At 74.8% G+C, this 56,104-nt stretch carries 50 protein-coding genes and 1 riboswitch (2 of these 51 only partly in view); of the genes, 28 read left to right on the forward strand and 22 right to left on the reverse strand.

Annotation, left to right across the window (positions count from 1 at the left end; all coding sequences use genetic code 11):
* On the reverse strand, window positions 1-650 hold the start of the coding sequence (locus tag ACF1AK_RS17935; protein ID WP_391499721.1) for a hypothetical protein. The gene continues 691 nt to the left of window position 1, outside the view; 650 of the gene's 1,341 nt are visible here — the first part of the coding sequence; its start codon is at window positions 648-650; its stop codon lies off the left edge, out of view.
* A 168-nt stretch (window positions 651-818) separates the two neighbouring features.
* On the opposite strand from ACF1AK_RS17935, the gene ACF1AK_RS17940 reads away from it, so the two are divergent.
* The gene (locus tag ACF1AK_RS17940) at window positions 819-1,286 is read left to right on the forward strand and encodes an ATP-binding protein (RefSeq protein ID WP_391499722.1); all 468 of its coding nucleotides are present in this window, start codon (window positions 819-821) and stop codon (window positions 1,284-1,286) included.
* Between the two features lie 4 nt (window positions 1,287-1,290).
* Here the strand turns inward: ACF1AK_RS17940 and meaB are convergent, their stop codons facing one another.
* The 4 genes from meaB to ACF1AK_RS17960 form a co-directional block, all read right to left on the reverse strand.
* Entirely contained in the window at window positions 1,291-2,280 is a 990-nt protein-coding gene (gene meaB, locus ACF1AK_RS17945; protein ID WP_391499723.1) for a methylmalonyl Co-A mutase-associated GTPase MeaB, read from the reverse strand.
* 12 nt (window positions 2,281-2,292) lie between these two features.
* Complete coding sequence (gene scpA / locus ACF1AK_RS17950; protein ID WP_391499724.1) at window positions 2,293-4,518, reverse strand: methylmalonyl-CoA mutase; 2,226 nt, start codon at window positions 4,516-4,518, stop codon at window positions 2,293-2,295.
* Entirely contained in the window at window positions 4,515-6,422 is a 1,908-nt protein-coding gene (locus tag ACF1AK_RS17955; protein WP_391499725.1) for a methylmalonyl-CoA mutase subunit beta, read from the reverse strand. Before ACF1AK_RS17955 ends, scpA begins: the two co-directional genes overlap by 4 nt.
* A gap of 301 nt (window positions 6,423-6,723) precedes the next feature.
* On the reverse strand, window positions 6,724-7,299 hold the full coding sequence (locus ACF1AK_RS17960) for a hypothetical protein (RefSeq protein ID WP_391499726.1): 576 nt from the start codon (window positions 7,297-7,299) through the stop codon (window positions 6,724-6,726).
* 276 nt (window positions 7,300-7,575) lie between these two features.
* Between ACF1AK_RS17960 and asnB the strand changes: the two genes are divergently transcribed.
* Together asnB and ACF1AK_RS17970 are read left to right on the forward strand one after the other, a co-directional pair.
* Window positions 7,576-9,408, forward strand: coding sequence for an asparagine synthase (glutamine-hydrolyzing) (gene asnB, locus ACF1AK_RS17965; protein WP_391499727.1), 1,833 nt, complete (start codon window positions 7,576-7,578; stop codon window positions 9,406-9,408).
* An 82-nt stretch (window positions 9,409-9,490) separates the two neighbouring features.
* The gene (locus ACF1AK_RS17970; protein ID WP_391499728.1) at window positions 9,491-10,198 is read left to right on the forward strand and encodes a YoaK family protein; all 708 of its coding nucleotides are present in this window, start codon (window positions 9,491-9,493) and stop codon (window positions 10,196-10,198) included.
* Window positions 10,199-10,240: 42 nt separating this feature from the next.
* Here ACF1AK_RS17970 and ACF1AK_RS17975 read toward each other — a convergent pair whose 3' ends face one another.
* On the reverse strand, window positions 10,241-10,762 hold the full coding sequence (locus ACF1AK_RS17975; protein ID WP_391499729.1) for a GNAT family N-acetyltransferase: 522 nt from the start codon (window positions 10,760-10,762) through the stop codon (window positions 10,241-10,243).
* Between the two features lie 82 nt (window positions 10,763-10,844).
* A complete protein-coding gene (locus tag ACF1AK_RS17980; RefSeq protein ID WP_391499730.1) occupies window positions 10,845-11,516 on the reverse strand; it encodes a hypothetical protein in 672 nt (223 codons plus the stop codon).
* 388 nt (window positions 11,517-11,904) lie between these two features.
* Here ACF1AK_RS17980 and ACF1AK_RS17985 point away from each other — a divergent pair, with 388 nt between their 5' ends.
* From ACF1AK_RS17985 to ACF1AK_RS17995, 3 genes are read left to right on the forward strand one after another with little or no spacing between them, the layout of a single operon-like run.
* Window positions 11,905-12,429 carry a PadR family transcriptional regulator gene (locus ACF1AK_RS17985; protein WP_391499731.1) on the forward strand — a complete coding sequence of 175 codons (525 nt, stop codon included), beginning with the start codon at window positions 11,905-11,907 and terminating at the stop codon, window positions 12,427-12,429.
* On the forward strand, window positions 12,426-13,139 hold the full coding sequence (locus tag ACF1AK_RS17990) for an ABC transporter ATP-binding protein (RefSeq protein WP_391499732.1): 714 nt from the start codon (window positions 12,426-12,428) through the stop codon (window positions 13,137-13,139). The genes ACF1AK_RS17985 and ACF1AK_RS17990 overlap by 4 nt, the downstream gene beginning before the upstream one ends.
* The gene (locus ACF1AK_RS17995; RefSeq protein ID WP_391499733.1) at window positions 13,136-15,370 is read left to right on the forward strand and encodes an FtsX-like permease family protein; all 2,235 of its coding nucleotides are present in this window, start codon (window positions 13,136-13,138) and stop codon (window positions 15,368-15,370) included. The genes ACF1AK_RS17990 and ACF1AK_RS17995 overlap by 4 nt, the downstream gene beginning before the upstream one ends.
* Window positions 15,371-15,419: 49 nt before the next feature.
* On the opposite strand, the gene ACF1AK_RS18000 is transcribed toward ACF1AK_RS17995, so the two are convergent.
* On the reverse strand, window positions 15,420-15,875 hold the full coding sequence (locus ACF1AK_RS18000) for an NUDIX hydrolase (RefSeq protein WP_391499734.1): 456 nt from the start codon (window positions 15,873-15,875) through the stop codon (window positions 15,420-15,422).
* A gap of 34 nt (window positions 15,876-15,909) precedes the next feature.
* Complete coding sequence (locus tag ACF1AK_RS18005) at window positions 15,910-17,400, reverse strand: SDR family NAD(P)-dependent oxidoreductase (protein ID WP_391499779.1); 1,491 nt, start codon at window positions 17,398-17,400, stop codon at window positions 15,910-15,912.
* A 321-nt stretch (window positions 17,401-17,721) separates the two neighbouring features.
* Between ACF1AK_RS18005 and ACF1AK_RS18010 the strand changes: the two genes are divergently transcribed.
* Window positions 17,722-19,161, forward strand: a complete 1,440-nt coding sequence (locus ACF1AK_RS18010) for a GuaB1 family IMP dehydrogenase-related protein (protein ID WP_391499735.1) — start codon at window positions 17,722-17,724, stop codon at window positions 19,159-19,161.
* Here the strand turns inward: ACF1AK_RS18010 and ACF1AK_RS18015 are convergent.
* The 3 genes from ACF1AK_RS18015 to ACF1AK_RS18025 form a co-directional block, all read right to left on the reverse strand.
* Window positions 19,122-19,991: a DUF5995 family protein gene (locus ACF1AK_RS18015; protein ID WP_391499736.1), complete on the reverse strand. Its 870-nt coding sequence runs from the start codon at window positions 19,989-19,991 to the stop codon at window positions 19,122-19,124. The genes ACF1AK_RS18010 and ACF1AK_RS18015 overlap by 40 nt on opposite strands.
* A gap of 74 nt (window positions 19,992-20,065) precedes the next feature.
* Window positions 20,066-20,461: a DUF3224 domain-containing protein gene (locus ACF1AK_RS18020; protein WP_391499737.1), complete on the reverse strand. Its 396-nt coding sequence runs from the start codon at window positions 20,459-20,461 to the stop codon at window positions 20,066-20,068.
* Between the two features lie 172 nt (window positions 20,462-20,633).
* A complete protein-coding gene (locus ACF1AK_RS18025) occupies window positions 20,634-21,725 on the reverse strand; it encodes a PP2C family protein-serine/threonine phosphatase (RefSeq protein WP_391499738.1) in 1,092 nt (363 codons plus the stop codon).
* Window positions 21,726-21,874: 149 nt separating this feature from the next.
* Here ACF1AK_RS18025 and ACF1AK_RS18030 point away from each other — a divergent pair, with 149 nt between their 5' ends.
* A complete protein-coding gene (locus ACF1AK_RS18030; RefSeq protein WP_391499739.1) occupies window positions 21,875-22,825 on the forward strand; it encodes a pseudouridine synthase in 951 nt (316 codons plus the stop codon).
* A 126-nt stretch (window positions 22,826-22,951) separates the two neighbouring features.
* Here ACF1AK_RS18030 and ACF1AK_RS18035 read toward each other — a convergent pair whose 3' ends face one another.
* From ACF1AK_RS18035 to ACF1AK_RS18045, 3 genes are all read right to left on the reverse strand, one after another.
* Window positions 22,952-26,641, reverse strand: a complete 3,690-nt coding sequence (locus tag ACF1AK_RS18035) for a SpoIIE family protein phosphatase (RefSeq protein WP_391499740.1) — start codon at window positions 26,639-26,641, stop codon at window positions 22,952-22,954.
* Window positions 26,642-26,852: 211 nt separating this feature from the next.
* Complete coding sequence (locus tag ACF1AK_RS18040) at window positions 26,853-27,914, reverse strand: serine hydrolase domain-containing protein (RefSeq protein WP_391499741.1); 1,062 nt, start codon at window positions 27,912-27,914, stop codon at window positions 26,853-26,855.
* 179 nt (window positions 27,915-28,093) lie between these two features.
* The gene (locus ACF1AK_RS18045; protein WP_391499742.1) at window positions 28,094-29,032 is read right to left on the reverse strand and encodes a glycoside hydrolase family 19 protein; all 939 of its coding nucleotides are present in this window, start codon (window positions 29,030-29,032) and stop codon (window positions 28,094-28,096) included.
* Window positions 29,033-29,309: 277 nt separating this feature from the next.
* On the opposite strand from ACF1AK_RS18045, the gene ACF1AK_RS18050 reads away from it, so the two are divergent.
* Together ACF1AK_RS18050 and ACF1AK_RS18055 are read left to right on the forward strand one after the other, a co-directional pair.
* Window positions 29,310-30,083: a GntR family transcriptional regulator gene (locus ACF1AK_RS18050; protein WP_391499743.1), complete on the forward strand. Its 774-nt coding sequence runs from the start codon at window positions 29,310-29,312 to the stop codon at window positions 30,081-30,083.
* Window positions 30,084-30,284: 201 nt separating this feature from the next.
* Window positions 30,285-31,859, forward strand: a complete 1,575-nt coding sequence (locus ACF1AK_RS18055) for an alkaline phosphatase family protein (RefSeq protein ID WP_391499744.1) — start codon at window positions 30,285-30,287, stop codon at window positions 31,857-31,859.
* Here ACF1AK_RS18055 and ACF1AK_RS18060 read toward each other — a convergent pair.
* Window positions 31,846-32,292 carry an HIT family protein gene (locus ACF1AK_RS18060; protein ID WP_391499745.1) on the reverse strand — a complete coding sequence of 149 codons (447 nt, stop codon included), beginning with the start codon at window positions 32,290-32,292 and terminating at the stop codon, window positions 31,846-31,848. The genes ACF1AK_RS18055 and ACF1AK_RS18060 overlap by 14 nt on opposite strands.
* Window positions 32,293-32,452: 160 nt before the next feature.
* Here ACF1AK_RS18060 and ACF1AK_RS18065 point away from each other — a divergent pair, with 160 nt between their 5' ends.
* From ACF1AK_RS18065 to ACF1AK_RS18115, 11 genes are all read left to right on the forward strand, one after another.
* Entirely contained in the window at window positions 32,453-32,647 is a 195-nt protein-coding gene (locus ACF1AK_RS18065; RefSeq protein WP_391499746.1) for a YegP family protein, read from the forward strand.
* Between the two features lie 266 nt (window positions 32,648-32,913).
* Window positions 32,914-33,041, forward strand: a riboswitch (FMN riboswitch).
* Between the two features lie 215 nt (window positions 33,042-33,256).
* Window positions 33,257-33,922, forward strand: coding sequence for a riboflavin synthase (locus ACF1AK_RS18070; RefSeq protein WP_391499747.1), 666 nt, complete (start codon window positions 33,257-33,259; stop codon window positions 33,920-33,922).
* 56 nt (window positions 33,923-33,978) lie between these two features.
* Window positions 33,979-34,569 carry a nicotinamide riboside transporter PnuC gene (locus ACF1AK_RS18075; RefSeq protein ID WP_391499780.1) on the forward strand — a complete coding sequence of 197 codons (591 nt, stop codon included), beginning with the start codon at window positions 33,979-33,981 and terminating at the stop codon, window positions 34,567-34,569.
* Window positions 34,566-35,822 (forward strand): bifunctional 3,4-dihydroxy-2-butanone-4-phosphate synthase/GTP cyclohydrolase II, encoded by a 1,257-nt coding sequence (locus tag ACF1AK_RS18080; protein ID WP_380287273.1) that lies wholly within the window; start codon window positions 34,566-34,568, stop codon window positions 35,820-35,822. Before ACF1AK_RS18075 ends, ACF1AK_RS18080 begins: the two co-directional genes overlap by 4 nt.
* A gap of 46 nt (window positions 35,823-35,868) precedes the next feature.
* A complete protein-coding gene (gene ribH, locus ACF1AK_RS18085) occupies window positions 35,869-36,339 on the forward strand; it encodes a 6,7-dimethyl-8-ribityllumazine synthase (protein WP_391499748.1) in 471 nt (156 codons plus the stop codon).
* A 104-nt stretch (window positions 36,340-36,443) separates the two neighbouring features.
* Window positions 36,444-36,716, forward strand: a complete 273-nt coding sequence (locus tag ACF1AK_RS18090) for a phosphoribosyl-ATP diphosphatase (RefSeq protein WP_360252217.1) — start codon at window positions 36,444-36,446, stop codon at window positions 36,714-36,716.
* A 56-nt stretch (window positions 36,717-36,772) separates the two neighbouring features.
* Complete coding sequence (gene hisG, locus ACF1AK_RS18095) at window positions 36,773-37,621, forward strand: ATP phosphoribosyltransferase (protein WP_391499749.1); 849 nt, start codon at window positions 36,773-36,775, stop codon at window positions 37,619-37,621.
* Window positions 37,622-37,721: 100 nt separating this feature from the next.
* On the forward strand, window positions 37,722-38,156 hold the full coding sequence (locus ACF1AK_RS18100) for a PH domain-containing protein (RefSeq protein ID WP_391499750.1): 435 nt from the start codon (window positions 37,722-37,724) through the stop codon (window positions 38,154-38,156).
* A 231-nt stretch (window positions 38,157-38,387) separates the two neighbouring features.
* Window positions 38,388-39,734, forward strand: a complete 1,347-nt coding sequence (locus tag ACF1AK_RS18105) for a hemolysin family protein (protein WP_391499751.1) — start codon at window positions 38,388-38,390, stop codon at window positions 39,732-39,734.
* Window positions 39,731-40,777, forward strand: a complete 1,047-nt coding sequence (locus ACF1AK_RS18110; RefSeq protein WP_391499752.1) for a hemolysin family protein — start codon at window positions 39,731-39,733, stop codon at window positions 40,775-40,777. The genes ACF1AK_RS18105 and ACF1AK_RS18110 overlap by 4 nt, the downstream gene beginning before the upstream one ends.
* Window positions 40,778-40,875: 98 nt before the next feature.
* Window positions 40,876-41,874, forward strand: a complete 999-nt coding sequence (locus tag ACF1AK_RS18115) for an NAD-dependent epimerase/dehydratase family protein (RefSeq protein WP_391499753.1) — start codon at window positions 40,876-40,878, stop codon at window positions 41,872-41,874.
* Window positions 41,875-41,957: 83 nt separating this feature from the next.
* Here the strand turns inward: ACF1AK_RS18115 and ACF1AK_RS18120 are convergent, their stop codons facing one another.
* Window positions 41,958-44,045 carry an AAA family ATPase gene (locus ACF1AK_RS18120; protein ID WP_391499781.1) on the reverse strand — a complete coding sequence of 696 codons (2,088 nt, stop codon included), beginning with the start codon at window positions 44,043-44,045 and terminating at the stop codon, window positions 41,958-41,960.
* Window positions 44,046-44,416: 371 nt separating this feature from the next.
* Window positions 44,417-44,998: a uridine kinase gene (locus ACF1AK_RS18125; protein ID WP_391499782.1), complete on the reverse strand. Its 582-nt coding sequence runs from the start codon at window positions 44,996-44,998 to the stop codon at window positions 44,417-44,419.
* 407 nt (window positions 44,999-45,405) lie between these two features.
* Here ACF1AK_RS18125 and ACF1AK_RS18130 point away from each other — a divergent pair, with 407 nt between their 5' ends.
* On the forward strand, window positions 45,406-46,578 hold the full coding sequence (locus ACF1AK_RS18130; RefSeq protein WP_391499754.1) for an acyl-CoA dehydrogenase family protein: 1,173 nt from the start codon (window positions 45,406-45,408) through the stop codon (window positions 46,576-46,578).
* Window positions 46,579-46,736: 158 nt separating this feature from the next.
* On the opposite strand, the gene ACF1AK_RS18135 is transcribed toward ACF1AK_RS18130, so the two are convergent.
* Window positions 46,737-47,189 (reverse strand): hypothetical protein, encoded by a 453-nt coding sequence (locus ACF1AK_RS18135; protein ID WP_391499755.1) that lies wholly within the window; start codon window positions 47,187-47,189, stop codon window positions 46,737-46,739.
* 228 nt (window positions 47,190-47,417) lie between these two features.
* On the opposite strand from ACF1AK_RS18135, the gene ACF1AK_RS18140 reads away from it, so the two are divergent.
* The 4 genes from ACF1AK_RS18140 to fxsA all read left to right on the forward strand — a co-directional run bounded on the left by ACF1AK_RS18140 (window position 47,418) and on the right by fxsA (window position 52,026).
* Window positions 47,418-47,858, forward strand: coding sequence for an Lrp/AsnC family transcriptional regulator (locus tag ACF1AK_RS18140; protein WP_380283856.1), 441 nt, complete (start codon window positions 47,418-47,420; stop codon window positions 47,856-47,858).
* Between the two features lie 31 nt (window positions 47,859-47,889).
* Window positions 47,890-49,548: an amidohydrolase gene (locus ACF1AK_RS18145; RefSeq protein WP_391499756.1), complete on the forward strand. Its 1,659-nt coding sequence runs from the start codon at window positions 47,890-47,892 to the stop codon at window positions 49,546-49,548.
* A gap of 179 nt (window positions 49,549-49,727) precedes the next feature.
* Window positions 49,728-51,365 carry an apolipoprotein N-acyltransferase gene (gene lnt, locus ACF1AK_RS18150; protein WP_391499783.1) on the forward strand — a complete coding sequence of 546 codons (1,638 nt, stop codon included), beginning with the start codon at window positions 49,728-49,730 and terminating at the stop codon, window positions 51,363-51,365.
* 79 nt (window positions 51,366-51,444) lie between these two features.
* Window positions 51,445-52,026 carry an FxsA family membrane protein gene (fxsA, locus tag ACF1AK_RS18155; protein WP_391499757.1) on the forward strand — a complete coding sequence of 194 codons (582 nt, stop codon included), beginning with the start codon at window positions 51,445-51,447 and terminating at the stop codon, window positions 52,024-52,026.
* 249 nt (window positions 52,027-52,275) lie between these two features.
* Here the strand turns inward: fxsA and ACF1AK_RS18160 are convergent, their stop codons facing one another.
* From ACF1AK_RS18160 to ACF1AK_RS18170, 3 genes are all read right to left on the reverse strand, one after another.
* Complete coding sequence (locus ACF1AK_RS18160; protein WP_380287286.1) at window positions 52,276-52,650, reverse strand: RNA polymerase-binding protein RbpA; 375 nt, start codon at window positions 52,648-52,650, stop codon at window positions 52,276-52,278.
* A 288-nt stretch (window positions 52,651-52,938) separates the two neighbouring features.
* A complete protein-coding gene (locus tag ACF1AK_RS18165; RefSeq protein ID WP_391499758.1) occupies window positions 52,939-54,612 on the reverse strand; it encodes a hypothetical protein in 1,674 nt (557 codons plus the stop codon).
* Between the two features lie 108 nt (window positions 54,613-54,720).
* Window positions 54,721-54,915 (reverse strand): hypothetical protein, encoded by a 195-nt coding sequence (locus ACF1AK_RS18170; RefSeq protein WP_391499759.1) that lies wholly within the window; start codon window positions 54,913-54,915, stop codon window positions 54,721-54,723.
* Window positions 54,916-55,164: 249 nt separating this feature from the next.
* Here ACF1AK_RS18170 and ACF1AK_RS18175 point away from each other — a divergent pair, with 249 nt between their 5' ends.
* Window positions 55,165-55,560, forward strand: coding sequence for an ankyrin repeat domain-containing protein (locus tag ACF1AK_RS18175; RefSeq protein WP_391499760.1), 396 nt, complete (start codon window positions 55,165-55,167; stop codon window positions 55,558-55,560).
* 31 nt (window positions 55,561-55,591) lie between these two features.
* On the forward strand, window positions 55,592-56,104 hold the 5' portion of the coding sequence (locus ACF1AK_RS18180; protein WP_391499761.1) for a GNAT family N-acetyltransferase. Its footprint extends 27 nt past the window's final position; the window shows 513 of its 540 coding nt (coding positions 1-513); it begins with the start codon at window positions 55,592-55,594; the stop codon falls past the right edge of the window.

The following is a 56,104-nucleotide window of genomic DNA, read 5'->3' on the forward strand; positions in this document are numbered from 1 at the left end:
ATCCAGCCGGTGAGGTACGTCAGATCGGCTGCGGCCGACAGCAGTTCGGCTTTCACCTCCGTGGGGCCGGACGCTTGGAGCCAGGGTCCGACCGAGTTGACCAGGAACGCCGCCGCCATCGGGCGGGCGTGGGCGGCGCCGAGTTCGTCGAGAATGCCGGCGATCCGGTCCGTCATCGTCCGGACGGTCTCGGCCTCGGCCTTGCCGACGCGCACGGTGCGGCCTGCAGCGGCATGGGTGATCCGCTCGGCGGTGTCGTCGAACACCGGCAGCGTCAGGGCGAGCGAGTAGAGTCCGGAGGCGAGCACACCGCGGCGGGACGGGTCCATGTCGGCCTTTCCGATCGACATCAGGTCGGACAACACTCCTCGGCTGTCCGCCGGCCCGGCATCGGGCCGGAAGCCCGTCTCCTCGGGTGTCACCGGTCGTCCGAGCCGACGCGAGAACGTCTCCCGGACGACTTCCTGTACGTCGGCCCGAGGCCGAGTACCGGAGAGCCAGTGCGAGATCGCCGACTTGTCGTAGTTCAGTCGGAGTCTCGCCTCACTCCCGGTGCGATTCACGGCCCGGGCAAGCTGGTCGTTGCCCCACTTTGCCTGCTGCATGAGTGCGGCAAGTTCGGTGTTCGGTGTGCGCTGTCGGTGGGCCATCGCGATCCCGTCCTTCGTTCAACCGGTTCAACGCCTGGACCAGCTTCGCCGGTTCTCCCGGCCGGTGTACCCGCGTTGACTTGATGTCAGCCATTCGGACGGTGGTGGTGAAAGCCGAACGATGCGGCATGGTGCTGAATTGTCGACTCGCGACCAGATGGAGACCCAGTGATCGTCAGTCCGCTCAACACTGCGCGATTTCCGGTTCCGTTGGAATGGGGGATGCCGCCGGGGCCGGAGGCGGTGCCGGGGGCGCGGTGGCTGGTGGGGGCGATCGTGCGGGAGTGGGGGGTGCCGCTCTCGGCCGAGGCCTTCGAGGACCTGGAGCTGTGCGCAAGTGAAGTGATCGCCAATGCGTTGCTTCATGTCAACGACCGGTGTGTCGTGACCGTGCTGCGGCGGTCGGGGCGGCTTCGGGTGGAGGTGGCCGACCGGTGCCCCGCGCTCCCGCGGCGGGAGCGCCGGGCCGAAGCGACCGGCGGGCGGGGGCTGGTGCTGGTGGAGGCGCTGGCCGAGGCTTGGGGGTGGTGTCCACAACAGGACGGCAAGGTGGTGTGGTTCGAGTTCCCCGAACAACACGAAGCGCCGTGCCCCACGCACGGGTGGGGCACGGCGCCGGGTCTCGCGGCGGCGTAGCGGCTCAGCTCAGGCCGAAGGCGTCCAGGATGCGGTCCGCCGCGAGGGTGGCGGTGAGTTCGCCGTCGCGCACCCGCCGCTCCAGGTCCGGGACGAGGCGGACCACGTCCGGGTGGGCGTGCAGCCGGGCGAGCAGCTGGTCGTGCACCATCGCCCAGGTCCACTCCACCTGCTGCTCGCGCCGCTTGGCGGCCAGCGCGCCGGTCGCGTCCAGCACCTTGCGGTGCTGCTGGAGCCGCTCCCAGACGGTGTCCAGACCGGCGCCGTCGCGCCCGGAGCAGGTCAGCACCGGCGGCGTCCACGGGGCGTCCGGGGCCTGGAGCAGCCGCAGCGCGCCCGCCAGCTCCCGGGCGGCGCCCTTGGCGTCCCTCTCGTGCGGGCCGTCCGCCTTGTTGACCGCGATGACGTCGGCGAGCTCCAGCACGCCCTTCTTGATGCCCTGCAGCTGGTCCCCGGTGCGGGCCAGCGACAGCAGCAGGAAGGAGTCGACCATCCCCGCCACCGTGGTCTCCGACTGGCCGACGCCGACCGTCTCCACCAGCACCACGTCGTAGCCGGCCGCCTCCATCACCAGCATCGACTCCCGGGTGGCCTTGGCCACCCCGCCGAGCGTGCCGGAGGTCGGTGACGGCCGGACGAACGCGTGCGGGTCGACCGCCAGCCGCTCCATCCGGGTCTTGTCGCCCAGGATCGAGCCTCCGGTGCGGCTGGACGTCGGGTCGACGGCCAGCACCGCGACCCGGTGCCCGAGCCCGGTGAGCATGGTGCCGAAGGAGTCGATGAAAGTCGACTTGCCGACTCCGGGCACCCCGGTGATGCCCACCCGCACCGCACCGCCCGCGTGCGGCAGCAGCATCGTCAGCAGCTGCTGCGCCAGCGCGCGGTGGTCCGGCCGGGTGGACTCGACGAGGGTGATGGCCCGCGCGATGTACGCGCGCGAGCCCTCCCGCACACCCGTCGCGTAACTGTCGAGGTCGATCGTCCGGGGCGCCATCCGCTCAGCGCCTCAGAGCTCGTGGCCGAGGCCGGCGGCGAGCGACTTCAGCAGGTCGTAGGCGGCCTCCGGGATCACCGTGCCGGGCGGGAAGACCGCCGCGGCGCCCGCCTCGTACAGCGCGTCGAAGTCCTGCGGGGGGATCACCCCGCCGACCACGATGGTGATGTCCTCCCGGCCCGCCTCGGCCAGCTCGGCGCGCAGCGCGGGCACCAGGGTGAGGTGACCGGCGGCCAGCGAGGAGACGCCGACGATGTGGACGTCCGCCTCGACGGCCTGGCGGGCCACCTCGGCCGGGGTCTGGAACAGCGGGCCGACGTCCACGGTGAAGCCCAGGTCGGCGAAGGCGGTGGCGATCACCTTCTGGCCGCGGTCGTGGCCGTCCTGGCCCATCTTGGCGACCAGGATGCGCGGTCGGCGGCCCTCGGCCTGCTCGAACCGCTCGACCAGCTCCCGGGTGCGCTGCAGGGGGGCCGACGGGCCCGCTTCGTCTCGGTACACACCCGAGATGGTACGGATCTGGCCGGAGTGGCGGCCGTACACCTTCTCCAGGGCGTCCGAGATCTCGCCGACGGTGGCCTTGGCGCGGGCCGCGTTCACCGCCAGGTGCAGCAGGTTGCCGTCCAGCAAACCGCCGCGCGCGGGCCCGGCCCCGGCGGCCCGGGTCAGCGCGTCCAGCGCGGCGCGGGTGGCGGACTCGTCGCGCTCCTCGCGCAGCCGGCGCAGCTTCTCGATCTGGCGGGCGCGCACCGCGGAGTTGTCGACCTTGAGCACCTCGATCTGCTCGTCGCTCTCCACCCGGTACTTGTTGACGCCGATCACCGGCTGGCGGCCGGAGTCGATGCGCGCCTGGGTGCGGGCGGCGGCCTCCTCGACGCGCAGCTTGGGGATGCCCGCGTCGATCGCCTTGGCCATGCCGCCGGCCGCCTCGACCTCCTGGATGTGCTGCCAGGCGCGGTTCGCCAGGTCGTTGGTCAGCTTCTCGACGTACGCCGAGCCGCCCCACGGGTCGATGACCCGGCAGGTGCCGGACTCCTGCTGGAGCAGCAGCTGGGTGTTGCGGGCGATCCGGGCGGAGAAGTCGGTCGGCAGCGCCAGCGCCTCGTCCAGCGCGTTGGTGTGCAGCGACTGGGTGTGGCCCTGGGTGGCGGCCATCGCCTCCACGCAGGTGCGGGTGACGTTGTTGAACACGTCCTGCGCGGTGAGCGACCAGCCGGAGGTCTGCGAATGGGTGCGCAGCGACAGCGACTTGGGGTTCTTCGGGTCGAACTGCTTGACCAGCTTGGCCCAGAGCAGCCGGGCCGCGCGCAGCTTGGCGACCTCCATGAAGAAGTTCATGCCGATCGCCCAGAAGAACGACAGCCGCGGGGCGAACGCGTCCACGTCCAGCCCGACGTCCAGCCCGGCCCGCAGGTACTCCACGCCGTCGGCCAGGGTGTAGGCCAGCTCCAGGTCGGCGGTGGCCCCGGCCTCCTGGATGTGGTAGCCGGAGATGGAGATCGAGTTGTACCGGGGCATCTTCTGCGAGGTGTACGCGAAGATGTCCGAGATGATCCGCATCGACGGCTGCGGCGGGTAGATGTAGGTGTTGCGGACCATGAACTCCTTGAGGATGTCGTTCTGGATGGTCCCGGCCAGCTTCTCGGGCGGTACGCCCTGCTCCTCGGCGGCCACGATGTACAGCGCGAGGACGGGCAGCACCGCGCCGTTCATCGTCATCGACACCGACATCCGGTCCAGCGGGATGCCGTCGAACAGCTGGCGCATGTCGTAGATCGAGTCGATCGCCACGCCCGCCATGCCGACGTCGCCGGTGACGCGCGGGTGGTCGCTGTCGTAGCCGCGGTGGGTCGGCAGGTCGAACGCGACCGACAGGCCCTTCTGGCCGGCCGCCAGGTTGCGGCGGTAGAAGGCGTTGGACTCCTCGGCGGTGGAGAAGCCCGCGTACTGGCGCACCGTCCACGGCTGGTTGACGTACATCGTCGGGTACGGGCCGCGCAGGTAGGGGGCGATGCCCGGGTAGGTGCCCAGGAAGTCCAGGCCCGCGAGGTCCTCGGCGGTGTACAGCGGCTTGACGCCGATGCCCTCGGGGGTGTCCCAGAGCTGCTCGTCGACGTCCTTGCCGGTGGCCTCGCGCCAGGCGGCGCGCCACTGGGCGCCGGTGACGCCCGCGGCGGCCTCCGCCGGGGCGTCCGGGGCGGCGCCGTCCAGGGCGACCGTGGTGAAGTCGGGGATCATCGGGCCACTCCGATCGCGTCGGGCACGGCGACCGGCTCGGGCACGTCGAGCTGGTCGAGCAGGGAGGTCAGGACGGCGACCGCGTCGCCGCCGGCGAAGACGAACGCGTCCACGCCCGCGGGCGGCGTCGCGCCCGGCCGCCCGGCCAGCAGCACCTGCCGGGCACCGGCCGCCCGCAGCGCGGCGGCGACGGCCTCGGCGTGCTCGCCGTAGAGCGCGTCGCTGGAGCAGAGGCAGGCCACCGCGGCGCCGCTCGCGGCGAACGCCTCGGCGAACGCCGCGGGTTCGGTGCCCTCGTGGGCGGTGGTGGCGATCCCGCCGGCCTGGAACAGGTTGGCGGCGAAGGTGGTGCGCGCGGTGTGCGCGGCGGCGGTGCCGATCGAGGCCAGGAACAGCGCGGGCCGCGCTCCGGTGGCCGCGAGGTGCGCGTCCGAGCGGTCGCGCAGCGCCTCGAAGGCCTCGGCCCGGCGCACCGTCGGCAGCCCGCCGCCGGGGCCGGCCGGGGCCGGCTCGCGGACCAGCGCCGGTTCGCCGAGGTTCGGGAACTCGCTGACGCCGGTGACCGGTTCGCGCCGCTTGGCGAGCCGCACCGAGCGCTCCGCCCAGGTGGCCGCGATCCGCTCGCCGACCAGGCCCGACTCCAGCGCGGCGCGCTGGCCGCCGGCCCGCTCGATCTCCTGGAACCACGCCCAGGCGGCGTGCGCGAGTTCGTCGGTCAGCCGCTCCACGTACCAGGAGCCGCCGGCCGGGTCGACCACCCGGGCCAGGTGCGACTCCTCCAGCAGGATCGCCTGGGTGTTGCGGGCGATCCGGCGGGCGAAGGCGTCCGGCAGGCCGAGCGCGGCGTCGAACGGCAGCACGGTGACCGCGTCCGCCCCGCCGACACCGGCGGCCAGACAGGCGATCGTGGTGCGCAGCATGTTCACCCACGGGTCGCGGGCGGTCATCATCACCGTGGAGGTGACGGCGTGCTGACGCTGCGCCGAGGCGGCCGGGGAGGCGCCGCAGGCCTGTGCGACCCGGGCCCAGAGACGGCGCGCGGCACGGAACTTGGCGATCGTCAGGAACTGGTCGGCGTCCGCGGCGTAGCGGAACTCCAGCTGGCCGAGCGCGGCGTCCACCGGCAGCCCGGCGCCGGTCAGCGCGCGCAGGTAGGCGACGCCGGTGGCCAGCGAGGCGCCCAGCTCCTGCGTGGGCGAGGCGCCGGCCTCGTGGTACGGCAGCGCGTCGACGGCCAGCGCCCGCAGGCCGGGGAAGCCCTCGGCGCAGCGGGCGGCGAGCGCGGCGGCCTCGGCGAGCAGCGCGTCGGTGCGCGCGGCGTCGCCGGTGCGGGCCTGCAGGCCCAGCGGGTCGGCGCCCAGGGTGCCGGCGGCGGAGCCGGGGGAGACCTCGCGCTCCCGGTACAGCTTGAACAACTGCGCGGCGGCCTCGGGGAATTCGGCGCCCGCGTCGAGCACCACCCCGGCGAGGTCCAGGTAGACGCCGGTGAGCGCCTCGCCCAGGGCGGTGACCGGCAGGCCGTCGCCGCCCAGCTCCAGCCAGAGCGAGCCGCCGCCGTGCTCCAGATCGGCCAGCACCGCTTCGTTGGTGCGGCGCGGATCGGGGTCGCGGTGCCGCTGGCGGACGTCCCAGCCCGCGATCGAGGCGCCCTGCGGGCGGGCGCCGCGCACGAACGGCGGGAAGCCGGGCAGGCCCGGGTCGGCGGGGGCGTCCTCGGCGGTGTACAGCGGGCGGGCGCGCAGCCCGTCCTGGAGGGCGGTGCTGAGCGCGTGCTCGGCCGCTGCGCCGTCCTCGGGCTGCGCCCCCGACTTGCGCAGCACACCCTCGACGAGGGTCTGCCACTGCTCGCGGTGGGCGGCCGGGAACTCGGCGGCCAGGGGAAGCCTTTCGGGCGGGACCGTCATGCCACGCAGGGTAGCGCCCGTGAACGGGGGCGCAGGAGAGGCGGACGGTGTGACCTTTCCCTCGCTCTGCACCCGGTTGCAACGCCGTTGTGCGGTGGGCGGTGCGCGGTGGTCGGCTTGCGGAACAGCGGGCGTCATCAGAAGAAGGGGGGCGGGGCGATCCACGCCCCGCGCACCGGCGAGAACGCCCAGGTGCCGGCGATCGACGTCATGCCCTGCGTGGGCGCCGTGCGGCCCCGAGCCGTGGCCGCCCCGGAACCGGCCGGGGGCCGCGGGTACCGGGGGTGCCAGGGGTGCCGGGTCAGGGGCGGGGCCGGCCGAGGACCTCCAGTGCGGCGGCGCTGCGCAGGGCGTCGACCTCGCCGGCCTGGCGCGCGGCGCGTTCGGCGAGCCGCTCCAGGCGGCCGGGGTCGATCGGGGCGGGGCCGGACGGCGCCGGCCGTCCCCCGTCGAGCCGCAGCAGCGTCCGCCAGAGCATGGCCTTGCCCTGGATCCCCATGCCCAGCGCCTCCAGCTCCAGGACGTCGCTGAGCGGCGAGCGTCTCAGCAGGCGGCCGTTGGGCTTGAGGCGGCCCGCCTTCTCCCCGAGCCAGCCCGCGGCGGCCTTGTGCCGCCGCACCGGCAGGCCGAGCCGGTGGATCAGGTCCAGCAGGGACCGGCGGTCCTCGGCGATCTCCCGGGTCAGCCGGCGCAGGTCCGGGCCGAGCGGGTCCTGCCGGTGGGCCCGCTCGGCCCGGCGGCACAGCGCCAGGCCGGCCGTCGCGCCGGCCAGGTGGTCGTTGAGGTAGATGCCGAGCCACCGGCGGTCCGGCGCCCTGCCCCCGGGTGTGCGGACGGGTTCTCCGGCCCGTGGCCGGTTCGCGTGCGTCACGTTCATGCCGCGCGGCTACCCAGGCCGCCGGGCGTTACTCCGCGCCGCGCGGCCCGGACGCCGGTCATGGGCGCCAGGCCGACAGCAGCAGGCCGACAGCGGCCGCCGAGCCGGCCGCAGCCGCTCCGGGACCGCGGACCACAGGCGCCCGCCCGGGCCGTCCGCCGGGTGGCGCCGCTGCGACGTGGCCGGAAATGTGTCCGAATCCGTGGAACCACCGCCCCCGCTTGTCCGACTGCTGGACCGGATCCGATCGTCTGCTCGTCCAAGGAGTGCTCGCGCATGTGCGGAATCACCGGCTGGGTGTCCTTCCACCAGGACGTCCGCCACAGCGCCCCCGTCATCGAGGCGATGACCGCCACCATGACCCTGCGCGGCCCCGACGCCGGCGGAGTCTGGCTCGGCCGTCACGCCGCCCTCGGCCACCGCCGCCTCGCGGTCATCGACATCGAGGGCGGCGCCCAGCCGATGCCCGACCGCGCCGACGAACCGGCCGCCGTCCTCACCTACAGCGGCGAGGTCTACAACCACCACGAACTGCGCGCCGAACTGCGCGCCCGGGGCCACCGCTTCGAGACCCGCAGCGACACCGAGGTGGTGCTGCGCGCCTACCAGGAGTGGGGCGACGCCCTCGTCGAGCGGCTGGAGGGCATGTACGCCTTCGCCGTCTGGGACGAGCGCGAGGAGCGCCTGCTGCTGGTCCGCGACCGGCTCGGCGTCAAGCCGCTGTTCTGGGCCGAGGTCGACGGCGGCCTGGTCTTCGGCTCCGAGCCGAAGGCGCTGTTCGCCCACCCCGGCATCACCCCCACCGTCGACGCCGACGGGCTGCGCGAGGCCTACAGCCTGCTCTTCAACACCGGCCCCACCGTCTGGGCGGGCGTGCGGGAGGTGCACCCCGGCGGGCTGCTCGTCCTCGACCGCGCGGGCATCCGCGAGCACCGCTACTGGGAGCTCACCGCACGCCCGCACACCGAGGACCTGGACGCCACCAAGGAGCGGATCAACGAACTGGTCAACCGCGCCGCCCGCGCCCAGCTGGAGGCGGACGTGCCGCTGTGCAGCCTGCTCTCCGGCGGCCTCGACTCCACCATCGTGACCGCCCTGGTCGCCGACGAACTGCGCGTCCAGGAGGGCCCGCAGGCCAAGCTGCGCTCCTACGCCGTCGACTACAGCGACCAGGCCGAGCAGTTCACCGGCGACGTGCTGCGCACCGGCCACGACACCCCGTACGCCGCCGAGGCCGGCGCGTTCATCGGCAGCGAGCACTCCACCGTGGTGCTCGACCCGCGCACCCTGCTCGACCTGGAGAACCGGCGGGCCGTCGTCGTCTCCCGGGACTCGCCGATCGGCGTCGGCGACATGGACACCTCGCTCTACCTGCTGTTCGGCGAGATCCGCAAGCACTCGACGGTCGCGCTCTCCGGCGAGGCGGCCGACGAGGTGTTCGGCGGCTACCCGTGGTTCCACAACCCCAAGGCGCTCGCCGCGCAGACCTTCCCCTGGCTGCTCGTCACCGGCGACGAGGCGGCCATGCCGATCAACCCCGACCTCGCCGCCCACCTGCGGATCGCCGAGTTCCGCGACGACACCTACCGCAGCTCGCTCGCCGCCGTCCCGCACGCCGACGGCGAGAGCCCGGCCGAGCACCGGCAGCGCGAGATGCAGCACCTGTCGCTGACCCGCTGGCTGCGCCAGCTGCTGCACCGCAAGGACCGGCTCTCGATGGCCCAGGGCCTGGAGGTGCGGGTGCCCTACTGCGACCACCGGCTGGTCGAGTACGCGTTCAACACCCCCTGGGCGATGAAGAACTACGACGGCCGCGAGAAGAGCCTGCTGCGCGCCGCCGGCCAGGGCATCGCCCCCGACTCGGTGCTCTGGCGGCCGAAGAACCACTACCCGGCCACCCATCACGCCGACTACAACAGCGGTCTGCAGCGGCTCGCCCGCGAGGCGCTGGACGCGCCGCACGTGCGCGACATCGCCGACGAGACGGTGATCAAGAGCAGCCTGGACACGCCGGCCGACCAGCTGGAGTGGGGCCACCGGCTGCGGCTGGAGCGGGTCGTCGACCTGGCGCTCTGGCTGGACCACCACCGCCCGGCGCTCGCCGTCTGACCGCCCGGCCCCGGCCCGGCCCGCCGGCGGGGCCCGACGACACCGTCGGGCCCCGCCGGCCGGGCCCGGTTAGGCTGGTGCGATGGTGACGGTGACTCGGCCGGCCCGGCCGTTCGGTGACCCCCGGCACGGTCCGCTGGTGCCGATGCTGCTGGTGCTCACCGTGGTCACCGGACTGGTCGACGCGGTGAGCTACCTCGCCCTCGGGCACGTCTTCGTCGCCAACATGACCGGCAACGTGGTCTTCCTCGGCTTCGCCCTGGCCGGCGCGCCGGGGCTGTCCGCGACGGCCTCGCTCGCCGCCCTCGCCGCCTTCCTCGCGGGCGCGCTGGCGGGCGGCCGGCTCGCCGGGCGCCGTCCGGACCACCGCGGGCGGCTGCTGGTCGCCACGGTCGCCGCGCAGTCCGTGCTGCTCGCCGCCTGCACCGCCTTCGCCGCGGCCTTCGGGCACACCGCCGACCCGGTGCGGTACACCCTGATCGGGGTGCTGGGCGCCGCGATGGGGCTGCAGAACGCCGTCGTCCGGGCGCTGAAGGTGCCGGACCTGACGACCACCGTGCTGACCATGACGCTCACCGCGCTGGCCGCCGACCGCACCGGTGTCCGCCGCGTCGCCTCCGCCGCCTGGATGTTCGCGGGCGCCCTGCTCGGCGCCGTCCTCGTGCTGCACACCACCGTCGCCGTCGCCCTCGCCGCGGCCCTCGTGCTGCTGCTCGCGGTGGCCGCCCTCACCCACCGCGCCTCCCGCCACCCGGCCGCGCCCTGGGCCCGCCCCGGCGGCGCCCCCTGACCGCCGGTCGGGTGCGGGGGAGCCGGGGGTCCGTGGACCGGCCTACCGGTCCGGGGTGGCGAGGAAGGCGTCGAACTCGGCGCCGTACCAGCGGCTGGTGCGGCCCCGGTGGGTCATGCCGAGGCGGCGGCAGACGGCGGCGGAGCGGTCGTTGCCGGGGCGCACGACGGCGTGGATCTCCGTGAGGCCGTCGGCGAAGCCCTTGGCGAGGGCGGCGCGGGCGGCCTCGGTGGCGTAGCCCCGGCCCCAGGAGTCGGGGTGGAGGTGCCAGCCGACCTCGACCTCGCCGTTGCCGCTGCCGTCCTCGTCCGGCAGCGGCAGCAGCAGCACCGAACCGGCCACCACCCCGGTGTCCCGCCGTTCCAGCGCCCAGACGCCGTACCGGGGATCGGCCGAACGCGCCCGCCAGCGGTCGATCATGGCCGGCACCTCGGCGGGCGACTCCAGCGCCCGCGGCGCGGCGCCCAGCCACCGCGCGACCTCCCACCGCGCGTACAGGTCGTACGCGCGCTCGGCGTCGGTGTGCTCCCAGAGCCGGGCGGTCAGCCGGTCGGTGGTGAACAACAGCGCTCCTCGTTCGGTGTTCCGGTGTTCCGTGTCCCGTGCCCCGCGTTCCGTGTCCCGCGTTCCGCGGGCCGACGGGGGGTCAGTCGTCCTGCGGCTGGCTGGCGCGCCCCGACCAGAGGGGCTCCCAGCGGGCCCAGGACCTCTCCCAGGCGCGGTCCGCTCGGCGGTCCAGGACGCGCAGCCGCAGCGCGAGCACACCGCCGATCAGCGCGGCAAGGGTGGCCGCGCCCGCCAGCCCGGTGCAGACGGCGCCGACGGCCAGCCCGATCGGGGTCGCCGGGGCCGTGACGGGCAGGCCGTCGGCGTCGAGCCACAGCACGACGGTGGAGCCGGTGGCGACGGTGCGCGGGACCTCCACGGTGCCGGTGCGGGCGAGGCCGTCGGGCGCCGTCCAGGAGACCGAGGTCTCGGCGCGCTTCTGGTAGCCGCCGCTCCAACGGCCGGCGCCGGTGTCCTCGGTGCGCAGCTTGCCGAGCACGAGCGCCTCGGTGCGGTGCAGGCGCCCGCGTTCGGCCTCGGCGGTGCGCCCGGCGGCACGGCAGCCGAGGACGGCGGCGGTGACGACGCCGGCCAGGCCGACGACCAGGGCGAGCGCGGCGACCAGCCAGGCGCGGCTGCGGGCCCGGTCGACGGGGCGGGCGAGCGGGTCACGGCGCCGGACGGCGCGGCGGCGGCCGAGGGCGAGGCGCAGCAGGCGGCGGGCCCGCCGGGACGGCGACGCGGTTCGGGCCGAGCGGGGTGAGCTGGACACGATGCGTGCTCCTCACGGCTGTTGGCGTGGTTCGGCCCGTCGGATCCCAATCTCTCCCGGCACCGGCCCCTCGCACAAGAGTCGGGCGGGCTCACGCGGCGCGGGCCCAAGGGCCCTGACGGGGCCGCAGGACCGGGACGTTCGGCCCTCGGCGGCACGGGGTCGAAGGGGGCAGGCTGGGTGCCGGCCGCGTCCTCGTGCCGGGGACGCGCAGGCCCGGCCCGCTGTGGGGGCTCGCCGGGCCGCTGTGCAGAGCGGGGGACGGAGTTGGGGCCGTCCCCCGCTCGCGGCGTTCCCGGACCGGCGAAAGACCTCACGTTCTTCCAGGTCAGGGCCGTATTCTCGGCAGGTATACACCCGGTGTATACCTCTGGTGTATGGTCCCCCCATGAGTGTTCCCCTCACCCTTCTCGGGCTGCTGGAGCGCGAGCCCAGCCACGGCTACGACCTCAAGCGCGACTACGACACGTTCTTCGGACGCGGCAAGCCCCTGCCGTACGGTCAGGTCTACGCCACCCTCGGCCGGCTGGCCCGCGACGGGAAGGTCGTCCCCGGCGAGGCCGAACCCGGCGACGGGCCCGAGCGCAAGCGCTACGTCATCACCGAGGCCGGGGTGAGCGAGTTCGAGCACTGGCTCGCCGAGCCCGTCGCCCCCGAACCCACCCTCCAGTCCGTGCTCTTCACGAAGGTCGTGCTGGCCCTGCTGCTCGGCCGCGACGCCGAGACCTACCTCGACACCCAGCGCGCCGCCCATCTGCGCCGGATGCGCGAACTCACCGAACTGCGCCGCACCGGCCCGCTGGTCGACGCCCTGCTCGCCGACCACGGCCTCTTCCACCTGGAGGCGGACCTGCGGTGGATCGACCTGACCACCGCCCGCCTCGACGCCCTCGCCGCGGAGGTACGCTCATGACCCCCCTGATCGAAGCCCACGACCTCGAACTCGCCTTCGGCGAGACCCCGGCGCTGCGCGGCGCCGGCCTGGCCGCCGAGGCCGGCGAGGTGCTCGCCGTGATGGGCGCCAGCGGCTCCGGGAAGTCCACCCTGCTGCACTGCCTGGCCGGCATCCTCGTCCCCGACGCGGGCGAGGTGCGCTTCGACGGGCAGCGGATCGACACCCTCGACGAGAACCGGCGCAGCGCCTTGAGGCGCGACCGCTTCGGCTTCGTGTTCCAGTTCGGCCAGCTCGTCCCGGAACTGACCGCCGAGGAGAACGTCGCCCTGCCGCTGCTGCTCGGCGGCGTCCGCCGGGCCGCCGCCCTCGCCGAGGCCCGCCCCTGGTTCGCCCGGCTCGGCCTGGACGGCCTGGAGCGCCGCCGCTCCGGCGAACTGTCGGGCGGCCAGGCCCAGCGGGTCGCGCTCGCCCGCGGCCTGGTGACCCGCCCCCGGGTGCTGTTCGCCGACGAGCCGACCGGCGCGCTGGACTCGCTCACCGGCGAGCAGGTGATGGCCCTGATGGTCGCCGCCGCCCGCGACCATGGCACCACCGTCGTCCTGGTCACCCACGAGCCGCGCGTCGCCGCCTACGCCGACCGCGAGGTCATGGTGCGCGACGGACGGGCCCGGATGCTCACCACCGGCCACCCGGGCCACGCCGCCCCCGCCGGGCGGGTCGCCTCGTGATCGCCTTCGCCCTGCGCCTGGCCCTCAGCGGCGGCCGGCAGGCCGTCGCCCGGCTGCTCACCATCGCCGCCGCCGCGGCCGTCGGCGTGGCGCTGCTGCTCTCCACCATCGCGGCCGTGAACGCCGTCGGCGCCACGAACGAACGGATGCTCTGGGCCAACTCCGGTGCGAAGAGCCGTACCGGGACGGCCGACGCCGACCCGCTCTGGTGGCGCGACCACGGCCCCGAGTTCTACGACGGCGAACGGCTGCTGTCCATCGAGGTCGCCGCCACCGGCCCCACCTCACCCGTCCCGCCGGGCCTCGCGAAGCTGCCCGCACCCGGCGAGTACTACGCCTCGCCCGCCCTCGCGAAGCTCATCCGCGAGCGGCCCGCCGACCAGCTGGCCGACCGCTTCCCCGGCCGGCTCGCCGGCGAGATCGGCGACGCCGCCCTCGCCTCCCCGGACTCCCTGGTGCTGATCGGCGGCCAGGACCCGGCGGCCCTCGCGCAGCGGCCCGGCGCCCGTACCATCACCACCATCGCCACCGCCCTGCCGCCGCTCTGCGAGGCCGACTGCCCGGCCACCGGCACCCGCGGCGACGCCATGACCCTGATCCTCTCGGTCGTCGCCGGGGCGCTGCTCTTCCCCGTGGTGATCTTCATCGGCACCGCCACCCGGCTCTCCGCCGCCACCCGCGAGCAGCGCTACGCCGCGATGCGCCTGGTCGGGGCGACGCCCCGGCAGATCACGCTGATCGCGGCCGCCGAGTCCACCCTGGCCGCGGCCGCCGGCACCGTCCTCGGCTTCGGACTGCACCTGCTGCTGCGCCCGCTGGTGGCGACCGTCCCGTTCACCGGGGACCGGTTCTTCGTCGAGGACCTCGCGCTCACCGCGCCCCAGACTCTGGCCGTGCTGCTCGCCGTCCCGCTGGCGGCGGCGGTGGCCGCCCGGCTCGCGCTGCGCCGGGTGAGCGTCTCCCCGCTCGGCGTCAGCCGCCGGGTCACCCCGGGGCCGCCGAGCGTCTGGCGGGTCGTGCCGCTGCTGGCCGGGCTCGCCGAACTCGCCTGGTTCGTCGGCCGCCGCCCGCACACCACCGACGGACAGACCGCCGCCTATCTGACCGGCTTCCTGGTGATCATGCTCGGTCTGGTGGTGGCCGGCCCCTGGCTGACCATGGCGGCCGCCCGTGCGGTCGCCGCCCGGATCGGCCGCCCGGCCACCCTGATCGCCGTACGACGGCTCGCCGACGACCCCAAGGCCGGGTTCCGCTCGGTGGCCGGCCTGATCCTGGCGCTGTTCGTCACCACCGCGACGGTCTCCATCATCGGCACCATCGACCACAACCGGGGCACGCTCAGCGGCGACCCGCAGACCCGGGCGGCGGTGGAACAGGGTGCCGAGGCCGGTGAACCGCCGATGACCGACGCCGTACCGCAGCCGGTCCTGGACGAGCTGCGCGCCGTCCCCGGTTTCCGGGGCCTCGCGATCGCCCACGCCAACCCGCAGGGCCTGGCCCGCGACCCGGCCGACCCGGCCGACTGGGCGACGCCGCACCTCGTGCTCTGCGCGGAACTCGCCGGCGTCCCGGTGGTCGGCCACTGCGCCCCCGGCGCCCCCGTGGCGGCCGTCGCGCCGTGGGCGTTCCTGGAGCTCCGCTCCCAGGAGGCCACCCGGTGGCCGAGCGCGCCGATCACCGCCGAGGAGGCCGCCCGGCTGCCGGTGCAGTCGCTCTACGTGACGACGGACGGCTCGACGGCCGCGAAGGAACGGGTGCGCACCATCCTCGGCCGGGCCTTCCCGGACCAGAACGCCCGGACGGTCCAGGACTGGGGCTCCGCCCAGCAGCAGCAGCTCGCCGGCTGGCGGCAGCTGGCCGACGTCGTCCTGCTCACCACCCTGCCGATCGCCGGCTGCAGCCTCGCGGTCAGCGTGGTCGCCGGCCTCTCCGACCGGCGCCGGCCGTTCGCGATGCTCCGGCTGACCGGGGCGCCGCTGGGCCTGCTGCGCCGGGTGATCGCCCTGGAGAGCGCGCTGCCGCTGCTGGTGGTGGCGGCGATCGCGACCGGCACGGGCTTCGGCGCGGCGGCGATGTTCCTCAGGTCGCAGATGAGCTACGACCTGGTCTCGCCGGGCGCGGTGTACTTCGTGCTGGTGCTGCTCGGGCTCGCGGTGTCGCTAGGGATCATCGCCTCCACGCTGCCGCTGCTCAAACGGATCACCGGTCCGGAGGCGGCCCGCAACGGCTGAGGCCGCGAGGCGGCCCGGACCCGCCGCTCGCGCGCACCCCGCCGGCCGCTCAGCGGACGACGGGGTACGCGTGCGTCCCGGCCCGCGGCCCGCCGCCGCCCAGCTCCGGCCGCCAGGCGGCGAGCACCAGCCCGGACGGGTAGAACATCGGCTCCGGCAGCGCGTCCAGCGGCAGCCGCTCCCAGCCGCCGCAGGCGTGCGGCTCGGTGACCGCGGCGGGCGCCAGGCTCGGCGGCGCGAGCACCGCGGCGGTCAGCCGGGGCCGGCCCAGCTCGTGGTCGAGCAGCACCGCGAGCACCCGCATCTCCTCGGCGGGCAGCACGATCCCGGTCTCCTCGGCCAGCTCGCGCGCGGCGGTCCGCTCGAAGGACTCGCCGGGGTCGACCTTGCCGCCGGGCAGGCTCCAGGTCGGCGGCTCGCCCGCGGTGGTGCGGCGCCCGATGAGCACCCGGCCGTCCCCGGTGGGCACGATCACGCCGGCGCCGAGCAGTGGTGCGGTGGTCATGGCGGGTTCCTCCGTCGGATGGGGCCGGCCGGGGCTACCAGGCGGCGCGCTCGAAGTCCTTCAGGAAGCAGCCGTAGAGGTCCTCGCCCTGCTCGCCGCGGACGATCGGGTCGTAGACCCGGGCCGCGCCGTCGACCAGGTCGAGCGGGGCGTGGAAGCCCTCCTCGGCGAGCCGCATCTTGTCCGGGTGCGGGCGCTCGTCGGTGATCCAGCCGGTGTCGACGGCGGTCATCAGGATGCCGTCGGTCTGGAACATCTCCTGCGCGCTGGTGCGGGTGAGCATGTTCAGCGCGGCCTTCGCCATGTTGGTGTGCGGGTGGCCGGCGCCCTTGTAGCCGCGCTGGAAGACGCCCTCCATCGCGGAGACGTTGACCACGTACTTGCGCCGGGACGCCGAGGCGGCCATCGCCGGGCGCAGCCGGCTGATCAGGATGAACGGCGCGGTGGAGTTGCAGAGCTGGACCTCCAGCAGCTCCACCGGGCCGACCTCGCTGACGGTCTGCACCCAGCTGTTGGTGTCCGCGAGGTCGGGCACCAGGCCGCCGGCGTCGATCGCGGTGCCGGCCTGGATGCGCTCGGGCGTCGCCGAGCCGGTGACCAGGGCGAGCGAGGTGACGTCGTCGGCGGAGATCCGCTCGCCGCCGCCGGAGGCCTGGTGGGGCAGGGCGGGCAGGTCGACGCTGCCGCTGCCGAAGCGGCCGATGGTGGTGGACTGCGGCAGCGCGCCGGCCGGCAGCGGGGCGGACTCGGCGGCGATCAGCTCGCGGTAGGACTCCGGCGGGCGGCGCACGGTCTGCGCGGCGTTGTTGATCAGGATGTCCAGCGGGCCGTCCGCGGCGACCTCGTCGGCCAGCGCCATCACCTGGGCCGGGTCGCGCAGGTCGATGCCGACGATCTTCAGCCGGTGCAGCCAGTCGGCGCTGTCCGGCATCGCGGTGAAGCGGCGGATCGCGTCGTTCGGGAAGCGGGTGGTGATGGTGGTGTGGGCGCCGTCGCGCAGCAGCATCAGCGCGATGTACATGCCGATCTTCGCCCGGCCGCCGGTCAGCAGCGCGCGCTTGCCGGTGAGGTCGGCGCGGGCGTCCCGGCGGGCCCGGTTCTTGACCGCGCAGTCCTGGCAGAGGTTGTGGTAGAACGCGTCGACCTCGACGTAGCGCTGCTTGCAGATGTAGCAGGAGCGCGGACGCTCCAGGATCCCGGCGATCTCGGTGGTGGTGACGGTGGTCAGGCCGAACGCGCCGGCCGTCTCGTCGTCGATCCGGGTCGGGGCGCCGGTGGCGGTGCGCGCGGTGACCTCGCGGTCGTTGGCGGTCTTGCGGGCCCGGGTCTCCTGGCGGCGGCGCTGCTTCAGGGTGCGGAATATGCCGCCGACGGCCTTGCGGACGGTGATCGCGTCCGGGTGGTCGACGTGCAGCTCGTCCAGCTCGGCCAGCACCTCCAGGCAGAGCTTCAGCCGCTCCGGGTCCAGGCCGGGGCCGAAGTCGGTCTCCTCCTCGGCGGTCCCGGTGCCGTTGTCCTGCTCGATGTCCACGCCCGCCGCCGTCATGCCCTCTGCCGCTTTCCCACTCGCCTCGCCGATCACGGCGTTCGCCGCGTCACCGCGTGAATGCTACGGGAGCGGCCCCGGCCGGGGCGAAAAGCCGAGTATTTGGAGGATCCTCCAGGTCTACGCGCGGAGCTTCGATCATGGCTTGTGTGCAGCCCCAGCAATCGTGGTCGAACTGGCTTTTGGCGAACGGCTCGCGGACAATCGAACGCCGGGTGCAGGGGCGCCCGAGTGCGCCCTGCGGCCGAGCCGCACCCGCACCCGAGCTGTCTTTTCTCCCAGCCAGAGAGCCCCCTTTCCATGCGCTTCCTGAACGACCTCCAGCCCTCGTACGACCTCACGTACGACGACGTCTTCATGGTCCCCAGTCGATCCGCCGTGGGCTCCCGCCAGGGTGTCGACCTCTCCTCCAACGACGGCACCGGCACCACCATCCCGCTGGTCGTCGCCAACATGACCGCCATCGCCGGCCGGCGCATGGCCGAGACCGTGGCCCGCCGCGGCGGCCTGGTCGCCATCCCCCAGGACATCCCGACCGAGGTCATCGCCGAGGTCGTCGGCTGGGTCAAGCAGCGCCACCTGGTGCACGACACCGCCATCACCCTCGACCCCGGCGCCACCGTCGCCGAGGCGCTCTCGCTGCTGCCCAAGCGCGCCCACGGCGCGCTGGTCGTCGTCGAGGACGGCCGGCCGGTCGGCGTCGTCACCGACTCCGACTGCCAGGGCGTCGACCGCTTCACCTCGCTGTCCGAGGTGATGTCCCGCGAACTGCTGCTGCTCGACGAGGACATCGACCCGCGCCACGCCTTCGACAGGCTGAGCGAGGCGCACCGCAGGCTCGCCCCCGTGGTGGACCGCGAGGGCCGCCTGGTCGGCATCCTGACCAGGAAGAACGCGCTGCGCGCCACCCTCTACACCCCGGCCGTGGACGCCGCCGGCAAGCTGCGGGTCGCCGCCACCGTCGGCATCAACGGCGATGTCGCCGGCAAGGCCAAGGCCCTGCTGGAGGCGGGGGCCGACGCGCTGGTCGTGGACACCGCCCACGGCCACCAGGAGTCGATGATCAGCGCGCTGCGGGCCGTGCGCGGCCTGGACCCGCAGGTCCCGGTGGTCGCCGGCAACGTCGTCTCGGCGGCCGGGGTGCGCGACCTCGTCGAGGCGGGCGCCGACATCCTGAAGGTCGGCGTCGGCCCGGGCGCGATGTGCACCACCCGGATGATGACGGGCGTCGGCCGACCGCAGTTCTCGGCCGTTCTGGAGTGCGCCGCCGAGGCCCGCCGGCTCGGCCGGCACGTCTGGGCCGACGGCGGCGTGCGGCACCCGCGCGACGTCGCCATGGCGCTGGCCGCCGGCGCGTCCAACGTGATGATCGGCTCCTGGTTCGCCGGCACCCACGAGTCGCCCGGCGACCTCCAGACCACCGCCGACGGCCGGCAGTACAAGGAGTCCTTCGGCATGGCCTCGAAGCGGGCCGTCAGCAACCGCACCGCGCAGGACTCCTCCTACGACCGGGCCCGCAAGGCGCTGTTCGAGGAGGGCATCTCGCACTCGCGGATGTTCCTCGACCCGGCCCGCCCCGGCGTCGAGGACCTCATCGACTCCATCGTCGCGGGCGTGCGCAGCTCCTGCACCTACGCGGGCGCGGCCACCCTGGAGGAGTTCCACGAGAAGGCCGTGGTCGGCATCCAGAGCGCGGCCGGCTACGCCGAGGGCAAGCCGCTGCACTCCAGCTGGGGCTGAGCCGTCCGGGCCCGGGTGCCCTCGCTCCGCCCGGCGCCCGGCCCCCGTCCCGGCCCGCCTCCGGACCCTCGTCCCGGCCCGTTCTCCAGCCCGTTCCCCGGGCCGGAGAGCGGGCCCGGGAGCGGGCCGGGCGCCGCCGTCCCGTCGCCCAGGCCCAGCGGCAGCAGCAGCGCGCGGCCGAGCAGCCCCGCCGCGCCGTCCAGCGCCGTGCGGAACGCCCCGGCCGCCGGGGGCCGCGCACGCAACTCCCAGAGCACCCGCACCGACCCCCACGCGGCGTCCCGGGCGGTGTCCACCGACCACGCGCCGAGCCGGTGGGTCAGCGGCTCGAACCGCTCCAGCAGGTCCGGTCCCGGCATCAGCTGCTCCCGGACGGCCTCCTCAACTCCGGCCAGCAGGTCGTTGATCCGGTGGTAGTCGGCCTCGACCTGCTCCGGCTCCCGCCCGAGCCGGCGGCAGGTGTCGACGACGGCGAGCGGCAGGTCGTGCTGGATGTGGGCGGCCATCCCGGCCAGCGCGAACTGGACCGGGTGCACCCCCGGGTGCGCGCGCAGCTCGAACAGCGGCCGCCAGCAGGCCGGCGGGCGCCGCCGCGCCGCGACCGCGTCCACCGCCCGCAGGTAGCGCCGGGCGAACACCGTGTCGAGCACCGCCATCGCGGGCGGGTCGGCGAAGGTGTCCAGCCGGGCCCGTACGGTCTGCGTGACGGTCAGGTACATCCGGTTGAACACCGCCACCCCGTCGGCGGGCGGCAGCCCGGCCGCGATCGCCCGCAACCGGCGGATCACCGCGTCGACCCCGTGCGCCGCCGCCGCGGTCCGCGTGGACACCCTGGCCATCCGTCACCCTCCGGCGCCGTTCGTGCACTGATCGCATCATCGTGGCACGACGGGCCGGTGGATCCTCAGCTCAACGCGTAGTCCAGCACATAGGTGTGCCGCCCCTCCTCGTCGACGTCCAGCTCGAACACCCCGGTGATCCCCGTCAGCCCGCCCGAGCCGGTGCCCTCCACCACCCGGATGGCCAGCCGCTCGCCGTGGCTCCCCGGCGCCGCGTGCTGCAGCACGAACGACCCCGCCCGCCCGTCCAGCGTGCCGGTGAACCGCTCCACCGCCACGTACGCGGCCGGGCCGCCCGCGCCGTCCAGCACGGACAGCATCCGCACCACGCTGGAGCCGGTCAGGCCGCCGGTGAACTCCTTGGTGATCCGCACCCGGCCGACCGTCGCCCCCGGCTGCTCGTCCGTCTCCTCCGGCTCGAAGGCCGTCAGCTCGAACGCCCCGCTCGCCCTGCTCCCCATGGCACCGCCCTTCGAACCGTCGAATTCCTGGACCCTCGAATTCCTGGACCCTCGAACGCCTGGACCCTCGGCCACCGCCGCGGGCGCCCGGCCGGTCCCGGCCGCAACCCCACCCTCGCACGCCCCACCGACAACGGCCCCCGGCCGATGCCGCCGCCCGCGCCGCGCCGTCTCAGCCCTCCCAGCGGATCGCCAGCGCGGCGGCGTCGTCGGCGAGGCCGGTGGGGGAGACCCAGCCGGCGAGGTCGGCGAGCAGGGCGTCCAGCAGGTCGTCCGGGGAGACGGCCGGCAGCCGCGGCAGGCGGGCGGCGAGGGGGTAGAAGACGCCCGCCGCGTCGCGGGCCTCGGAGACGCCGTCGGTGTACAGCAGCAGCAGGTCGCCGGGGCGCGGGTCGACGGGCTCGGCGCGGTAGCCCCCGCCGGTCAGCGCGAGCAGCCCCAGCGGCGGGGCGTGCCGGGCGGGGGCCACGTCGACGACCCGGCCCCCGCGGCGCAGCAGCGGGTGCGGGTGCCCGCAGTTGACCAGGCGGGCCGCGCCGTCCCGGTCCACGCCGAGCAGCACCGCGGTCACGAACCGCCCGTCGGCCGGGCGGTCGGCGAGGGCGGCGTCGAGGCGTTCGGCGAGCCGGGCGAGGTCCGGTTCGGTGCGGGCCGCGGTGCGGAAGGCGCCGAGGACGTCCGCCGCCGTCTCGACCGCGGCGAGGCCGTGCCCCTGGACGTCCCCGAGCAGGACCCGGATCCCGTACGGCGTGTCCGCCACCTCGTACAGGTCGCCGCCGATCCGCGCCTCGGCGGCGGCCGCGACGTACCGCACCGCGATCCGCAGCGGCCCGGCCCGTTCCGGCGGCGGGCGCAGCAGGGCCCGCTGGGCGGCCTCGGCGACGGTCCGGACGTGGAACAGCTCGCGTTCGCGGGCCGCGATCAGCACGACATTGGCGGTGCTGGCGAGGGTCGCGGCGGTGATGGTGATCAGCGAGGCGAGATGGACGGAACCGGGCAGACGGGTGTTGCCCTCCTCCAGGAGCCCGGCCACGGCGATCGCGGCGGCCCCGGTCGCGAGCGGCACCCGGGCGCGCCGGGTGGTCGCCCCGACCAGCACGGGTGCCACGGCCAGGACGGGGGAGAGGGTGGTGCCGGGGCCGGTGAGCAGATCGGCCAGCACGGCGCCGACGAGCAGCAGGAAGGCGCCGTACAGCAGCAGCCGGGTGCGCCGGGGCAGCCGCGGCAGCGGTACCGCGCCGTCCTCGGCCCCGTCCCCGCTCACGGCCACGTCCTCACCTCCGACCGACCGCTCTCCCGTCCACTCTCCACCGCCTCCCGCCCCACCGGCATCCCGACGGCCCCGGGCGCGGGGCCCCGAACGCGTCGGGCCGGCCTCTGGGACGGCCGCCAGGACGTAGGGTGGCGGGCGAGATGAGACGTAGGAGTACGGTGCCGGCCTCGCCGCTTCCGCAGCGGTTCGGGGTGGATCCGGTGCACCTGCGGCTGCCCGTGACGGGCGGGCCGTGGGAGACGGTGCGGGCGTACCTGCTGGAGCGGCTGCCGGCGGTGGCGGCGGAGCGGGTGGACGGGCTGCTGCGCACCGGCGCGGTGGTCGGGGAGGACGGGCGGGCCGTCGGGGCGGGGGAGCCGTTCCGGCCCGGGGCGCACCTGTGGTTCTACCGGGAGCTGCCGCCGGAGGTGCCGGTCCCCTTCGCGCTGGAGGTGCTGCACCGGGACGAGCACCTGGTGGTCGTCGACAAGCCGCACTTCCTGGCCACCACCCCGCGCGGGCGGCACGTCGTGGAGACGGCGCTCTCCCGGCTGCGGCACACGCTGGAGCTGCCCGCGCTGAGCCCGGCGCACCGGCTGGACCGGTTGACGGCGGGGCTGGCGATGTTCGTGGTCCGGCCGCAGGACCGGGGCGCGTACCAGACGCTGTTCCGCGACCGGCTGGTCCGCAAGGAGTACCAGGCGGTGGCGGCGGACGACCCGGCGGTGGAGCTGCCCCGCACGGTGCGCAGCCACATCGTGAAGGAGCGCGGGCGGATCGCGGCGCACGAGCTCGACGAGGCGCCGAACAGCGAGAGCCGGATCGAGCTGCTGGAGCGGCGGGACGGGCTGGGCCGCTACCTGCTGAGGCCGTCGACGGGGCGCACCCACCAGCTGCGGCTGCACATGAGCGGACTGGGCCTGCCGATCCTGGGCGACCCGGTGTACCCGGTGGTGCTGCCCGAGCCGGCGCCGGACGACTTCCGGCGCCCGCTGCAACTGCTCGCCTCGGCGGTGGAGTTCACCGACCCGCTGACCGGCCGCCCGCGCCGCTTCGAGAGCCGCCGGAGCCTGGCGGCCTGGACGGAACCGGCCGCCTGGGGCACGTCCTAGCGGCCCCGGCCCCGGCCCGGCCCGGCGCGCAGGCAAGCGCGGGGCCCGCTCCCGCGGCAGGTCGCGGCCGGCGAGCCCGGTGCGCCGCACGCGCGAGCCGCCCCGACGCCCGTGCGGGACCCCGCGCTACCGCCCCGGTGGCAGCTCCAGCTCGAACCAGACCACCTTCCCCTCCGGCGTGCGCCGGCTGCCCCAGCGGTGGGCGAGCTCGTTCACCAGGTGGATGCCGCGCCCGCCCTCGTCCTCCTCGTCGGCCCGCCGGATCCGCGGCGTGGCGGAGTCCCGGTCGGCCACCTCCACGGTGAGCGTGCGGTCGCAGAACAGCCGCAGCTGGGTGGGCGAGCCCGCGTGCACCAGGGCGTTGGTGATCAGCTCGCTGGTGAGCAGCTCGGCCCAGTCGGCCAGCGCCCCCAGCCCCCACTCGGTGAGCGTCTCCCGGGTGAAGCGCCGCGAGTGGGCCACCATCGCGTGGTCGTCGCCGAGCGGCAGGGTGGCGATCCGGTCCGAACCGGCCGGCCGGGCCTGCGCCATGATGACGGCGATGTCGTCCTCGCTGGTGCGCCCGGTGAGCTCGGAGAGCACGGCGTCGCAGGTCTGCTCCAGCGAGCCGCGCCGGTCGGCGACGGTGCGGCACAGCAGCCGCAGCCCCTCGTCGAGGTCCCGGCCGCGCCGCTCGACCAGGCCGTCGGTGTACACGGTCAGGATGCCCTCCTCGGGGAGGGTGAACTCGACGCTCTCGAACGGCACCCCGCCGACCCCGAGCGGCGCGCCGGGCGGCAGCTCGACCAGCTGGGCATGGCCCTCGGTGTCGGCCACCACCGGCGGCAGATGGCCCGCGCAGGCCGCGGTGCACCGCCGGCCGACCGGGTCGTACACCACGCACACACAGGTGGCGAACTGGCCCTCGCCGAGCGCCGTGGTGGCCTCGTCCAGCCGCTGCAGCACCCGGTCGGGGGCGATCTCCAGGGTGATCAACGTCCGGGCGACGGTCCGCAGCTGGCCCATCGTCGCGGCGGCCCTGATGCCGTGGCCCATCACGTCGCCGACCACCAGCGCGACCCGGCCGGAGGAGAGCGGCACGACGTCGAACCAGTCGCCGCCGACCTCGCTGACCACACTGCTCGGCAGGTACCGGTAGGCCAGCTCCAGCCCCAGGGTGCGGTGGATCTCCTGCGGCAGCAGGCTGCGCTGCAGGGTGAGCGCCGTCTCCCGCTCCCGCCGGTAGAGCCGGCCGTTGTCGATCGCCAGCGCGGTGCGGGCGACCAGCTCCTCGGCCAGTGCGCGGTCCGCCGGGCCGAACGGCAGCGGATTGCGGGTGCGGATGAACTCCGCGCCGCCCAGCACCAGTCCGCGCGCCAGCAGCGGCACCATCAGGTACGAGTGCACCCCGGCGTCCAGGCTCGGCTGCACCCGGTCCGGCGAGGCCACGATCCGGCGCAGCGCCGCCTCGTTCACCTCCGAGACCAGGATCGACCGTCCGGTGCGCAGGCTCTGCGCGTACACCGGCGCCGACTGCGAGGTCTCGCCGATCGCGTCGGCGGCGTCCGCCATCACGCCGTGGTCGTCCAGCTCGCCGACGGCCACCGCCCGCATCAGCACCGAGCCGTCGGGCGGCACCGGCGCCGGGTCCTCGCCGTCGAGCACCGCCTCGCGCAGGTCGACGGTGACGAAGTCGGCGAACCGGGGGATCACCACCTCCACCAACTCCCGGGCGGTGCGGTACAGATCGAGCGTGGTGCCGATCCGCCCGGACGCCTCGTTGAGCAGCGACAGCCGCTGCTGCGCGGCCCACGCCTCGTCGAGCGCCCGCTGCCGGGCCGCCGCCGCGTCCCGCTCCCGGGTGAACAGCAGCGCGTTGTCGATCGACACGGCCGCCCGCACCGCCAACTCCCCCGCCAGCGCCAGGTCGTCGTCCTCGTACGGGTGCTCGGAGACGGTCCGGTAGAACGCGGCCACCCCGACCGGCGAGCCGCGGGCGATCAGCGGCACCACCATGAACGAGCGGACCTGCTGCTCGTGCACCGCCGCCGCGCGCACCGGATCGTCCCGGAACCAGGCCAGCCCGGCGGCGTCCATCCGCGGCACCAGCACCGGGGAGCGGTGGGTCAGCGACCAGGCGTAGGGGGAGGAGGGGGTGAAGCGGTGCACCCCGCCGGTGCGGTCGATCGGGCGCAGCGTCGACTCCCGGGCCGTGTGGAAGGCCATCCGCCGCAGCAGCGCCGAACCGTCGGCCGACGGGCGCGCCTCGCGCTCGCCGCGCACCAGATCGTCCAGCACCTCGACGACCACCGTGTCGGCCAGCCGGGGCGAGGCCACCTCGGCCAGCTCCTGGGCGGTCTGGGCGAGGTCGAGCGTGGTGCCGATCCGGGTGGAGGCCGTGTTCACCAGCGCCAGGCGCTCCTGCGCGGCCTTCGCCTCGCGCAGCGCCTCCTGGCGGGCCAGCACCGTCTGGTGCTGGCGCAGGTACAGCCGGGCGTTGTCGATGGCCACCGCCGCCCGGGAGGCCAGCTCGTCACCGAGCGTGATGTCCGCCTCGGCGAAGGACTCCCGCTCCCCGCGCCGGGAGTAGACGATCATGCCGAGGGTGGTGCCGCGCGCCACCAGCGGGGTGATCCGCACCGAGCGCGGACGGTCGCCCAGGTACGCCTGGCGGCGGCTGCCGGTGATCGCCTCGCTCAGCGGCGGCAGCTCCCAGGACGGCACCACCACCGTGCGCCCGGTGGCCAGCGCCCGCGCGTACGGCGAGTCGGGCGCCAGCTCGTAGACCTCGTCCACCGGCAGCGCCTCCGCCGGATAGAGCGGATCGGCGGTGGTCAGCGCCAGCCGGCGCACCTGCTGCGGGGCGGTGGGGTCCGGCGGCTCGACACTGCGGCCGGCGGCGAGCGCCTCCAGGGCGAAGACCCCGCTGATGTCGGCGACCTTGGGCACCATCGCGTCGGCCAGCTCCCGGGCGGTCTGCCGCAGGTCCAGCGTGGTGCCGATGGAGGCGGTGGCCTCGGCCAGCAGGGCGAGGCGCTCCTGCGCGCGGGCGGCCCTGGTCTCGGCCTGGAAACGCTCGGTGACGTCGACGACCGTCGAACTCACCCCGAGTATCCGCCCGCCCTGGTCCTCCAGCCGGAAGTACGAGGCCGACCAGGCGTGGTCGCGCGTCGGGTCGCCCGGCGTGCGGCCGTGCGAACGGACGTCCACCACCGGCTCGCCGGTCTCCAGCACCCGGCGCATCACGCTCTCGCTCTCCGCGCCGTTGATGCCGGGCAGCAGCTCGGTCAGCCGGTGCCCGAGGTGCTGCTCCACCGACAGGCCGTTGATCCGCGCCAGCGCCTCGTTGAGCCGTACGAAGGCGAGCCGGGTGTCGTACACGCTCATGCCGACCGGGGCCTGGGTGAAGAAGCCGTCCAGCACGGCCAGGTCCGCCTGGATCCGGCGCAGCGTCGTCACGTCCGACGCCACTGCCAGCACCAGCGGGCTGCCGTCCGGTCCGGTGATCGGATGGGTGCGGAACTCCAGGTTGACGTGGTGCCCGTCGCGATGGCGCACCGGGAAGACGCCGGACCAGCCGCGGCCGTCCAGGATCCCCTGGAACAGCTCCAGCACCTCGGGGCGCCGATCGTCGGAGGCCAGCAACTGCGCGGCCCGCTCGCCGATGGCCTCCTCGGCGGAGTAGCCGAGCAGCGCCTCGGCGTCGCTGCTCCAGTGCAGGATCCGGCCGTTCGACTCGATCAGCGCGGTGGCGATCGGCACCATCAGCAGGGCCTCCGGACCGTCGGGTCGCCCGGGCCCGGCGCCCTCGCGCCGCTCATGCCCTCTGTTCACCATGCTCGGTCACCATGGCCGGAACCGCCCGGAGATCGTCGCCGCCAGCCCTGCCATCTTCCCACGCGCCCCGCCACCCCCGCTCGCCGCGCCTCCACGCGGCCCGGTGGCGGGCGGCCGGGGCGTCTCCCTCGGATCACGTCGGACGAGCGGGCGTCGTTGACGGCCCCTCCCGGCCGGAGGCCGGGGGAGTGCGTGATCCGAGGGGGAGGGCCTATCCGTGGGTGGTCTGGAGGGCGCGCAGGAGTTGGACGGCGGGGGTGTCGACGGGGCGGCGGGTGTTGGCCAGGAGGATGACGCCGACCTGCTTCTCCGGGTCGAAGGCGGTGAAGGAGCGGTAGCCGCCGGTGCCGCCGTTGTGCCAGATCTGGAGGTGGCCGCCCTGGCGGGTGTGCAGGCGGTGGCCCAGCCAGCCGAGGTGCATCCAGGCGAACGGGTTGACCCGGTGGCGCACCTCGCGGGTCAGGGCGATGGCGGGTCCGAGGGGCGGGGCCTCGTCGGTGCCGGTGGCCAGCTGGGCCCGCAGGAGGACGGCCAGGTCGGCGGCGGTGGACTTGAGTGCGCCCGCCCCCGCGAGCCCGGCGAGGTTCCAGCCCGGCACCGGGCGTCCGCCCGCGGTGTGGCCCGGGGCGAGCCGAGCCGTCTGTCCGGCGTCGGGCGCGAGCACCGTGTCGGTGAGCCCGAGCGGCTCGCAGACCTCTCGGCGGACCAGTTCGCCGTAGTCCAGGCCCGCCCGGTGCGCGAGGGCGAGGCCGAGGAGGCCGGCGCCGAGGTTGGAGTAGCGGAAGCTGCGGCCCGGTGCGGTCCGGACCTTGGTGCGGGCGAGGCTCGCGAGCAGCCACTCGGGGGTGCAGTGCGCGTACGGGTCCGGCTTGTTGGGGGTGAGCAGGGAGGACAGCAGCATGCCCGCGGGCAGTCGCGGCAGGCCGGAGGTGTGGGTCGCCAGGTGTCGCAGCGTGATCGGCTCCGGGCCCCGGGCGGGGACGGTGACGGCGGGCGGGAGCGCGTCGGCGAGCAGGTCCGCGAGCGGCTCGTCCAGGGCGACGGTGCCCGCCAGGGTCAGCCGGGCGAGCGCGAGCGAGGTGAAGACCTTGGTCACCGAACCGATCTCGAACAGCGTGTCCGGACCGGGCCGCCCGCCGGCCGGGCCGGGGCCGGTGCGCCCGGCGCCGCGGATCTCCGTCGCGCCGCGGGCGAGACCGGCGACCACCACGCCGACCTGGGGGCTGGCGAGGCGGTCGGCGGTCTGCTGGACGAGGCTGCCAAGATCATTCATGGCCCCGAGCCTAGGAGGGGCGGAGGGCGGCGGCGTCCACCGCGGCGACGATATTCGCCGGCGCACCGCTCGTCCCCCGGAGGTACGGGGGGCGAGCGGTGCCATGGTTGTCGCCCGCTCGCCATGTGTGCGCACGCGCTAGCGATCATGTCGCGTGCTAGCGGACGGACGGGGTGGGGTCAGCAGCTCAGGTTGTTGCCCGGCACGGTGCCGAGCAGCTGGGTGAAGCGCTGGTAGGCGTTGATCCGGCTCTGCACCTGGGCGGGGTTGCCGCCGTTGCACTCCAGCGAGCCGTTGATGCTGCGGATGGTCTCGCCGAAGCCGTAGCCGTTGACGATCGCGTTATGCGGGGTCATGGTGCCCGGCCCGTTCTGGGTGTTCCAGTACCAGAGCGCGGTCTTCCAGGCGACGGCCGGGTCGGTCTGCACCAGGTTGGGGTTGCGCAGCAGGTCGATGCCCAGGGCGTCGCCGGCGGCCTTGTAGTTGTAGTTCCAGCTCAGCTGGATCGGCCCGCGACCGTAGTACGCGGCCTGCCCGGCCGGGCAGCCGTAAGACTTCGAACTGTCGCAGTAGTGGGGGTAGTTGGCGGTGTTCTGCTCGACGACGTAGACCAGTGCGCCGGTCTCGTGGTTGACGTTGGCGAGGAAGGCCGCGGCCTCCTGCTTGCGGACGGTGTCGGTGCCGGTGGCCGCGAAGGCGGGGTAGGCGCTGAGCGCGTCGATCAGGCCCTGGTAGGTGTAGAAGGGGTTCCGGTTCGGGAACATCTGGTCGAACTGGGCCTGGCTGACGGGGAATCCGCCCGGGTTGGGCGTGCTGGTCGACGTCGGGGTGACCGTCGGGGTGACGGTCGGGGTCGGCGTCGGGCCGGTGCCGCCGCAGCCGCCCTGGTCGGACCAGACGCCGGAGCCGCCGGTGCTCGGTGGCTCGTTCTGGGTCCACCACTTGGCGAGCCAGTTGTGGCCGTTGTAGGAGACGGCGGCGCCGCCGGTGTAGACGGCCGAGGAGTTCCAGGGCGTGGCGCAGACGGCGGCGCTGGCGTTGGCCGCGGGCAGCAGCAGGATCACCGCCAGCGCCGTGGCGACGGCGGAGAGCAGTGCGAGCAGGCGTTTCGTGGACACTTGATCACCCCTTGTGCGGTGTGGGGCCGCACGGTCGTGGAGGCTGGGACGTCGGGGCAGGGGAGCCGGAGCCCCGCGTGGTGGGGGCACGTCGTGGGGGACGGGCCGACCGGGGTGCGGGCCGGTGCGGGGCTGACCCAGAACTCAAGCGGAGTGGTCTATACCTGTCAAGGGGTTGCGGGCAAATGACGCGCAGTGCAGAACGCCTGCGTGCGGAAGGGGCGCCGCACCGGACGCGCTGTCATGGTCAGGTCCCTCCATCTGGAAGGATGGCCGGGTGGACGAGACCCCCGACCCCGCCGCCCGGTCCGGCCCGGGCGCACCGATCCGCTCGGGCATCCCGGAGCACGGCCGGGTGCCCAAGTACTACGCCGTCAAGGGCGAGTTGGAAGCGCTGCTCGACGAGCTCGGCGAGGGCGGCGTGCTGCCCACCGAGCGCGAGCTCGCGGCCCGCTTCGAGGTGGCCCGCGAGACGCTCCGCCAGGCCCTGCGCGATCTGCTGATCCAGGGCCGGATCCGCCGTCGTGGGCGCAGCACGGTGGTGTCCGGCCCCAAGCTGGAGCAGCCGCTCTCGCTCGCCAGCTACACCGAGGGCGTGCGACGCCAGGGCAGGGTCCCCGGACGCACCCTGATCGGGCTGGAGCGGCTCGGCGCCGACCCGCAGTTGGCCGGTCAGCTGCGGATCGCCCCGGGCGAGCCGGTCTGGCACCTGGAGCGGGTGCTGCTCGCGGACGGCGAGCGGGTGGGTCTGGAGAGCACCTACCTCGCGGTCGGCCGGGTCCCGGCGCTGGACGTCGAGTTCGACCCGGGTTCCTCGCTCTACGCCTATCTCGCCGAGAAGGCGGGCATCGGCTTCGGTGCCGCCGACGAGCGGATCGAGACGGTGCTGGCGACCCCGCGCGAGGCCCTGCTGATCGGTACCCCGCCGGCCCTGCCGATGCTGCTGCTGCACCGGCTGACCAGGGACACCGACGGGCGGCCGGTGGAGCGGGTGCGCTCGCTCTACCGGGGGGACCGGTTCAGCTTCACCACCCGCCTCGAAGCGGACTGACGCCCGGAACCCCCTCCCGCGCCCGCGCCCGCGCCTTCGCCCGCGTCCCGGCTCCGGCTCCGGCTCCCGCCCCGGAGCGTCCTGATCACGGGAACATAACGGGTCTGGACCGAATTCGGGCGTTGTTCACACCCGGGTCGGAAACCGGGCCACCCCCGTCCATCCGGCGCTCCGACCGTAGTCACCGCCCCCTTCCGCGCCATGACGCAGCATCAGGAGGACGACGTGACCCCGCAGACCCCCGCCGCCCCCGGCCTCTCCCGCCGGGGCCTGCTCCTCGGCACCGCCGCCGCGCTCGCCGCCGCCCCGCTCACCGCCACCGCCGCCCGCGCGGCCACCGCCCCGGCGGCCTCTCCGGCGGCCACCCCGACCGCCGCGGCCGCCGGCCGGACCCCGAAGGTCCTGCTGATCGGCCTCGACGGCACCATGCTCACCCGGATCAAGGACGCCGGCGCCCCCCACCTCACCGCCCTGATGGCCGGCGGCCTCACCGCGGCGAGCAGCCTCTACGCCAACCCGATGGCCGGCACCCTCTCCGGCCCCGGCTGGTCCACCGTCGCCACCGGCGTCTGGCCGGACAAGCACAACGTCAAGGACAACAACTTCACCGCGCCCAACCTCACCGCCTACCCGGACTTCCTGACCCGCGCCGAGGCCGCCGACCCCGCGCTCTCCACCTACGTGGTCGCCTCCTGGGCGCCGATCGCCGACACCATCTGCTCCGGCCGGGTCGACACCCGGATCGCCACCCCCTCCGCCGAGTACGACACCGGCACCACCGCCCGCGCGGTCGCCAAGCTGCGCGACGACAACCCCGACGTGGTCTTCGTCCACCTCGACAACGTCGACAACGCCGGCCACAGCAGCGGCTCCGCCAGCCAGGCCTACCTGACCGCGATCCGCGGCGTGGACGCCCAGGTGGGCCAGATCGTCGCCGCCGTCCGCGGCCGGGCCGGCTACGCCCAGGAGGACTGGCTGATCATGGTCACCGCCGACCACGGCCACACCCCGACCGGCGGCCACGGCGGCTCCACCTGGGAGGAGCGGCAGACCTTCGTGATCGCCAACGGCTCGGCGTTCCCGGCCGGTTCGGTCCGCCACGACGTGCGCATGGTGGACATCGCGCCCACCGCCCTCGCCCACCTCGGCATCGCCGCCGACCCGGCCTGGAACCTCGACGGCACCCCGATCCCGGCCCTGGTCCCCGACGAGTTCGACGCGCTGCGCCCGCAGCTCACCGGCCGGGTGGACGAGACCGGCATCGCGGCCGGCGTCCTCGGCTTCACCCACACCCCGCCGGCCGGCTGGTCGGTCGACAACTCCGCGATGGGCAGCGGCGGCGTCGCCGAGTGGCGCGGCTGGTCGTTCACCACCGACGAGTTCTGGACGAAGACCCAGCGCGACCAGAACCGCGAGCTGAACGTCCGCTCCCGGGGCGTCTTCGCCGTCGCCGACTCCGACGAGTGGGCCGACAAGCTCTTCTCGGGGACCTACGACTCCACCCTGGTCAGCCCCGAGTACCCGGTGGCCGGGCGCAGCACCGTGCCGGTCACCTTCACCACCTTCTACCGGCCGGAGGGCGCGCAGAGCGCCCGGGTGCTCGCCGTCTGGGACGGTGGCGCGCCGGTGGAGGTGAAGAGCTTCACCACCGACACCAACGGCCGCCAGCGCCTCGCCCTGGCCGTCCCGGCGGGCGCGAGCCGGCTGCGGCTGCGGTTCCGCTACACCGGCAGCAACAACTGGTACTGGGTGCTGGACGACGTCAGGGTCGGCTGACGTCCGGCCGCCGGCCCTCCGGCGGGGCGAGCGCGGCCCGCAGCCGCTCGGCGACCAGCGCCGCGCCCGTCTCGTCGGGGTACGTCCGGCGCGGCCAGAAGAAGCCGCGCAGCCCGTCCTTGGGGTTGCGCGGCACCACGTGCACGTGCAGGTGCGGCACCGACTGGCTGATCCGGTTGTTCGCCGCGACGAAGCTGCCCGCCGCGCCCAGCCCCTGTTCCACCGCCGCCGCCACCCGCTGCACCCGCAGGAAGAACGGGCCCACCTGCGCGGCCGGGAGGTCCGCCAGGGTGCGGTGGTGGGTGCGCGGCACCACCAGGACGTGGCCCGGGAACAGCGGCCGGCGGTCCAGGAAGGCCACCGCCGCCTCGTCGTCCAGCACCCGGTGCGCGGGCTCCGTGCCCGCCACCACCGCACAGAAGACGCAGTCCATCCGTCCATTCAACCGGCCCGCCGCGCCCCCGGCATCCGCTCGGCGACGGACCGCCGGGAGGTCACCCGGGCGGACCCCGAACGGATGCGGGCCCCGGGCGCGGGGGCGCACCGTGCAGGTGGGGCGCGCGGCGCGTCCCGGCGACGAGGAGGTGGCCCGGATGGCGGGCAAGTTCGAGGTGTACGAGGACGCGAGGGGCAAGTACCGGTTCCGGCTCAAGGCGGGCAACGGCGAGATCGTCGCGACCGGCCAGGGGTACGCGAGCAAGGACGCCGCCCACAAGGGCATCGAGGCCGTCCAGCGGGCGGCGGACGGCGCGAGCGTGGTGGACCTGAAGCCCAAGGCGGCGGCCTGAGGGCCGCGGGCGGCGGCGGGGCCCCTCCCCGCCGCCGCCCGGGCGCCGCTCCCGGCCGCTCGCCCGCCGCCCGTCACGGCGGCCGCGCTACTCGTACCCGGCGGGCCGTGCGCAGCGCCCGGCCCGCAATCCGCCTCCCCACCAGCGTGCGCCCCCGCGCACCCGCGCGCATTCCCGCCGCCGTCGTGAAACAGCCCACAGCGGCGGACCCTCCCTGCACCGGCTCCCGGCGTGGCACAATGACGGCAGCAGTAGCAGTGACGTTCAGCGCACTCCGGGGTCGGTGAAAATCCGAACCGGCGGTTACAGTCCGCGACCCGTCCGCAGCCAGCGGCCGGTTGACCAGGTGAAATTCCTGGACCGACGGTTAAAGTCCGGATGGGAGGCGTGCGCGGCGGACGAGTGAGCGTATCCGTGGTCCCCCGGTGGACCGCGGGAGGTGGTACGGGTCGGCGGTCGAGGGTTCCCCTCCTCCGGCGTCCGGTGCGGCAGCGGCCCGACGACGGGTCCCGAGGCCGTCCCGCGAGCCCGTGCGGCCGTGCCCCCGTCCGCGTCGGTTTCCCGTTGCCACACCCCGGAGTCCGCGCCCCAAGCGCGAGGAGAACCCGGGTGTTCACCGGCATCATCGAAGAGCTCGGCGAGGTCGTGTCGATCGAGGAGATCGGCGACTCCTCGCGAATCCGCCTGCGCGGCCCGGTGGTCTGTCAGGACGCGCGCCACGGCGACTCCATCGCGGTCAACGGCGTTTGCCTGACCGTCGTCGACAGCCCCTCCGAACTGGCCGCCGGCACCGGCGAGTTCACCGCCGACGTGATGGCCGAGACCCTCCACCGTTCCAGCCTGGGCGAGTTGAAGCCCGGCTCGCCGGTCAACCTGGAGCGCGCCATGGCGCTCGGCGCCCGGCTCGGCGGCCACCTGGTGCAGGGTCATGTCGACGCCACCGGCCGGCTGTTGAGCCGTGAGCCGGGGGAGCGCGACGCCGCCGGCAACCTCCGCTGGGAGGTGCTGCGCTTCTCGCTGCCGCAGTCCGTCACCCGCTACCTGGTGGAGAAGGGCTCGATCACCGTCGACGGCGTCAGCCTCACCGTGGTCGAGGCCGCCCGCGACAGCTTCACCGTCAGCCTCATCCCGGCGACCCTCGCGCTGACCACGCTCGGCGCCAAGGCCGTCGGCGAGAGCGTCAACCTGGAGGTCGACGTCCTCGCCAAGTACGTGGAGCGGCTGCTGGAGTCCCGCACGCTGCCCCCGACGAACCCCGCCGGGGAGGACCGGTGAACTGGCTCAACGCTGACGCCTTCACCGTGTTCGGCCAGCACGTGAAGTGGTCGGACATGATCGGCAACCTGTTCGGCATGGCCGGCCTCGCGCTCGGCTGGCGCCGGTCGGTCTGGAGCTGGCCGGTCCAGCTGCTCTCCGGCCTGGTCCTGATCACCGCCTACCTGGCCGGCAACGTGCCCGGCATGGTCGGCAAGCAGCTGATCGTCGTCGCCACCGCCGCCTGGGGCTGGAACCAGTGGCGGCGCGGACGCCGGGGCGCCGGCGGGATCGCCGTCCGCTTCGCCACCTGGCCCGAACGGGCCGCGCTCGCCGCCGGCACCGCGGCCGGCACCGCCCTGCTCGCCTGGGCCTTCCTGACCATCCCCGCGCTCGGCTCCTGGAGCCCCTGGGCGGACGCCTACATCTTCGTCGGCACCCTGGCGGCCATGATCGCCCAGGCCCGCGGCTGGGTGGAGTTCTGGTTCGCCTGGATCGCCGTCGACGTGGTCGGCGTGCCGCTCGCCTTCCACACCGGCTACACCTTCTCCGGCCTCACCTACTCCGTCTACTTCGTCCTCGTCCTGCTCGGGCTGCGCTCGTGGTGGCTGAACACCCGTGCGCCGCGCCCCACGTCCACCACCGTCCCGCAGGGAGCTACGGCATGACCGAGAACCAGCAGAGCGACGAGCTCGTCCTCGACCCGGTCGAGCGTGCCGTCGCCGACATCGCGCTCGGCCGCGCGGTGATCGTCGTCGACGACGAGGACCGCGAGAACGAGGGCGACATCGTCTTCGCGGCCAGTGCCGCGACCCCCGAACTGATGGCCTTCACCATCCGCTACAGCTCCGGCGTGATCTGCGCCCCGATGACCGGCGCGGAGCTGGACCGCCTCAAGCTCCCCCCGATGACCCAGGTCAACGAGGACCGCAAGGGCACCGCCTACACCGTCTCGGTGGACGCCCGCGAGGGCGTCGACACCGGCATCTCGGCCGCCGACCGGGCCCGCACCGTGCGCCTGCTCGCCTCGCCCGGCACCGGGCCCGGCGACCTCGCCCGCCCCGGGCACGTCTTCCCGCTGCGCGCCGTCGAGGGCGGCGTGCTGGTGCGCCCCGGCCACACCGAGGCCGCCGTCGACCTGGCCCGGCTCGCCGGACTCGCCCCGGCCGGCGCGATCGCCGAGGTGGTCAACGACGACGGCACCATGGCGCGGCTGCCCGAACTGGTCGCCTTCGCCCGCACCCACAACCTGGCGATCATCTCCATCGCCGACCTCATCGCCTACCGCCGCCGCACCGAACTGCACGTCGACCGGGCCGCCGTCACCGCGCTGCCCACCGCCCACGGCGAGTTCACCGCCGTCGGCTACCGCGGCACCCTCGACGGCGTCGAGCACATCGCCCTGGTCGCCGGCGGTCTCGATGCCGAGGGCCGGCTGCCGGACGGCGAGGACGTGCTGGTCCGGGTCCACTCCGAGTGCCTCACCGGCGACGTGCTCGGCTCGCTGCGCTGCGACTGCGGCCCGCAGCTGCAGGCCTCGCTGCGCCGGGTCGCCGAGGCCGGCCGGGGCGTGGTGCTCTACCTGCGCGGCCACGAGGGCCGGGGCATCGGCCTGGCGCACAAGCTGCGCGCCTACGAGCTCCAGGAGCAGGGCCGCGACACCGTCGACGCCAACCTCGACCTCGGCCTGCCCGCCGACGCCCGCGACTACAGCATCGGCGCCCAGATGCTCTGCGACCTCGGCGTGCGCTCGCTCACCCTGCTGACCAACAACCCGCAGAAGCTCACCGCGCTCACCGAGCACGGGCTGAAGGTCAAGGGCCGCGAGCCGGTCGAGATCCCGGCGGGCGAGCACAACGCGCGCTACCTGCGCACCAAGCGCGACCGGATGGGCCACGACCTGCCCGGCCTCGGCGACTGACCACGACCCGGACACCGTCCACCCGAACCACCGAAAGGCACCGCACATGAGCGGCCACGGAGCCCCCGACCTGACCATCGACAACGCCGCCGGCCTCAAGGTCGCCGTGATCGCCGCCCAGTGGCACGAGCAGGTGATGAACGGCCTCCTCGACGGCGCCCACCGCGCCCTCAAGGAGCTGGGCGTCACCGAGCCGACCGTCCTGCGCGTCCCCGGCACCTTCGAGCTGCCGGTCGCCGCCAAGCGCCTCGCCGAGCGCGGCTACGACGCCGTGATCGCCCTCGGCGTGGTCATCCGCGGCGGCACCCCGCACTTCGACTACGTCTGCCAGGCCGCCACCGCCGGCCTCACCCAGGTCGCCGTGGACACCGGCGTCCCGGTCGGCTTCGGCGTGCTGACCTGCGACAACGAGGAGCAGGCGCTGGACCGCGCGGGCCTGCCGGGCTCCGCCGAGGACAAGGGCCACGAGGCGGTCACCGCGGCCGTCGCCACCGCCGCGGCGCTGCGCACGCTCTGAGCGGCCGGCCGGGCCGGCCCCGGACCGTGGACGTCCACCGGACTGTCCACGGTCCGGAACCGTTTACCGTCCGTCCGTCCGCACGCCGTAAGGTGAGTCCCATCATGGCTTCGAAGACATTCGAGGAGCTCTTCTCCGAGCTCCAGCAGAAGGCCGCCACCGGCGACCCCTCGTCCTCCCGCACCGCGCAGCTCGTCCAGCAGGGCGTCCATGCGATCGGCAAGAAGGTCGTCGAGGAGGCCGCCGAGGTCTGGATGGCCGCCGAGTTCCAGTCCGACGAGCAGACCGCCGAGGAGATCTCCCAGCTCCTCTACCACCTTCAGGTGATGATGGTCGCCCGCGGACTGACCCTCGACGACGTCTACAAGTACCTCTAGGCCCAGGCCCGGAACCCCCCCTCCACCCCCACCGAACAGGTAAGGAACTGACCTCCATGCTGCGCATCGCCGTCCCCAACAAGGGTTCGCTCTCGGGTCCTGCGGCGGAGATGCTCCATGAGGCCGGCTACCGGCAGCGCAAGGACGCCAAGGAGCTGGTCCTGGTCGACCCGGGGAACCAGGTGGAGTTCTTCTTCCTGCGCCCGCGCGACATCGCCGTGTACGTCGGCTCCGGCCGCCTCGACGTCGGCATCACCGGCCGTGACCTGCTGCTGGACTCGCACTCCAACGCCGAGGAGGTGCTCGCGCTCGGCTTCGCCGGCTCGACCTTCCGCTTCGCCCGCCCGGTCGGCGTGGACGTCGAGGACGTCAAGGGCCTGGAGGGCCTGCGGATCGCCACCTCCTACACCGGCCTGGTCGAGCAGCACCTCGCCGACCACGGGGTGAAGGCCACCGTCACCAAGCTGGACGGCGCGGTGGAGACCGCGGTGCAGCTGGGCGTCGCCGACGTGATCGCCGACGTGGTGGAGACCGGCACCAGCCTGCGCAACGCCGGCCTGGAGGTCTTCGGCGAGCCGATCCTGATCTCCGACGCCGTGGTGATCCGCCCCAAGGGCGCCGGCGAGGACCCGGCCGTCGAGCAGTTCCTGCGCCGGCTGCAGGGCGTGCTGGTGGCCCGCCGCTACGTGCTGATGGACTACGACATCCGCGCCGAGAACGTCGCCGCCGCCGTGGCGCTGACCCCCGGCCTGGAGTCGCCGACCGTCTCCCCGCTGCACACCGAGGGCTGGGTGGCGGTCCGCTCGATGGTGCTCCGCAAGGAGGCCCAGCAGATCATGGACGACCTGTGGGGCATCGGCGCCCGGGCCATCCTGGTGACCAACATCCACGCCTGCCGCCTCTGACCGGCTCGCGGGCATAAGCACCGGTTGAATGGGGTGGGGCCGCCGTCCGGCGCCCCACCCCTTCCGTCACCACCCGAACCAGCACCCCCGGAGCCCCCTCGTGTCCACCCCCGCCGAGTTCCCCGTCACCTGGGCCCCGCGCCGCACCCGCGCCGTGCTGCTGCCGGTCTGCGCGCTGCTGGTGGTGCTGTTCGCGGTGCTGGCCTTCGCCCTCCCGGCGAACTGGCAGCTCAACGACCGGATCATGATGGCGGCCAGCGGCGTGCTGTTCGCCGGCGTCGGCCTGATGCTGGCCCGGCCGCGGGTCAGCGCCGACGCCGAGGGCGTCACCGTGGTCAACTTCGTCCGCAGCCGCCGGCTGGCCTGGGCCGAGGTCATCGGCGTGAACTTCCGCCAGGGCGACCCGTGGGCCACCCTCGACCTCGCCGACGGCACCTCGCTGGCCGCCGTCGGCATCCAGTCCGGGGTGGGCAAGGCCCAGGCCATCGCCGACGCCCGCGCGCTGCGCGACCTGGTCGCCCGGCACAGCGGCTGAGCGCGGCGCGGCGGCCCGGTGCGGCACATCGGCCGGGCCCGGCACCGCCCACCGGGCGGGTCCGAACGCGGATCCGGCGGTCGCACGGGTATGGTCTACGCTGGTAAAAGCGGGGCAAAGGCATTGCCCTGCCCGAAATCGACCTGAGGAGTGACACTCCCCGTCCATGGACGATCCGTCCGGTAGTACCTGCGCCGCCCTCCTTCCGACCACCGGAAGGCAGGCGGCACTGTGATCACCGCCTGGCTGCTGCTGTTCGCAGCCATCCTGCTCATCCTCGCCAACGGCCTCTTCGTGGCCGCCGAGTTCGCCTTCGTGACCGTGGAGCGCGGCGCCGTCGAGCGCGCCGCCGAGGCCGGGGACGCCAAGTCCGGCCGGGTCTCCCGGGCCCTTCGGCACCTCTCCTTCGAGCTCTCCGGTGCCCAGCTCGGCATCACCGTCACCTCGCTGGTGGTCGGCATGCTCGCCGAGCCCGCCCTGTCGACCCTGCTGAAGCCGGTGTTCACCGGCATCGGCCTGCCCGCCGGCGCCGCCCGCGGCGCCGCGGTGGTGATCGGCATGCTGCTCGCCACCGTCGTCCAGATGGTGATCGGCGAGCTCGTCCCCAAGAACTGGGCGATCTCCCGCCCGCTCCAGGTGGCCCGCGCGGTCGCCGCCCCGCACATGGCGTTCTCCCGGGTCTGCCGCCCGCTGATCAGCGTGCTGAACGGCTCCGCCGACCGCACCGTGCGGGCCTTCGGCATCGAGCCGCAGGAGGAGCTGGGCCACGCCCGCACCCCCGCCGAGCTGGTCTCGCTCGCCCGGCACTCCGCCAAGGCGGGCGCGATAGACGAGGAGTCGGCCGCCCTGTTCGTGCGCACCCTCGGCCTCGGCGACCTCACCGCGGAGTCCGTGATGACCCCGCGCGTCGACGTCTCCGCCCTCCAGCGCGACGCCAGCGCCGCCGACGTCCTCAACCTCACCCGGGCCACCGGCCTGTCCCGCTTCCCGGTCTACACCGACAGCCTGGACGAGGTCACCGGCACCGTCACGCTCAAGGACGCGCTCGCCGTGCCCGCCGAGCGGCGCGGCTCGGTGCGGGTCGCCGACCTCGCCGTCCCGCCGCTGCTGGTGCCCGAGACGCTCCCCGCCGAGCGGCTGCTCGACCAGCTGCGCCGCCTCCAGCCGATGGCCATCGTGGTCGACGAGTACGGCGGCACCGCCGGCGTGGTCACCGTCGAGGACATCGTCGAGGAGATCGTCGGCGCGGTGCAGGACGAGCACGACCCCGCCGACACCCCCGAACTGCTGCCGCTGGCGCCGGCCGACGGGCAGCCCGTCTGGGCGGCCGACGGCCGCGCCCGGCTCGACCAGCTGGAGGCCATCGGCCTGCACGCCCCGGAGGGCCCGTACGAGACGCTGGCCGGCCTGGTCGCCGACCTGCTCGGCAAGCTCCCCGACCCCGGTGAGCAGGCCGAACTGCCCGGCTGGCGGTTCACCGTCGAGGCCGTGGACCGCCACCGGACCAGCCGGGTCCGGGTGGAACGCACCGCCGACCACCACCACTTCCTGGACGACGACGAGGACGGGACCCGATGACCGCGCTCCAACTGGCCGTCGCCCTCCTGCTGCTGCTCGGCAACGCCTTCTTCGTCGGCGCCGAGTTCGCCGTCGTCTCGGTCCGGCGCAGCCAGATCGAACCGCTCGCCGAGGCGGGCAACAAGCGCGCCCGCACCGTGCTGCACGCGCTGTCCAACGTCTCCGCGATGCTCGCCGCCGCCCAGCTCGGCATCACCGTCTGCTCGCTGGGCCTGGGCGCGCTCGCCGAGCCGACCATCGCCCACCTGCTGGAGGGCCCGTTCCACGCGGTGGGCATCCCCGCCGGCCTGCAGCACCCGCTGGCGTACGGCATCTCGCTGGCCGTGGTGGTCTACCTGCACATGGTGATGGGCGAGATGGTGCCGAAGAACATGGCGCTGGCCGGCCCCGAGAAGGCCGCGCTCTGGCTCGGCCCGCCGCTGGACCGGCTCGCCCGCTGGCTGGCCCCGGTGATCGCCTTCCTCAACTCCTTCGCCAACGGCGTGCTCAAGCTGTTCAAGGTGGAGAGCAAGGACGAGGTGGAGTCGGTGTTCACCACCGAGCAGCTGATGTACCTGCTCGCCGACTCGGGGGACGCCGGACTGCTGGAGAAGGACCGCCAGGAGCGCCTGGAGGACGCCCTGGAGCTGGGCCGCCGCCCGCTCACCGACGTCCTGCTCACCCCCGAGCAGCTGGTCACCGTGGACACCAAGGTGACCGCCGCCCAGATCGAGTCGCTGGCGCTGCGCACCGGCTTCTCGCGCTTCCCGGTCACCGACGGCGACCCGGCCGGCCACGGCTACCTCGGGTACCTGCACCTCAAGGACATCCTCGACGTCGAGGACCCGACGGTGCCCGTCCCGGCCCGCCTGTGGCGCCCGATCACCGTGCTGCGCGGCACCCTGCCGCTGGACGACGCGCTGGGCGCGATGCGCCGGGCCGCCTGCCACCTCGCGGCCGTCCTCGACCAGGACGGGCGCACGCTCGGCGTGGTGATGCTGGAGGACGTGCTGGAGGAGCTGGTCGGCGAGGTGTACGACCCGGACCACCGCTCGGCCGCGTAGGACCGCCCCCGGTTCCCGAAACCGCTTCGCTACGGGCGATTCCGCTCTGAGCGTGCCGCCGTTCCCATGCCGGCCACCCGTTGTGCAGGGTGGTCGGCATGAGACTTCTCCTGCTGGGTGGTACGGAGTTCGTGGGGCGGGCCGTCGCCGAGGCGGCCCTGGAGCGGGGGTGGGAGGTGACGGTCTTCCACCGGGGGACGCACGCCGCGCCGCCGGGGACGCGGGTCCTGCACGGGGACCGCACGGCCGGGGGCGGGCTCGCCGCCCTGGCCGAGGGGGAGTGGGACGCGGTGGTGGACACCTGGTCGGCCGCCCCGTCGGCGGTGCGCGACAGCGCCCGCCTGCTGGCCGGCCGGGCCGGGCGCTACGCGTACGTGTCCAGCCGGTCGGTGTACGCCTATCCGACGCCGGCCGGGGCCGACGAGAGCGCCCCGGTGGTGGACGGCTCGCCGGACGACGGCGAGGTGCCCTACCCGGAGTCCAAGCGCGGCGGGGAGCTGGCGGCGCTGGACGCCTTCGGTGACCGGGCGCTGCTGGTCCGTGCCGGGCTGATCGTCGGACCGTACGAGAACATCGGCCGGCTTCCCTGGTGGCTGAACCGGATCGCCCGCGGCGGCCCGGTGCTCGCCCCCGGCCCGCGCGACCTCGGCCTCCAGTTCATCGACGTCCGCGACCTCGCCGGCTGGACCCTGGACGCCCTCGCGGCCGGCCTCGGCGGCCCCTACGACCTGGTCGGCCCGCGCGGGCACAGCACCACCGGCGACCTCCTGGAGGCCTGCGCGGCGGTCACCGGCGCGCACGCCGAGCTGCGCTGGACGGCCCCGGAGGCGGTCGCCGCGGCCGGGATCGCGCCGTGGACGGAGCTGCCGTTCTGGGTCCCGCCGGGCGAGCTGTACGACACCATGCACGGCGCGGACGTGAGCAGGGCGCTCGCCGCCGGGCTGCGCTGCCGGCCGGCGGCCGAGACGGTCGCCGACACCTGGGCGTGGCTGCGCTCGATCGGCGGTGTCGCCCCGCAGCGCCCGGACCGGCCGACGGTCGGCCTGGCCCGGGAGAAGGAGGCCGCGGCGTTGGAGGCCGCGGCGCCGGCCGGCTGACGCCGCCCGCCGGGGAACCGAGGCCGGGGCGTGTCCGGCGATTCCCGCCGGGTGTGCGACGCGAATCGCCGGACACGCCCCGGCTAGGCGCTCCGGCCCCGGCCGTCGATCAGCTCGCCGTAGGCCTGCACCAGGTCCGGCAGCCGCAGCGTGGCGAGGTCCTCCCGGCCGGGTGGCTCGCGCAGCAGGGTGAGCCGCAGGTCCCGGTAGGCGCAGGACTTCTCGTACAGGGTGCGGATGAACCGGCCGTTGCCGAGCTCGTCGATCCAGCCTTCGCGCACCACGTGGGTGCAGATCGAGGCCAGCTCCTCGGCGGCGTCCTCGTCCCAGCCGTCGCCGTCCTGCCCGGCGAGCGAGGCGCCGATCGCGGTCAGCTCGCCGGGGCGGTAGCTGGGGAAGTCGACCCGGGTGGTGAAGCGGGAGTTCAGACCGGGGTTGGCGGCCAGCAGCCGGTTCATGCCCTCGGGGTAGCCGGCCAGGATCACCACCAGCCGGTCCCGGTTGTCCTCGGCACGCTTGAGCAGCACCTGGAGCGCCTCGTCGCCGTACGCGTCGCCCTTGCTGTAGCCGGAGTTGGAGAGGCTGTAGGCCTCGTCGATGAAGAGCACGCCGTCCAGCGCGGAATCGATCAGCTCGTTCGCCTTGACGGCCGTCTGGCCGAGGAACTCGCCGACCAGGTCCGCCCGTTGGGCCTCGACCAAGTGGTCGCCGGAGAGCAGGCCGAGGGCGTGGAAGACCCGGCCGAGGATCCGTGCCACGGTGGTCTTCCCGGTGCCGGAGGGGCCGGAGAAGACGAAGTGGCGCTTGGGCGGCTGGACCGGCAGGCCCTGTTCGGCGCGCAGCCGGGCCATCCGCAGCTGGGCGGAGAGCGCCCGCACCTGCCGCTTGACCGGCTCCAGGCCGACCATCCGGGAGAGTTCGGCCAGTGCGGCGTCCAACTCGGCCTGGTCGCCCTCGCGTCCGAGTGCCGGGGAGGTGCTGGTGGGGCGGGGGAGGACGGCCGGACCGCGCGCCGGCGCGGGCGTGGCGGGGGAGACGGCGGCGGGCTGCGGCGCGGTGGAGCCGGAGCGTCCGCCGGCGGCCAGCGGGGGCGGCGCGCCGCCGGGGCCGGACCTGTTGTCGGTGCCCGGGCCCGGCCCGGCGGCGGTCGGCACCACCGGGGAGCGGTCGACGCCCGGCTCCGGCTCGTCCGCCCCGTCCGGCAGGGGCCCGTCCGGCAGGGACCCGTCGCCGAGCGGGCCGTCCGTGAGCGGGCCGTCGGTGAACGGTGCGTCCGGGAACGGTGCGTCGGTGAGCGGTCCGTCGAGCACCGGTCCGCCGAAGGGGTCCGGGCCGCCGGGGGCGCCGGGCGGGTCGAAGTCCGGCGGGTCCAGCAGCGCGGCCTCCAGTGCGTCCTCCTCCGGCCCGCCCGTCCGTCCGGCCTCCCGGCCCCCGCCGAGCGCGTCCAGCAGGGTGTCGGCGACGGCGTCCTCGGCGGAGATCGCCGCGAGCCGGGCCGCGGTGTCCATGAACGCCGGATCGGCCCGGTGCACCGCCCGGTAGAGGGGTAACGCGGCCGCGCTGCGCCCGGCGCCCTCGTAGGCGCGGCCCAGCCAGTAGCGCAGCTCCTTGCGCTGCGGCTGCTCGGAGCGGCAGCGGGCGAGCGAGGCGGCGAGCGGGGCCTGTGCCTGGGCGCACATGTCCAGCCGGACCCGCGCCATGCCGGCGAAGAGTCCGGCCTCGATGCCGAGCAGCGCGTCGTCGAGCAGCCGGTCGGTGTCCCGGATCAGCTGTTCCCAGTCCTTGAGCAGATAGGAGCGGCAGGCGTGCAGGAAGCGGGCCGACGAGTCCTCGGCGGGGGCCGGGCACTGCTCCAACGCCTGGTCCAGCTCGGCGAGGTGACGGCCGTCCAGCCAGTGCGAGGCGTGGGCGAGGGCGAGGTCGCGCGGGGTCTCCAGCACCGGCTGCACCCACCAGCCGAGCCAGTACCAGGAGCTCAGCGGCCGGGCGTGGCGCCGGCGCTGCTCGCCGAAGCGCTTGCGGTGGCGGTGCATGGCGAGCAGCGCGCCGGAGGTGTCGCTGCGCAGGGCGTGCAGGCCGAGCCAGGCGTCGGCCATGCCGGGGTCGAGCCGCACGGCGGCGCGGAACTCCTCCTCGGCCCGGCTGTACGCCCCGGCCGTGTAGGCGTCCATGGCGCGCAGCCAGGCGCGGTCGGCGAGCCGGTTCGGTGCCGGCCCGCCCGCGTTGTTGCTCTGGGAACTCTCGTTCGTCACTCAACGCCCCCCGCGGTGTGGCTCGGGGCCCGGCCGGTGCGGTGGTGGGCGGGACCCCGCCGGTGGTCGTCTGCCCCCGGGGCGCATATGCGCCTGCCAGGAATCGTACCGGCGCCGGGCTGATCCGGAAGGGTGCCGCACGATGTCAAAAGCGATCTGGCGGGCGGGCGTTGACGGATGGCCGGATCCGGGGCGCGGTGGTCGGACGATATCCCCGGCTCACGGGGGAACAAGCCGGGGATACCGGGTCCGAGGTTGCGGAATCCAGGAGTCCGGCAACGAGTGAGAACTTATTTCCTGACGATCCCGCAGGTCAAGGTGATTGTTGAAGGTTCACCGACGGTGCTCGGCGCGATCCGCCCGGTCACCCCGTCGACCACCGTGCCGGCGTGCGGACGGCTCGGGTCGGCGGCGAAATGCGCCGATTCGGCGACCGCCCAGCCGGCCCAGAACTCCGCCAGCTCCGGGCCGTCCCGCTGCTCCCCGCGCCGCCGGGCCGCCGCCGCGTCCAGTTCCATCCACACCAGCCGGCTGAGCCACGGCCGCACCGCGCGCCGCCCGGCGCCCACGCCCTCGACCAGGACCACCGGCGCCGACGGCACCTCGGCCGTGCCGGCGAACCGGCGCAGCGTCCAGTCGTACACCCGGTACCGTGCGTCCCGCCCCGCGGCCAGCGGCTCCAGCACCTGCGTGCGCAGCCGGGCGGTCCAGCCGAACGGCTCGGCGTGCGTCGCCAGGTCGTCCAGGTGCACCACCGGGGCGCCGCCCAGCGCGGCCGACAGCCGGCCGGCGAAGGTCGTCTTCCCCGAGCCCGCGTGCCCGTCCACCGCGACCAGCCGCACCGGACCGCAGGACGGTGGCAGCGCCCGCAGCTCGGCGGCGAGCGCGTCGAGAGCGCCGCACGCGTCCGGGGCGCCGCCCGCATCGCGAGCGCCGCAAGCATCGCGAGCACCGCCAGTGCCGGGAGCGCCGGACGCGTCGGGAGCGCCGCGCTCGTCGCGTGCGCCGGACCCGGCGACGGCGCGGGGCCCCACTACCGGGGCGGCGGAAGTCTCGGAAGCAGCCACAACGTCAACCCTACGGGGGCCGGTGTGCCGGTACGGACAGTGATCCGGTGCAGGTCGTGACGGCAGCGCCGCGATCGGGCATACTCGCATCGCCGAGCATGTGAACGGCCGTTCACCGTGATCCGGTGCCGGCCGGGCCGAGCTGCCACACCCCGCGCGGGCCCGACCACTCCCCGGGGCCCGGCGCACGACCGAGGAGGCGACCAGCCACCATGACCACCTCCCCCGCGTCCCCCGCGAAGGCCGTCGACCGCCAGCTGCCCAGCGAGGAGGCCCGTGAGCTCCTGGCCCTCACCCGGGACCTCGTCCAGCGCGAGCTGCTGCCGCGCGCCGCGGAGGACGAGGCCGCCGGCCGCTTCCCGCGCGAGGTCTTCCGCACGCTCGGCGAGGCCGGGCTGCTCTCGCTCCCCTACGAGGAGCGCCACGGCGGCGGCGACCAGCCCTACGAGGTCTACCTCCAGGTCCTGGAGGAGCTGGCGTCCGGCTGGCTGGCCATCGGCCTCGGCGTCAGCGTGCACACCCTCTCCTGCCACGCGCTCGCCACCTTCGGCACCGACGAGCAGCGCGACCGTTGGCTGCCCGGCATGCTCTCCGGCGCGCAGCTCGGCGCCTACTGCCTCTCCGAGCCGCAGTCCGGCTCCGACGCCGCCGCCCTGCGCACCCGCGCCCACCTGGACGGCGAGGACTACGTGGTCAACGGCACCAAGGCGTGGATCACCCACGGCGGCCGGGCCGACTTCTACAGCGCCCTGGTGCGCACCGGCGAGGAGGGCTCGCGCGGCATCAGCTGCCTGCTGGTCCCCGGCGACCAGGAAGGCCTCTCGGCCGCCCCGCCGGAGCAGAAGATGGGCATGAAGTCCTCGCCGACCGCCCAGCTGCACTTCGACGGCGTCAGGGTCCCGCGCGAGCGGCTGATCGGCACCGAGGGCCAGGGCTTCCAGATCGCGCTCGGCGCGCTGGACTCCGGCCGGCTCGGCATCGCCGCCTGCGCGATCGGCGTCGCCCGGGCCGCGCTCGACCTCGCCGTCGAGTACGCCGGCACCCGCCGGCAGTTCGGCCGGCCGATCGCCGACTTCCAGGGCCTGTCCTTCATGCTCGCCGACATGGCCACCCAGATCGAGGCCGGCCGCGCGCTCTACCTGGCCGCCGCCCGCCGCCGCGACGCCGGCCTGGCGTTCTCCAAGGAGGCGGCGATGGCCAAGCTGTTCTGCACCGACGCCGCGATGCGGGTGACCACCGACGCCGTCCAGGTGCTCGGCGGCTACGGCTACACCCAGGACTTCCCGGCCGAGCGCTTCATGCGCGAGGCCAAGGTGCTGCAGATCGTCGAGGGCACCAACCAGATCCAGCGCCTGGTGATCGGCCGCCACCTCACGAAGTCCTGACCCTCGGCCGGCCGCCCCCGCCCGGCCCCGCCGCGGGGCAGCCGGCGAACGGCCTCCGGGCGCCGCTCCAGGGTGCGGAGCGACGCCCGGAGGCCGTTGTCGTCGGACTGCGTCGAACCGATCGTCGAACCGTCAGAGGCCGCGCGGCGTGCGGGGGTTCAGCGCCGCGAGAACCGGCCCCGCTGCTCGGGGATGGCCGGTGCGGGCACCGAGCGGACCGGGCGGTGGACCAGCGCGTGCGAGAACGGCTGGGTGCGCCAGTCGTGCTCGCCCGGCAGCGCCGGGAGCACGTCCAGCGCGGCGGACCCGGCGTCCTCGGCGCTCTCCACCTCGGCCAGGTCGTCCGTCGGCGTGCCCGAACCGGGGCAGAGCGCGGGCGAGAAGGGGTGCCAGGGCCGCGGCAGGACGGCATGCTGCGGCAGCCGCTCCTCGTCGCCCACCAGGGCGATCGGGCGCCGGCACGAAGGGCAGTGCACCCGGACGATCTCCCAGGTGTCCGCCTCGCCCGGATCCACCCCCGGCAGGGTCTCGTCGGGGACCGCGAGGTCCTCGCGGTCGGTCGTATCGTGGGCGTCGTCCGCGCCCCTCGGGCGCTGGTCGGTAACGCGCATGGTGATCCCCCTCGGATCGGGCCCGGCGTGGTCGCCCGGGGCCACAACCAGCACTTCCCGCCGAAACGGACTCATAACCCTGCGGTTCGGCGCACTGTGATGCACCGGGTGTGTCCTTCGCCACATTCGCCCGGCATGTGCCCGCGCGGCACCCCGGGGCGCGCCTGGTGGCAGCGCGCGCCCCCGCGCCGTGATCCACGCGCCCCCGAGGGGGTAGGTTTGCGCCTTGTGGAGGATCTCGACCAACGCATCGTCCGGCTGCTCCTCCAGGACGGCCGGATGAGCTACACGGACCTGGGCAAGGCCACCGGCCTGTCCACCTCGGCGGTGCACCAGCGGGTGCGCCGGCTGGAACAGCGCGGGGTGATCCGCGGCTACACCGCGATCGTCGACCCGGACGCCGTCGACCTGGCGCTCACCGCCTTCATCTCGGTCAAGCCCTTCGACCCCAGCGCCCCGGACGACACGCCCGAGCGGCTGGCCGACCTGCCCGAGATCGAGGCCTGCCACAGCGTCGCCGGCGACGAGAACTACATCCTCAAGGTCCGCGTCGGCGCCCCCGGCGACCTGGAGGACCTGCTGGCCCGCATCCGCAGCGCCGCCGGCGTGTCCACCCGCACCACCGTCGTGCTGTCCACCCCCTACGAGGCACGCCCCCCGAAGCTCTGACCGGCCCGTACGGGGGTGCAGACTAGGCCGCATGACCGAACGCACCAGCCCGCCCTGCCCGCCCCCGGGCAGGAGCGGCCCCCGGACCGTCCTGCTGCGCGGCGGCGCCGTCTACAGCCCCGCCGACCCCTTCGCCACCGCCATGCTCGTCGAGGGCGAGCACGTCGCCTGGGTCGGCAGCGACGGCGCCGCCGAGGCGTACGCGCGGACCGCCGACGAGATCGTCGAGCTGGACGGTGCCCTGGTCACCCCCGCCTTCGTCGACGCCCACGTCCACGCCACCTCCGCCGGGCTCGCGCTGACCGGCCTCGACCTCACCGGCACCCCCTCGCTGGCCGCCGCCCTCGCCGCGCTCACCGCCTTCGTCGCCGCCGCGGAGCAGCCCGGCGGCGTGCTGATCGGCCACGGCTGGGACGAGACCGGCTGGCCGGAGGGCCGCCCGCCGACCCTCGCCGAGCTGGACGCCGCCGCCGGTGGCGCCGCCGTCTACCTCTCCCGCACCGACGTGCACTCCGGCCTCGCGACCAGCGCCCTGCGCGCGCTGACCGACGGTCTCGCCGAGCAGTCCGGCTTCCACCCCGACGGCCCGCTCACCCGCGACGCCCACCACGCCGTGCGGCTGACCGCGCTCGCCCGCCTCACCCCCGCCCAGCGGCGCGCCGCCCAGCACGCCGCCCTGGCGCGCGCCGCCGAACTCGGCATCGGCGCGGTGCACGAGTGCGCCGGCCCCGGGATCTCCTCCGAGGAGGACTTCACCGCCCTGCTGGAGCTGGCCGCCGAGGGCACGGGCCCCGAGGTGTTCGGCTACTGGGGCGAGCTGAGCGAGCGCGGCGGCGTCGAGACCGCCCGCCGGCTCGGCGCCGTCGGCGCCGGCGGCGACCTCTTCGTGGACGGCGCGCTCGGCTCGCACACCGCCTGCCTGCGCCACGACTACAGCGACGCCCCGCACACCGGCGCCGCCTACCTGACCGCCGCGCAGGTCGCCGACCACGTCGCCGCCTGCACCGAGGCCGGGCTCCAGGCCGGGTTCCACGCCATCGGCGACGCCGCGGTCGCCGCCGTCGTCGAGGGCGTACGGGCCGCCGGCGACCGGGTCGGCGCCGGGCGGGTCCGGGCGCTGCGCCACCGGGTCGAGCACGCCGAGGCGCTGGACGACGAGACCGTCGCCGCCTTCGCCGAACTGGGCCTGACCGCCTCCGTGCAGCCCGCCTTCGACGCCGCCTGGGGCGGCCCGGACGGCATGTACGTCCAGCGCCTGGGCGCCGAGCGGGCCGCCGCGCTCAACCCGTTCGCCGCGCTGCTGCGCTCCGGCGTCCCGCTGGCCTTCGGCTCGGACGCCCCGGTCACCCCGCTCGACCCCTGGGGCACCGTGCGCGCCGCCGCCTTCCACCGCACCCCCGCGCACCGGATCTCGGTGCGGGCCGCGTTCACCGCCCACACCCGCGGCGGCTGGCGCGCGATCGGCCGGGACCAGGACGGCGTGCTCGTGCCCGGCGCGGTCGCCAGCTTCGCGGTCTGGGCCGCCGGCGACCTGGTCGTCCAGGCCCCGGACGACCGGGTGGCCGGCTGGTCGACCGACCCGCGCTCCGGCACCCCGGGCCTGCCCGACCTCACCCCCGGCGAGCCGCTGCCGGTCTGCCTGCGCACCGTGGTCCGCGGCCGCACCGTCCACCTGGCGGCCGCCGGGTAACGCGTGGCGGTACGGCGGGGGGCGGCCGGTGACGCGACCGGCCGCCCCCCGCTCCGCACCGGTACGGCCCTCAGCTCACGGCCGGGTGACGTTCCGGGGTACCTTCTTCGGACAGCGTCCGAACAGCCGTCCCCGTTCCCCCGCGGGGCGGCGGCGAGAGAGATGGTGCGACGGTGGCCATGCCCGTCACCCAGGAGCGGTCCGGGACCGCGCCCGAGTCCCCCGACGAGGCACCAGGCCCGGGCCGAAGCGCCCGCGCCCTCGCCAGGATCCGGGCCGGCCTTCCCCGCACGGGCCTGGCCGCACTGGCCGGACTGCTGCTCGCGCTGGCCTTCCCGCCCTTCGACCTGTGGCCGCTCTCGGTCCTCGGCGTCGCCGCGCTCTCCCTGCTCACCCGGGGCCGCACGGCCCGGCAGGCCGCCTGGACCGGCTTCGCCTTCGGCCTGCCCTTCTTCCTGATGCTGCTCAGCTGGCTGCGGGTGGTCGGCTGGGACGCCACCATCGGTCTGTCGGTCGTCGAGGCGCTGTTCCTGGCCGCCCTCGGCTCCGGCCTCGCCGTGACCTCCCGGCTGCCCGCCTGGCCGCTGTGGGGGGCCTGCCTGTGGATCACCCAGGAGTGGGCCCGTGACCGGCTGCCGCTCGGCGGCTTCCCCTGGGGCCGGCTGGCGTTCGCCAACACCGCCACCCCGTACACCCCGCTGGCCGCGCTCGGCGGCGCCCCGCTGGTGACCTTCGCCGTCGCCCTCTCCGGCACCCTGCTGGCCCTGGCCGCCCTGCGGATGACCGCCCGCGGCACCGCGCGCCGACCGGTGCAGGCCGCGGGCGCCGGGCTCGGCGCCGTCGCCGCGCTGCTCGCCGGCTACCTGGTGCCGGTGCCCACCGACCCCGCCGACACCGTCAAGGTCGCCGTCATCCAGGGCAACGTGCCCAACCCCGGCATGGACTTCCTCGGCCGCCCGATGATGGTGCTCAACAACCACGCCGCCGCCACCGAGAAGCTCGCCGAGGACATCAGGGCCGGCCGGACCGAGAAGCCGGACATCGTGATCTGGCCGGAGAACTCCTCCGACCTCGACCCGTTCAGCGACCCGCTGGCCTACGCCCGGATCGACGAGGCGGTGCGGGCGATCGGCGTGCCCACCCTGGTCGGCACCCTGGTCGACGGACCCGACGAGCAGCACGTGCAGAACGAGGGCATCGTCTGGGACCCGAAGACCGGCCCCGGCGCCTCCTACACCAAGCAGCACCCGGTGCCGTTCGGCGAGTACGTGCCCTTCCGCGACCAGCTGTCCAAGGTCGTCACCCGGCTCCAGCGGGTCGCCCGGGACTTCTACCCCGGCGACCACAACGGCGTCATGCAGCTCGGCCCGGCCCGGATCGGCGACGTCATCTGCTTCGAGGTCGCCTACGACGAGATCGTCCGCGACACCGTCGACCAGGGCGCCCGGGTCCTCGTCGTGCAGACCAACAACGCCACCTACGCCAAGACCGGCCAGCCGGAGCAGCAGCTCGCGATGAGCCGGCTGCGCGCCGTCGAGCACGGCCGAGCGGTGCTGATCGCGGCAACCAGCGGCATCAGCGCGGTGATCGCCCCGGACGGCAGCGTCGTCCAGCGCACCGAGGAGCTGACCGCCGCCGAGCTGTCCGCGACCGTCCCGCTGCGCGACGGCACCACCGTCGCCGACCGGGTCGGCGCCGCCCCCGAGTGGACCCTCGCCGTGGCCGGCCTGCTCGCCTGCGCCGGCGGCGTCCTGCTCGCCCGCCGCCGCCGCGCCGCCGCGGCCGGCACCCCCGGTGGAACACCGGCCGCCGGCTGATCGTTGGAGCAGGTGGTGCCGTAGCCGGCCCGGACCTCCCGTGCGGCGCGCAGAGCACCGCTTGGAGTGGATTCGTACCGTGACCCAGCAAGCTACCCCCGCCCGTCCGGCGCCGCGCTCGAAGCTGCGGCGGGTGCTGCCGCTGCTGCTGACCGCCTGGCTGGTGCTGGAGATCTGGCTGCTGGTCCAGGTCGGCTCGTGGCTGGGCGGCCTGACCGTGGTGCTGCTGCTGATCGCCGGAGCGGTGATCGGCGGTTCGCTGATCAAGCGGGCCGGCGCGCGGGCGCTGTCGGCCGCCATCGAGCAGACCCGTGACCCGAAGTCGAAGCAGCCGCAGACCGGCACCAGCCTGACCGTGCTGGCCGGGCTGCTGCTGATCCTGCCGGGGTTCCTCTCGGACGTCCTGGCGCTGACCCTGCTGTTCCCGCCGACCCGCGCGCTGTGGCGGGCGGGCGGGCGCCGGGTGGCCGACAAGGCGCTGCGCTCCACGGCGGGCGTCGGGGCCGATCCGTTCGCGGACGCGATGCGGCTGCAGGAGCAGCTGCGCATCCACCGCCCCGACGGCAAGGTGATCCAGGGCGAGGTGGTCGAGCCGGGCAGCGGCCCGGGGGCCGGGCCGCAGGGGCCGGACACCACCTACCGGCCGCCGATCAACGGCTGACCGTCCGACCGACCGTCCGACCGTCCGACCGTCCGCCCGGCGGACCGGATCTGCCCGGAGGTGCCGGGGCGGGCCCCGGGAGGTGCCCGGATGTCCCGCGCATCCGGGCAGATCCGTTGCCGGGGACGTCCCGCGGACTCGCCGCGGACTCGCCGCGGACGCGGCGCCCGGAGGGTCCGGGCAACGCGAAAGGGACCCTGGTGGCCAGGGTCCCTTTTCGCGTGCTCCCGCCCGTCGGCGGGAGCGGGGTCAGGCGCTCTTGCGGGTGTCCCGCGGGTGCACCGCGAGGTTCATCCCACCGGAGCGGAGCACGGCCAGCCGCTCGGCCAGCACCTCCTCCAGCTCCTCGCGCGTCCGGCGCTCCATCAGCATGTCCCAATGGGTGCGCGTCGGCTTCACCTTCTTCTCCTCCGGCTCGTCGCCGTCGAGAAGGGCTGCCTCCTGGCCGCAGAAACGGCATTCCCACACCGCGGGAATCTCCGCCTCGACCGAGAAGGGAACCTCGAATCGGTGTCCGTTCTGACATGCGTACTCGACGGTCTGGCGGGGAGCCAGATCGATACCACGGTCGGTCTCGTAGCTAGTGGCCCCGAGTCGCGTGCCGCGGAGAGCTCGCTCGCTCATGAATCGTGCCTCCCGGGCTTATGGCCCACAGGACTAGTGGTCGCTGTTCTTCGTCGTTCGGTCAACGCTCGGCTTCCGACGAAGATTCCCGTCCCGGGACATGCGTCGTCTGTCGTGCCGCCCCTGTTTGTACCCACCGGCGCCCGATTTGTCACATCTGGCCGGTGATATCACCCCAGGTGTCACCTATTTCACATCTGGCGATCGGCCCGCCGTTCCCGCACGAGCGTACCGGGAGGCGGACCGGCGGCCTGCGCCGCCCCTCCGCCGCGGGGCCGGGCGGACCGGTCAGGCGAGCGGACGGAAGCGTAGCGCGGCCGGGCCCTTGGCGAGGTCCACCCCGGGGAGCGGCTCGGGGTACGGCCCGGCGTACGGCTCGGCATACGGCCCGGGCTGCGGCCCGGCGCCGGGCTCCGCCGGGAGCGGCGCCACCGCCCGCCCGGGTGCGGCCGGCGCGGCCGGTGCGGGCGCCTCGGTGCGGGTGTCGCGGTGCGGCAGCAGCGCGATCACGGCGTCCCGCAGTGCGGCCGGCGCCTCCTCGTCCAGCGGGTCGACGGTGGCCGGCACCTGGAGCCGGACCGGGGTGCCGGTGCCGATCCGGGCGTAGCCGCGCCCGGCGGGGGCCTGGGCGGCGGGCACGATGTCCAGCGGAACGCCGAGTGCCGCGTGGCCCTCCTCGGGGCCGGCCGGACCGAGCACCACCCGGGCCCGGGCGGTGGCCCGCACGCTCGGGGAGATCCGGTCCCGGGCCTCGATGTCGTCGGCGACCACCACGGTGACCCGGGCCGCCCGGCCGTGCCGCAGCGGCAGTTCCAGCAGGTCCTGGGGGTCGGGGCGGCCCTCGGCGTGGGCCAGCTCGCTCAGCTCGGTGGGGTGGTCGAGCAGCACCCACAGCGGCCGGGTGACGTCCGGCGGCGGGGCGGTGCCGGCGTGCCGGGCGGCGTTGAGCACGGTAAGCCGGCGTCCGGTCTCCTCGGCGACCCACTGCAGGGCGGCCAGCGCGCCGTGCAGGCTGGTCTCCACGGTGTGCACGCCGGGCCGGTTGACCAGGCAGGCATGCTCGCCGGTCCCGGCTCCGTCGATCACCACCAGGTCGGCGAACGGCAGGGCCTGCAGCGCCACCGAGCGCACCAGGCTGGAGGTGCCGTAGCCGCTGACGCCGAGCGCCAGCAGGTGCGGCTCGGCCGAGCGCGGTCCGGTGCGCCAGACCACCGGCGGCTGCTGGGCGAGCGCCCCGCCCTGGTGCACCGGGATGGTCCGCGCGCTGCCGTCCTCGTCGGTGAAGCCGAGCACGATCTCGCCCGGGGCCGCCACGAACCGCTGGGCGACGATGTCCGCGGGCAGCGGCGCCAGCGCGGCGATCCGCAGCGTGTTGGACTCCTCGTCCCAGTCGAAGCGGTACTCCCTGGCCCGCCCGGCCTTGCCCTGGACGACCTGCTCGATCCGGGCCCGGGCGCCGGGCTCGGTGTCGGTGAAGTACGCGGGGTAGGCGATCTCCAGCCGGGCGAGCCGGCCCTCGGCGTCGAACTCCCAGCCGGAGAAGACGTCCCGGTAGCTGCCCTCGTAGTGGTAGAGCGGGCTGAACCCCTCGGGCCCGGCCAGGTACGGGGTGAGCGCGGCGTACAGCGCGGTGAGCTTGACGTCCGCGAGGTCCGGCTCGGGCGCGGCGGGCGCGGCCTTGGGTCCGCGGCCCGCCCAGGCGGCGCTGGCCATCAGCGCGATCAGCGCGAACAGCAGGCCGTGCGGCAGCAGGTAGATCCCGGCCAGCATCGCGGCGGTCAGGAAGAGCGTCGGCCCGCGCCGGTCCTTCGGGGTGGCCTGCCAGCGGTCCTTGGCCCAGGCGGCGTGGTGGCGCAGCCCGCGGCCGATGACGGTGAGCGGCGCGAACATGTCGGAGGCGTGGTCGCCGGCCGTGCGGACGAGGTCGCGGCCCTTGGTGAGGTGGTGGCGGCTGAGTGGCATTCCTGGCTCCCCGGGCGAGTGGGACGGTCGGTGGGAGGGGCGTGCGGCAACGGCCGGGCCCGGGGCGGTGGGATCCGCGCCCGGGCCGGTGCGGGGGCCTGAGCCCCGTCAGAACCTGATGCCGCCGAGGAGGCTGGCGAGGCTGGCGCCGCCCGCGGTGATGCTCGGCGCGATCGAGGAGCCGGCGACGTAGAAGCCGAAGAGGGCGCAGACGAGGGCGTGGGAGACCTTGAGTCCGTCCCTGCGGAAGAAGAGGAAGGCGATGGTGCCGAACAGGACGATGCCGGAAATCGAGAGGATCACGATCTGCTCCTCGGGGAGGGTGCGGGGACAGTGCCACGGAAAGTGCCACAATCGTGACAAAAGGTAATAGATGATGGAACGGGGCAAATGGGTGGTTTCCGGGAGTTGCCGCTCCAGGCCGGAAAGTTCGCCCGAACGGTCGCGCGGCCCCCGCAGCCGCGCGCCGTGCGCTACCGTGCGTCCGGCGCGACCACCGACAACGCCGGACGGGCCCCGCGCGGGCGTCGTCCCCCGGAGAAAGGCCGAGACATGACCGACACCCCCGACGCCGACGTGATCGCCCTGGCCGGCAAGCTCTTCGACGCCGCCCGGGCCGGCGACACCGAGACCCTCGCCGCGTACGTCGACTCCGGCGCCCCCGCCGACCTCACCAACGACCGGGGCGACACCCTGCTGATGCTCGCCGCCTACCACGGGCACGCCGCCACCGTCGGCGCGCTGCTGGAGCGCGGCGCCGACCCGAACCGGGCCAACGACCGGGGCCAGACCCCGCTGGCCGGCGCCGTCTTCAAGGGCGCCGACGACGTCCTCGACGCGCTGCTCGCCGGCGGCGCCGACCCGTCCGCCGGCACCCCGTCCGCCGTCGACACCGCCCGGATGTTCGGGAAGGACGCGCTGGTCGCCCGCTTCGAGGGCCGGTCCTAGGAGCGCCGGGGCCGGGCCGTAGGCTTGCGCCATGAGCACCACCACCGGCGGACCCTTCGTGCGCGACACCAAGGGCGGCAGCATCGAGATCCGGATCACCGGCTTCGGCCACCCCGACGCCCAGCTCCTCACGGCCGAGGTGCAGCAGGAGTACGTGCGCCGCTACGGCGAGGCCGATCTCACCGAGCTGCACCCCGAGCACTTCGAGGCGCCGGCCGGGCTCTTCCTGGTCGCCTACCTGGACGGCGAGCCGGTCGCCTGCGGCGGCTGGCGGGCCAAGGAGGCCGCGCCGTTCGGCATCCGCGCCACCGACGCCGAACTGAAGCGGATGTTCGTCCGGCCCCGGGCCCGCGGCCGCGGGCTGGCCCGGGTGGTGCTGCGCCGGCTGGAGCGGACCGCCGCCGAGGCCGGGCGCACCCGGTTCATCCTGGAGACCGGCACCGAGCAGCCCGAGGCCGTCGCCCTGTACGCCTCCGAGGGCTACGAGCCGATAGAGAAGTTCGGCCTCTACCGCGAGTCGGAGCAGAGCATCTGCCTCGGCAAG

Source organism: Kitasatospora sp. NPDC015120 (genome assembly GCF_043080305.1).
Taxonomy (GTDB): Bacteria; Actinomycetota; Actinomycetes; order Streptomycetales; family Streptomycetaceae; genus Kitasatospora.

What these genes read in the sequence shown, in the direction of transcription:
- meaB (WP_391499723.1), bottom strand. Translation starts at nt 2,280, where the DNA reads ATGGCGCCCCGGACGATCGACCTCGACAGTTACGCGACGGGTGTGCGG.
- scpA (WP_391499724.1), bottom strand. Translation starts at nt 4,518, where the DNA reads ATGATCCCCGACTTCACCACGGTCGCCCTGGACGGCGCCGCCCCGGAC.
- ACF1AK_RS17955 (WP_391499725.1), bottom strand. Translation starts at nt 6,422, where the DNA reads ATGACGGTCCCGCCCGAAAGGCTTCCCCTGGCCGCCGAGTTCCCGGCC.
- ACF1AK_RS17960 (WP_391499726.1), bottom strand. Translation starts at nt 7,299, where the DNA reads ATGAACGTGACGCACGCGAACCGGCCACGGGCCGGAGAACCCGTCCGC.
- asnB (WP_391499727.1), top strand. Translation starts at nt 7,576, where the DNA reads ATGTGCGGAATCACCGGCTGGGTGTCCTTCCACCAGGACGTCCGCCAC.
- ACF1AK_RS17970 (WP_391499728.1), top strand. Translation starts at nt 9,491, where the DNA reads ATGGTGACGGTGACTCGGCCGGCCCGGCCGTTCGGTGACCCCCGGCAC.
- ACF1AK_RS17985 (WP_391499731.1), top strand. Translation starts at nt 11,905, where the DNA reads ATGAGTGTTCCCCTCACCCTTCTCGGGCTGCTGGAGCGCGAGCCCAGC.
- ACF1AK_RS17990 (WP_391499732.1), top strand. Translation starts at nt 12,426, where the DNA reads ATGACCCCCCTGATCGAAGCCCACGACCTCGAACTCGCCTTCGGCGAG.
- ACF1AK_RS18000 (WP_391499734.1), bottom strand. Translation starts at nt 15,875, where the DNA reads ATGACCACCGCACCACTGCTCGGCGCCGGCGTGATCGTGCCCACCGGG.
- ACF1AK_RS18010 (WP_391499735.1), top strand. Translation starts at nt 17,722, where the DNA reads ATGCGCTTCCTGAACGACCTCCAGCCCTCGTACGACCTCACGTACGAC.
- ACF1AK_RS18020 (WP_391499737.1), bottom strand. Translation starts at nt 20,461, where the DNA reads ATGGGGAGCAGGGCGAGCGGGGCGTTCGAGCTGACGGCCTTCGAGCCG.
- ACF1AK_RS18030 (WP_391499739.1), top strand. Translation starts at nt 21,875, where the DNA reads ATGAGACGTAGGAGTACGGTGCCGGCCTCGCCGCTTCCGCAGCGGTTC.
- ACF1AK_RS18035 (WP_391499740.1), bottom strand. Translation starts at nt 26,641, where the DNA reads ATGGTGAACAGAGGGCATGAGCGGCGCGAGGGCGCCGGGCCCGGGCGA.
- ACF1AK_RS18040 (WP_391499741.1), bottom strand. Translation starts at nt 27,914, where the DNA reads ATGAATGATCTTGGCAGCCTCGTCCAGCAGACCGCCGACCGCCTCGCC.
- ACF1AK_RS18055 (WP_391499744.1), top strand. Translation starts at nt 30,285, where the DNA reads ATGACGCAGCATCAGGAGGACGACGTGACCCCGCAGACCCCCGCCGCC.
- ACF1AK_RS18060 (WP_391499745.1), bottom strand. Translation starts at nt 32,292, where the DNA reads ATGGACTGCGTCTTCTGTGCGGTGGTGGCGGGCACGGAGCCCGCGCAC.
- ACF1AK_RS18065 (WP_391499746.1), top strand. Translation starts at nt 32,453, where the DNA reads ATGGCGGGCAAGTTCGAGGTGTACGAGGACGCGAGGGGCAAGTACCGG.
- ACF1AK_RS18075 (WP_391499780.1), top strand. Translation starts at nt 33,979, where the DNA reads ATGATCGGCAACCTGTTCGGCATGGCCGGCCTCGCGCTCGGCTGGCGC.
- ACF1AK_RS18080 (WP_380287273.1), top strand. Translation starts at nt 34,566, where the DNA reads ATGACCGAGAACCAGCAGAGCGACGAGCTCGTCCTCGACCCGGTCGAG.
- ribH (WP_391499748.1), top strand. Translation starts at nt 35,869, where the DNA reads ATGAGCGGCCACGGAGCCCCCGACCTGACCATCGACAACGCCGCCGGC.
- ACF1AK_RS18090 (WP_360252217.1), top strand. Translation starts at nt 36,444, where the DNA reads ATGGCTTCGAAGACATTCGAGGAGCTCTTCTCCGAGCTCCAGCAGAAG.
- hisG (WP_391499749.1), top strand. Translation starts at nt 36,773, where the DNA reads ATGCTGCGCATCGCCGTCCCCAACAAGGGTTCGCTCTCGGGTCCTGCG.
- ACF1AK_RS18110 (WP_391499752.1), top strand. Translation starts at nt 39,731, where the DNA reads ATGACCGCGCTCCAACTGGCCGTCGCCCTCCTGCTGCTGCTCGGCAAC.
- ACF1AK_RS18115 (WP_391499753.1), top strand. Translation starts at nt 40,876, where the DNA reads ATGAGACTTCTCCTGCTGGGTGGTACGGAGTTCGTGGGGCGGGCCGTC.
- ACF1AK_RS18120 (WP_391499781.1), bottom strand. Translation starts at nt 44,045, where the DNA reads ATGGACGCCTACACGGCCGGGGCGTACAGCCGGGCCGAGGAGGAGTTC.
- ACF1AK_RS18130 (WP_391499754.1), top strand. Translation starts at nt 45,406, where the DNA reads ATGACCACCTCCCCCGCGTCCCCCGCGAAGGCCGTCGACCGCCAGCTG.
- ACF1AK_RS18135 (WP_391499755.1), bottom strand. Translation starts at nt 47,189, where the DNA reads ATGCGCGTTACCGACCAGCGCCCGAGGGGCGCGGACGACGCCCACGAT.
- ACF1AK_RS18145 (WP_391499756.1), top strand. Translation starts at nt 47,890, where the DNA reads ATGACCGAACGCACCAGCCCGCCCTGCCCGCCCCCGGGCAGGAGCGGC.
- lnt (WP_391499783.1), top strand. Translation starts at nt 49,728, where the DNA reads ATGCCCGTCACCCAGGAGCGGTCCGGGACCGCGCCCGAGTCCCCCGAC.
- ACF1AK_RS18160 (WP_380287286.1), bottom strand. Translation starts at nt 52,650, where the DNA reads ATGAGCGAGCGAGCTCTCCGCGGCACGCGACTCGGGGCCACTAGCTAC.
- ACF1AK_RS18165 (WP_391499758.1), bottom strand. Translation starts at nt 54,612, where the DNA reads ATGCCACTCAGCCGCCACCACCTCACCAAGGGCCGCGACCTCGTCCGC.
- ACF1AK_RS18175 (WP_391499760.1), top strand. Translation starts at nt 55,165, where the DNA reads ATGACCGACACCCCCGACGCCGACGTGATCGCCCTGGCCGGCAAGCTC.